The sequence below is a fragment of the Micromonospora sp. NPDC005252 genome, from assembly GCF_042872475.1.
Classification (GTDB): domain Bacteria; phylum Actinomycetota; class Actinomycetes; order Mycobacteriales; family Micromonosporaceae; genus Micromonospora.
Window position 1 is genome coordinate 227,650 of record NZ_JBIAKN010000007.1, and the last position, 57,511, is coordinate 285,160.

Consider the following 57,511-nt stretch of genomic DNA (forward strand, 5'->3'; position numbering starts at 1 on the left):
CGGCGGTCACCGAGCGGTGGCACCGGTTGGACCTCCCGCCGACCCGCCTGGTCGGGCCGGATCTCGCGGCCCGCAACCTGCTTGTCGACCTGGGCCTGCGGGCCATGCCCGGGGTTCAGGACGCCGGCGCCCTCGTCGAGGGCGCCTGGCCGAGTGAGACCTACGTCCCGGACCGGCCGATCGAGGTGGCGCTGGACGTCGACGTGGCCCACAAGCTCAACCTGCGCGCCGGCAGCCGGCTGCGCATCGGCACCGTCGACCTCGCGGGCACCTTCGTCGACCCGAAACCTGTGGTGGTGTCCGGGTTGTTCCGGCCCATCGACCGCGCGGACGGGATCTGGGACGGACTGCCGCAGCTGCTGCGGGTCATCGAACCGGTCGGCGACGGAGAGCCGTTCACCATCACGGGCGTGATCGCTCAGTCCGCCATGAACAAGCGCGCCGCGGAGGGCTGGCCGATCCAGTCCGAGTGGCGGTACCGACTGGGCGTCGACCGGATCGACGCACGCGGTCTGGACCAGATGATCGGCGGCCTGCAGGAGATGCAGCGCAACGTTCCGGCGGGCTTCACGTTGACCATCGGCGTCGACGTTCCGCTGCGGGCGTTCGCCGCCCAGGTGAACGCCGCCCGTACCCTGCTCGCCGTCATCGGCGCCGGCGTGCTGGCCACCCTGGCCGGGCTGATCGTGCTCGCGGCCATCCTGGCCACCCGCCGGCGCCGCTCGGAGTTCGCGTTGATCCGTGCCCGTGGTGGCGCCGCCACCGCCGGCGCCCGGCGCAGTCTGGCCGAGTCACTGCTGGTGGTGCCGGTCGCCGCCCTGGTCGGCTGGTTGCTCGGCACCCTGTTCCCCGGCGCTCCGGATCCGACCGCCCGGTACGCCGCGGCGGCGACCGTGCTGGTCACCCTGGCGCTGCCGCTGGCGACGCTGGCGGTGCAGGGCGGCGGTGTCGCTCGCCGGGACCTGGTCCGGGTGCGCCCGTCGGCGCGCCGGCTCACCGTCGAGGTCTTCCTGCTACTGCTGGCCGGGCTCGCCGCAGTGCTGCTGCGCCGACGCGGGCTCACCCTCGGCGAGGTGGACCCGCTGCTGGTGTCCGTGCCGGTGCTGCTCGCGGTCGCCGCGGCGGTGCTCGCGCTGCGCGCGTACCCCTGGCCGTTGCGGTTGGTCAGCCGGCTGGCCGCGCGGACGCGCGGCAGCGTGACATTCCTCGGCACCGCGCGGGCCGGGCGATCCGCCGTCGCCGCGCCGCTGGTCGTCGTGGTGCTGGCGATCGGCACCGCGGCGTTCTGCGCGGTCGTCGCCGCCGGCGTCGACGCCAGCCGCGACCGGGCCGTGGAGCGGATCGTTCCCGCCGACGCGGTGATCCGGGGGGAACGTTTCGCCCCGGACACGGTCGAGGCACTGGCCGGTCTGCCCGGCGTCCAGGCCGCCACCCCGGTGCTGATCGAGCCGGACCAGCGGCTGGCGACCGACGAGGTCGGCACCGACGCGCGGGTCGGGCAGACCACGGTGCTGCTGGTCGACGGTCCCGGACTGGCCAGGGTGGCCGGCGACGCAGAGGTGGACGTGACGGTGCCGGACGCGTTGCGCTCCGCCCGGGCCGAACCGGGGCCGCTGCCCGCGATCGTGTCCCCGGCCGTGGCCGCCGACCTGTCGCGGACGGGCCTGCAGGGCTCGGCGTTCGTGTCGGTGCAGGGGCAGCGGTACGAGTTCCGGGTGGCCGGCGCGCAGGACAGCTTCCCGGTGTTGGCGGCGAGCACCAGCCGGTTCGTCATCCTGCCCTGGCAGGCGCTGCCGCCGCGGAACACCACGCCGGTGCCGACCAGCCTGCTCGTCGCCGGGGACCGGCTCGACGTGGCGGCGCTGCGCCAGGCCGGTGACCAGGGCCAGTTGCGGTACCAGCAGCAGGGTGCGGTGACCGGCCGGCAACGGCCGCTCCGGGTCACCGTCGACACCCGGGCGGGCGTACGACGGGACCTCGGTGACGGTGGCGCGAACGGCGTGCTGGCCTTCGGGTTCGTGGCCGGCGCCGCCGGCGGCACCGTGCTCGGACTGCTGGCCATCGCGTTCACCGTGCTGGCCGGCGCGCGGGCCCGGGGGCAGGTGCTGTCCCGGCTGCGCACCCTCGGCCTGTCCCGCCGACAGTGGCGAGGGCTGCTGCTGGTCGAGCTGGCCCCGCTCGTCGGGGTGTCGGTGCTGACCGGCGCGCTGGTCGGCGCGGTGCTCCCGCTGGTGCTCAATCCGGTGCTCGGCCTGTCCGCGTTCACCGGCGGAATGCCGGTTCGGGTGGCGTTCGAACCCGGCCTGGTCGTCGCGGTGTTCGCACTCGGGGCGGTCGCCCTCGGCTTCGCGGTCGCCGTCGAGGCCCTGAACAACCGCCGGCTGCGCCTCGGTGAGGTGCTCCGGCTCGGAGAGGAGAGCTGAGATGACCGTTACCGCACAGACTCCACTGGTGCCCGACCTGGCCGCCCTGCAGCAGAGGGCCGCGCAACGCGCTGCCGAGCGGGCCGGCGGGCAGGACCGACTGCGCGGACACATCGTCTGCGACGGTCTGGTGCGCATCTTCAAGACCGAGGGGGTGGAGGTCGTCGCCCTGCAGGGTCTGGACCTGGTCATCGACCGGGGTGAGCTGGTGGCGATCGTCGGCGCGTCCGGCTCGGGCAAGTCGACCCTGCTCAACATCCTCTCCGGTCTGGACACGCCGACCGCCGGCATCGCCCGGGTTGCCGACTACGACCTGCTCTCGTTGTCGGCCAAGCGGCGGCTGAGCTACCGGCGGGAGCTGGTCGGTTTCGTCTGGCAGCAGACCGGCCGCAACCTGCTGCCGTACCTGACCGCGCTGGAAAATGTCGAGTTGCCGATGCAGTTGGCGGGCAAGCGGGGCGGAAAGGCCCGCCGGGAACGGGCCCGGGAGCTGCTCGACATGGTCGGCGTGGGCTACTGCGCGGACCGTCGGCCGGGTCAGCTCAGCGGCGGCGAGCAGCAGCGGTGCGCGGTGGCGGTGGCGGTGGCCAACGACCCGGAGGTGCTCTTCGCCGACGAGCCGACCGGTGAACTGGACGAGGCCACCGGCGCGGAGGTCTTCGCGGCGCTGCGCACGATCAACGCCGAACTGGGCGTGACCATCGTCGTCGTCACCCACGACCACGCCGTGGCCACCCAGGTCCGCCGGACCGTCGCGATCCGCGACGGCCGAACCGCCTCCGAGGTACGCCGGACCGCGCGCGTCGGCGCGGACGGCAACACCGAACTGGTCAGCGAGGAGTACGCGGTGCTGGACCGCAACGGCCGGATGCAGTTGCCGGCCGCGTTCGTCGACGCGCTGTCGCTGAAAGAGCGGGTCCGGCTCGATCTGGAGCCCGACCACGTGCAGGTACGGCCCGGTGACCGGGCCTCGGACGAGCGGGAGGCACGGGCGTGAGCCCTCAGGACATGGTGGTGGCCGGAGCGGCCGGGTTCAGCGGTGGCTCCGGAACGCCTGCGGACGAGGTGGTGCGGGTCAGCGGCGTGAGCCGGACCTTCGGCCGCGGTGAGCACGCCGTGCAGGCGGTACGGGACGTCTCGTTCAGCGCCAACCGTGGTGAGCTGGTCGCCATCCGGGGTCGCTCCGGCGCCGGCAAGACCACGTTGCTGAACATCATCGGCGGGCTGGACCGGCCGGACAGCGGCCAGGTGGTGGTGGCCGGGCACGAGGTGACCTCGGCCGGGGAGGCCGAGCTGCTGCGGCTGCGCCGAGGCACCGTCGGTTTCGTCTTCCAGACCTTCGGGTTGGTGCCGATCCTCTCCGCCGCCGAGAACGTGGGTGTGCCGTTGCGACTGGCACAGGTGCCGGCCGCCGAGCGGGAGCAGCGCGTGGCGGTGCTGCTGGAGCTGGTGGGCCTGGGCGGGCACGCGGCGCAGCGCCCGTACGAGTTGTCCGGCGGTCAGCAGCAGCGCGTGGCGGTCGCCCGCGCGCTCGCCAACGAGCCGGACCTGCTCATCGCCGACGAACCCACCGGACAGCTGGACTCGGAGACCGGCCGCTCCATCATGGACCTGCTGCGCGCGGTGGTGCACGCCCGTGGCATGACGGCCCTGGTGGCCACCCACGACCCGGCCCTGATCGACCTCGCCGACCGGGTGCTCGTCCTGCGCGACGGCCGCCTGGTCGACGGCTGACCGCTGCCCCCGGCCGTGGTCGGTGGCCGGTGGTCGGTGCTCCGGGGTCGTGGTCCGTCGTTCGTGGCCCGTGGTCCGTGGCCCGTGGTCCGTGGTCCGTGGCCCGTGATCGGTGGTCGGTGGTGCGCGGTCGGCGGTCGGCGGCCGGCGGACCACAGGCTGCGTGCCGCGGGCCGCGCGGGCTCGATCAGAGGGGACCGGCTGTGGTCTGTTCGCATCCTGTAGAGCTGCCCCAGATATGGGCCGCGCGGTAGGCGTGCGGCCTTGTGCTGGGTGTGCTGGGCGGGGCGTGTGGCCTCGTGCAGGGCGACGGCGTCTGGACTTGTGCTGAGCATGCTGGGCGGGGGTGTGCGGGACTTGTGCTGGGCGTGCTGGGGTGGGCATGCGGGCCGTGTGTTGGGTGGTACTCGTGCGGGCGTGGCCTTCCCGCCGCCACCGCCGTTGTTCGCTGCCCCAGATCTGGGGCAGCTCTACAGGGCCGGAGGGGCAACCTGGGGACCCTGAGGCGCTACAGCGCCGGCGCCACCAACGGTGCTGGCGACGTTGGCGGGCTGGCGACGTTGGCGGGCCGACGCCCTCGGCGGCGTCAGAGCGGGAGCTTCATGCCCTCGTGGCTGGCCACGAAGCCGAGCCCCAGGTAGAAGCGGTGCGCGTCCGCGCGGGACTTGTCCGTGGTGAGCTGCACCAGGGCGCAGCCTCGGTGCCGGGCCTGGTCGATGGCCCAGGTCATCAACTCCCGGCCGAGTCCCTGACCGCGCCGGTCCGAGCGGACCCGGACCGCCTCGATCAGGGACCGCTCGGCGCCGTGCCGGCCGAGCCCCGGGATGTAGGTGATCTGGAGGCAGCCGACCAGCTCGCCGCCCTGCTCGGCGACGATCAGCTGGTTGCGCGGGTCGGCGCTGATGTCGGCGAACGCACGCTCGTACGCCTCATCGACCTCGGTGAAGTCGCGGGTCTTGCCCAGGACGTCATCGGCGAGCAGGGAGATGACGGCGGGCAGGTCGGCCCGTACCGCCTCTCGGAAGATCATGTCGGTCATGCCGGTCAGCCTGGCACAGCGTCACTTGGCCGGGCAGCGCAGGCCCTCCCGGGGCACGGTCAGGTCGAGCAGGTACGCGTCGACGGCCCTGGTGATGCAGGAGGTCTGCGGGTACGCGGTGTGCCCCTCGCCCTCCCAGGTGAGCACCCGGCCGACGCCCAACATCGAGGCGAGGCGGCCGGTCTGCTCGTACGGCGTGGCGGGGTCGCCGGTCGTGCCGACCACCACGATCGGTGGTGCGCCGTTGGCCCGCCCGGTCGGGTACGGGTCCCGACCACCCGGCCACTCGACGCAGCTCAACATGCCGACCGCGAGCGCCGGACCGAACAGCGGGTACTTCGTCCGCCACTGCGACTGCAACTGGCGGATCTGCTCCCGGCTCGGCTTCTCGGTCTCGTCGGCGCAGTTGATGGCGAGGTTGGCGTCGAACAGGTTGGAGTAGTGCCCGTCGCCTTCCCGGCCGGCGTACGAGTCGGCGAGGCGGAACACGTCCTTCGGGTCGCCCTCGGCCAGCCGGTCGATGGCCCGGGCCAACTCCTGCCAGCCGGCCTCGGTGTAGAGCGAGGAGATGACCGCGTAGAAGACCCAGCCCGCCGTGGCCTCCCGCCCGTCGTCGCCGCGAAGCGGGGAGACCTTGGCCTTGTCGATGGCAGAGGTCACGGCGGCGCGGGCGTCCGGGGCGATCGGGCAGCGCGCGGCGTTGGCGGCGCACCAGCGGGTGAAGTTGTCGAAGGCCCGTTCGAACCCGCGGGCCTGGCTCTCCGAGCCGGCGATCAGCCGCTGCTGCGGATCGACGGCGCCGTCGAGCACCAGCGCGCGCACCCGCTGCGGGTAGAGCTGGGCGTAGATGGCGCCGAGCAGCGTGCCGTAGGAGTAACCCAGGTAGGTGAGCTTGTCGTCGCCGACCGCGGCGCGGACCGCGTCCATGTCCCGAGCGGCCTGCTCGCTGCCGTACAGCGGCAACTGGTCGCCGTAGCGGTCCCCGCAGCCGCGCCCGATGCGCTGGCTCAACCCGGCGAAGCCGTCGAACGCCGCCTGGCTCGCCGGATCCGGGTCGTAGCCGAAGCTGGCGTCCAGGTCGGCGTCGGAGATGCACTTCACCGGACTCGACCGGGAGACACCGCGCGGGTCGAAGCCGACGATGTCGAAGCGTTCGGTGACCGAGGCGGGCAGCCCACCGAACTGGGGGCCGAAGGAGAGGTAGACGGCGGTGTCCACACCGGAGCCGCCCGGGCCGCCGGGGTTGACCACCAGTGAGCCGATCCGGTCCCGCTGTTTGGTGGACCGGGCCCGCAGCAGGGCGATCTCGAAGGTCTGGCCGACGCCCGGCCCGGCGGTCGCCCCGCCGCCGGTGCCCCAGTCCCGGGGAACCGTGATCCGGGCACATTCGTAGCGCATGTCCGGAGCGCCCCGCCCGACCAGGTCTTCGGCAGCCTCCGGGCAGGCCCGCCAGGTCGCCGACGAGCCGGCCGGCGCCGCCGCACCCTCCACGTCGGTGCGCGGCGCGAACGCCGGCAGCGTGCAGCCGGCGGTGAGCAGCGCCGCCACGGCGAAGGCGACGAGGCTGCGACGGACCCGGCGACTGGTCGCCATCCGAGGCTGGTCGGCGGTGCAGCTCACGTGATCCTCCGGGGTCGGGTCGACGGCCAGGCTACGCCGGACCGGTGGCGGCCCGATCGAGGGTGACCGCCGGATCGCCGCGCAGCACCTGGTCCACGTCGAAGCGGATCGGGCGGTCGAGCTGGTCGTAGCGGCAGGAGCGGGGGTCGCGGTCCGGCCGCCAGCGGACGAACTGGGCGGTGTGCCGGAACCTCTCGCCCTCCATCGCGTCGTAACCCACCTCGACCACCAGCTCCGGGCGCAGCGGCTCCCACTCCAGGTTCTTGGTGCCGGTCCACCTGCTCACCCCACCCGGAATGCGCTGGCCACGCTCGTGATCGCCGTGCACCCACGGGTGCTCGCCGCCGGTGTCCCGGTATGGGGCCAGCTCGTCGAGCAACTCGGCGCGGCGGGCCATGCTGAACGACGCGCTCACCCCGACGTGGTGCAGGACGCCCGCGTCGTCGTAGAGGCCGAGCAGCAGCGAACCCACCACCGGGCCGGACTTGTGCCAGCGGAAGCCGGCCACCACCGCGTCGGCCGTACGGGCGTGCTTGACCTTGAACATCAACCGCTTGCCCGGCTCGTACGGCAGGTCGGCCGGCTTGACGATCAGCCCGTCCAGCCCGGCGCCCTCGAAGACGTCGAACCAGCGGCGTGCGGTCTCCGGATCGGTCGTGACCTGGGTGACGTGCACCGGCGGGCGCACCCCGGCCAGCGCCTGGACCAGACGCTCCCGGCGGCGCGGGTACGGCTGGTCGAGCAGCGCCTCGTCACCGATCGCCAACAGGTCGAAGGCGACGAAGTCGGCGGGAGTGGTCTCGGCGAGCAGCTTCACCCGCGACGCCGCCGGGTGGATGCGCTGGGCCAGCAGCTCGAAATCCAGCCGGGGCTGGCCGGACGGCCCGTCCCGCCGGATCACGATCAGCTCGCCGTCGACGGCGCACCGCTCGGGCAGCTGACGGCGGGCCTGCTCGACCACCTCGGGGAAGTAGCGGGTCATCGACTTACCGCCCCGGCTGGCCAGCTCAACCTCGTCGCCGTCACGGAACACGATGCACCGGAACCCGTCCCACTTGGGCTCGTAGGTGACCCCGGGGGTGGTGGGCAGCCTCGGGACGCTCTTGGCCAGCATCGGCTCGACGGGCGGGTTGATCGGCAGGTCCACGGCGACCAGTCAATCAGACGGGGCCGACAGTCGTGAGGCAGATCACCATGGGTGCGGCGGTGGCGTGTCCGCCCGCGCGCCGCTCGTCCTGCCTGGGTGAATCAGATAACCGCAGGTCAGAGCTAGTTTCGCGGAGTGTCCGAGTGGGTCTGTGACTGCTGCGGGCGGTGGCGGGTGAGCGTGGAGCTGATCCGGGGCCGCTACCGCTACCGGCTGACCCGCCGTTACCCGCAGCGGTTCGGCGGTGGCCGCGACGTGCTCGGCGAGGTCGGCTCGGTGACGGAGCTGGAGGAGCTGCTGCGTCGGCGTACCCCATTGAGCCTGGCGGACCTGCGCGAAGCCGCCTGATCCCGCGCGGCTGGCGGACCCACGGCCCGATCGACGATCGGACCGGCCGGCGGATGCCGCCGTCACGATCCGCCGGGCAGCGTCGTCGGCAGGGCGTGGCGGCGCCGGCCGGCGCCGCCGGGAAGGGGACGCGATGCGGTTCGAGGCGGACACGGAGGTCGGCGCGGACGCCGAGCGGGTCTGGGCGTTGCTTGTCGACGTGGCGCGGTGGCCAGAGTGGACGGCCTCGGTGAGTCGGGCCGAGCGGGGTGAGTCCAGGGCCCCTCGCGGTCGGCGCCACCGCCCGCCTGACCCAGCCGAGTGGCCGAGCTGACGTACCCGGAGGTGGGACGGACCCGGCATGGCGCGCTGCCCGGCGGATACCACCACCTGCGCCACCGGACCCCGTTGTCGACCGGCTGTTTCGAGACCGCGGCCGAGGCGGTGCTGAGCTGGCGGCTGCACCGCGCCGCCGGGGTCCGGATGCGCACCGACGCGGCACGAGCTACCGAGGGTGTGCTGGTCACGGCCGGTCTCGGGGTCGGGTCGGCCCGCGTGTGGGGGCCCTGCCGGGTGGTCTGGAGCGACGAGTCGCCCACGCTCGCCGGCTTCGGCTACGGCACCCTCCCCGGTCACCCGGAGCGGGGCGAGGAGGCGTTCGTGGTCGGCCAGGACGACAGTGGCGCGGTCTGGTTCGAGGTACGCGCGTTCAGCCTCCCGGACCGTTGGTTCACCCGCGCGGCCGGCCCGGCCGTCCGGGCGGTGCAGCACGCGTACGCCTGGTGGCTCGGTCGCACTCTGCGCCGGCTCTGCGCCGGCCGCTGACCCGGCGGCCTCAAAAGCGGGCGAACGAGCGAATCGGGGCGCGCGGGCCGTACTTCGGCGCCTGGATGCCGGCGGCCTCCAGCAGCAGACACACCCGACCCCGATGCCCCCTGAACGGCTCCAGCAGGGCCAGCATCCGAGCGTCGTCACCCCTCGGTTCGCCGGCGAGCGCCCAGGCCACCGTGTTCGGGATGTGGTAGTCGCCGACGCTGACCGCGTCCGGGTCACCGTAGGCGATCCGGACCACCTCGGCGGCGGTCCACGGGCCGATGCCCGCGATGGCGGTCAGCCGCCGGGTGGCCTCGGTGGCGTCCACGCAGCGCTCCAGCCGATCGGCGAGCGCGGCGGCGCGCCGCAGCGTGTCGGCCCGGCGCTGCTCCACGCCGAACGGGTGGAACACCCAGTACGGGGTGGCGGCCACCGCGGCGGCCTCGGGCGGCAGCAGCAGCGGTTGCAGCGGGCCGGGTGCCGGCTCCCGGAAGTGCCGCACGGTCGCCGCGTACGCCCGGTACGCCTCCTTGCCGGTGACCTTCTGCTCGAAGACCGCGCGCAGCAGCCGGGGGAAGACCTGCCCGGTGGTGGGCATCCGCAGCCCCCGGTGCTCCCGGGCCAGCCGGGCGACGAGCGGGTGCGCCGCCGCCAACTCGGCGAAGCCGGTCAGGTCGTCGTGCAGCCCGGCGATCTTGTCGGCGCGGGCCACCACGTGCTCGGCGCCCGGTCCGTAGCCCTCGGCGAGCAGCTCACCGCCCGCCGGCCGCAGCGCGAGGGTGGCCGGCCCGTCCGGGGTGCGGGTAGCCCACCAGAACGTGCCGGCGGCGACGCGCGCGCACGGGTCGTACGGGCTGAAGGTCAGGCCGCGGACCGACGCGGCCAGCCGGTAGCCGACGGGCGGGTGCAGCACCCTCGTCGCGGCAGGCTCGGTCTCGGTCACCCCGCTACTCTGCCAGGTCGCGGTACGGCGCCGGTCGTCGACCAGCCGCCCGCGGGCACGGCGGTGGCCGGTCGCGCCCTCCCCGGCTGCGACCGGCCACCGTGCCCTGGCGTATCGGGATCAGTACGAGTAACCCGAACCGCCGGCGTCGCTCGACCCGCTGTCCGCCGGCGGCGCGACGGCCTTCGGCGTCGAGGTGGGCAGGCAGGTCAGGTTCTTCTTGCCGTTCTGGTCGACCACGAACCAGGTGCCGCCGACGGCCTGGCCCTTCCACTGGCCGGGCTTCTTGTCGCCGATGTAGCGGTACACCGGCCAGCCGCCGATGGTGAGCTGTCGGGTGCCGTCCTGTCGGGTGACGCTGCCGACCTTGTCGTCGGAGAGGCCGGTGAGCTGCGGGTTGCCGTCGGTCAACGCCGGCGGCCACACCTGCGCGCACTTGTCGACGCAGTTCGACGCGGGCGGGTCGGCGGTGTCCTTGTCGAACCGGTACAGGACCCAGCCGTCCTGGTCGGTCACGACGTTGCCCATCCGGGCGATCTTCTTGCCGATCAACTGCTCGGTCAGGTCGACGTCCGCGGGCGGCGGCGCGTCGGCGACCGGCGCCTCCGCGGATGCCGACGCCTCGGGTTCAGCCGACGCGGTGGGCTCGGCCGCGGCGACGGCGACCGGCTCGGCCGCGCTCGAGTTCGCCCCGTCGTAACCCGCGGGAGCGCAGGCCGTTAGTGCGACCATCGCGCTCGCGACGATGACGGTCCGCTTCATCTGTGCCACGTGCCCTCCTCATTCTTGGCAGTTCACCCATAGGTACGGCGGGCAGGCTGTCAAGGTTGAAGAAGTAACAGTGGTCAATTTCACGCGAATGGATTGAACCAAATCGAGCGTCCATCCGTATGGCCCTCCACACGGCACCTTCGGTCACACAACAGATCGACGCCGGCCATTGAGACAATGACCGGCGTCGAGGATGGTACGCGACCCTTACATGGGCACCGTGACCAGCGGACTGGCCACCCCGTTGCGGTCGACCGACTGCACCTGGAGCTGCTTGATGTCACTCGCCAACGCGGACGTCGAGGCGCTCAGCTCAAGACCCTGCGGGCGATTGTTCGTGCCGTAACCGCCATCGGGCACCGACCACGTCGAAATCACCTCGGTGGTGCCGTTCGTGCGCACCACCATCAACCGGCAGATGCGTGGGCCGGGCAGTTTCCGCAGGCTGAAGTTGATGCGGGTGCCGTACTCCCGCTCGACCAGGAACATCGTCGTCTGCACGCCCGTCGTCGGGTCCGTGGCGTCGACCTGGTCGCCCTCCTCCTCGGTGCCGCCGACGCCCGGGCCGCTCGGCGGCGCGGTCGGCGCGCTCGTCGGCGGGTCGTTGGCGGCGGCGCTCGTCGTCGGCTCCGCGAGAAGCCCCGGCGCCTCGTCCCCGGCCACACTCACGAAGCCGTAACCCGTCAACCCGCCGAAGACCACCACCGCCGCGGCGGTCGCGAGCAGCTGACGAAACCGGGTACGCCGTCGGTCGGCCCGGACCGCTACCAACGTCCGGTCCAGCAGCGCCGGATCGGTGGCGGTCTGCTCCAGTGCCATCATCGTCTCGCCGTCGATGCCGGAGAGCAGCCCCACCACCGGCACCATCGTCTCCAGCTCGGCCGCGCACGCCCAGCACGCGGCGAGATGCTCCTCGAACCGCTCAGTGTCCTGCTCGTCGAGCACGCCGAGCGCGTACGCGGCGACGTCCATATGGTCTGGCCGGCTCATTCTGTCACCCCCCGCTCCTGCAGAGCCGTGCGCAGCGCGCGCAGCGCGTAGTAGACCCGCGACTTGGCGGTGCCCAGCGGAAGCCCCAACTCCTCGGCAGCCTCCGGCACCGTCCGCCCCCGGAAGTACGTCGCGATCAGGATCTCCCGATGCGACTGACTCAGCGTACGCAGCGCGTCCGCCACCGTCATCGTGCGCAGCACCCGGTCGGTGCTGTCCGCCTCGGCGAACGCGGTCAGGTCCCGGTCGTACGTCTCCGGCGGCCGGGCCTCCTGGCTGCGGTGCTCGTCGATGGCGATCCGACGGGCCACCGTGACCAGCCACGGCCGCAGCGAACCCTGCCCCTGCGCACCGAGGCGGTGCGCGTTACGCCAGGCCCGCAGCAGCGTCTCCTGCACGATGTCCTCCGCGCGCTGCCGGTCCCCCCCGGTGAGCCGCATGACGAACATCAGCAACGGGCCGGCGTGCTCGGCGTAGAGCAGCCGGATCAACTGGTCGGAGTGGCTGGCCTCGGTTGTCGTCGCCTGGTGGCGCCCGGGCGCCGGTTGGGGCGTCACCGGACCATTTTGGCGAGACATGGCTCGGGCGTCGACCCCCCGGGCAGACGAGGTCGGCCGCGACGACCGCGCGGACAACCAGTCCGCGCGAACCGCGTCGCCATGCCAACCGGCCGCCACCGCATGCATGCAGACCTCCGGGATGTCCGTGACCAACGCCGCCCCCACAAGGCGGGCCGCCCGGTGGTACGCAGCGCCGCCCCGAGCGGATCAACAAACCGCGAAAAAAGTTCGACGGAGAGGTCGGCGGGCTCGGATCGACCAGTCAGCGGCGGACGGAGAACAACCCCGGCGGCGGCGGATCCGAGCCGGTGGCGTCCGCGTCCCGCACCACCGCCGCGCCACCGACGAAGCGGTCCAACTCGTCGCCGGCCACCACCCGGCCGGGGAACCAGTCCCCGGCCGCCCGCCGGGTCAACGCGGGGACCGGGGGAGTCGTCCGCCCGGCGACCAGCACCAGATTGCCGTACCGGCGACCGCGCAGCACCGCCGCGTCACCGACCAGGCACGCCTGGGGCAGCACCGAGCGCACCGTGGCGACCTGGCCACGGGCGTACCGTAGCGGCGGGCCGTCGGCCAGGTTCGCCAGCAACCAGCCCGCCGGGCGGAGCACCCGCGCCACCTCGGCGGCGTACTCCACCGACGTGAGGTGCGCCGGCGTGCGGGCACCGGCGAAGACGTCGGCGACCACCACGTCGTAACTGGCGTCCCGCGTCGAGGCCAGCACCGCCCGCGCGTCCTGCACACGAACCCGCAGCCGGGCGTCCGCCGGCCAGGGCAACGCGCGGCGCACCAGCTCCACCAGAGCGCCGTCCACCTCGGACACCCGCTGGGTGGACCCGGGCCGGGTGGCCGACACGTAGCGGGGCAGGGTCAGCGCGCCACCGCCGAGGTGCAGCACCCGCAGCGGCTCGCCGGGCGGCGCGACCAGGTCCAGTGCGGCGGCCAGCCGCCGGACGTACTCGAACTCCAGATGCGTGGGATCGGTCAGGTCGACGTGCGACTGCGGCGCCCCGTCCAACAGCAGCGTCCACGAACCGGCCCGGTCCGGCGACGGCACCAGTTCGGCCCGCCCGGTGTCCACCTGCTCGACCACCCGGTCATCCGCTCGTTTGCGTCCCACCGCGACCCGCTCCCGCTCAGCGGCCGACGCGCGCCGCGGTGGTCAACGCGCGGTGCAGCAGACGGGAATCGCCGAGCAACGCCCGCAGGCGGCGCTCCAGACCGGCGATCGGGATGAGGTTCTGCGGCGCCCGCGGATCCTTGTACGGAGTCGACGCGAACCGGGGCAGCGTGACCAGCGACAGGTCGGCCAGGTCGATCGCCGCCTCGACGGGCAGGTCGGCGGAGCACTCCACCCGGACGATCCCGGCCCACGGCGCACCCACGGCCACCGGCAGCCGCAGATACCACGACCACCCGCCCCAGGCCGTGCCGAGCCGGAACACCGGTGACCGCTGACCGGACGCCAGACCGGTCACCACAGCCGTCAGCCGGGCGTCCAGGTACTGGCTGTGCTGGGTCTTGATGTAGCCGAGCGTGCGCGGCAACTGGCGGCGACTGCGCAACGGGCCGTCCACCACCAACAGGTCGCCGTCGACCCGGGCGGCGTCGGACACCGCCACCTCCAGCGCGGTCAACGGACCCTGCACGGCCGCCGGCAGCTTCGCCAGCTCGCCGGTGCCGCCCACCCGGTGCACCGGGTAGCGGATGGCGCCCGCCACCACGTCCTGCGCCGACGGGCTCGCCGTGAACAGGCCCCGGCCCACCCGCGTGCCAGCCAACTGGGCCGCGCCCCGACCGAGGTCGCAGCGGACCACCCCGGCCGCGTACGACGCCGCCAGCCCCGGGAAGGACCCGCCGTCCGCCTCGGCCGTCCAGATGCTCGCGTCGATCCGGCGGACCCCGTCGACAAGCAACACCACGTCGGGGGCCCGCACGTCCGCGCGTACCCCGATCGCCCGCCAGTCGACGGCCGGCAGCTCCACGTCGGCGTCGACCTGCGCGCTGCTCGGCGTCGCCGGCCCGGACGCGGACGCCTCGAACGACGCACCGTACGCCGGATCCCACGAGTCGACGAAGAACGCGGCGTCGCTCACCCGGCCGACCTTCCGTTCGCGACTGCGGGGCTCCGCTGCGCCGCACTCCTCGCGCTCACCGGCCCGTCCGTTCGACGCGCGCCGAGCGGGCATCCTTGCGCACCTCGAAGCGGACCGGGATCCGCTCGGCCAGCGCCGCGACATGGGTGACCACGCCGACCATCCGGTCACCCCGGGCGGCCAGGTTCTCCAGGGTCGCGGCCACCGTGTCCAGCGTGGCCGCGTCCAGCGTGCCGAAACCCTCGTCCAGGACGATCGACTCCAGACTCGCCGCGGTCGTCGACATGCCGGCCAGCTGTTCGGAGAGCGCCAGCGCCAACGCCAGCGACGCCTGGAACGTCTCGCCACCGGAGAGGGTGCGCACCCCCCGGCGCAGCCCCGCGTCGTGGTGGTCGACCACGAAGAACTCGCCCTTGTCGTGCACCAGCTCGTACTGGCCCGAGGACAGCTCCCGCAGGATCCCCGACGCGCCGTCGACCAGCAGGTCCAACGCCTCCGCCAGCAGCCACCGCTCGAAGTTGTTGGCCCGCAGGTGCCCCGCGAGGGCCCGTGCCACCTGCGCCTCGCGCTCGTGCCCGGCCCGCTGCTCGCGCAACGTGCCGGCCTGCTCGCGGCGCTCGGCCAGCCGGCGCCGGTCGGCCTCGGCCCGCTCCACGGCCACCGTCGCGGCGTGCACCGGGTCCTCGCCGACGGGCACGTCGGCGGCGGCGAAGCGGTCGGCGATCTGCCGCTGCACCGCGTCGGCCGCCGCCTCGGCGTCGGCGACGACGGTGGCCCGGCCGGCCCGGTCGGCGCGGCGGCGCTCGGCCTCGGCCGCCGCCCAGTCGGTCAGCACCGCCCACGAGGCCGCCACGTCGTCGCGATCAGCCGCCGGCGGACCGAACCGCGCCAGAGCGTCGCGGGCCGTGTCGAAGCCCCGCCACGCCGACCGCAGGCGCTCCTCGGCCGCGTCCACACCCGCGCGCGCCTGTCGGGCGCTGTCCCGGCCGGCCCGCACGGCGGTCGCCGCCTCCTCCAGGGCGCGTCGCAGCCGGGCGTGCTCGGCCAACTCCCGGCGCAGCACCCCCGGCTCGGCCGCTCCGGTGAGCTGCCCGTCCAGCTCGGCCAGCCGGGCGTCCACCTGCTCCTGCCGGGCGCGGGCCTGCACCAGCAGCCGCTCCAGGTCACGCGCCGCCGCGTCCCGCTGCTGCACCACCGCCTGCGCCGCCTTGGTGGCGGCCCGCGCCGCCTTGCCGGCGGCCGTCGCGGCGGCCACCGCCGAGTCGGCCGGAACCGCCGGCACCTCGGCCACCGGGTGCTCGCACACCGGGCAGGCCGCACCGGGATGCAGGTGCACTCGCAGGCTGACCGCCAGGTCGGTGGCCTTCGCCTCCTCGTGCGCCCGGAAGGCCGCCTCCAACTCGGCGTCGGCCCGCTCGGCGTCCGCGCGGGCGGCGGCCAGCGCCGCGACAGCCGTGGCGTGCTCCTCGTCCGCCGCGCGCACCGCCGCGCGGACCGTGTCGGCCTCGCCGGTCAGCCGATCCCGATCGTCGTACGCCCGCAGCAGCAACCGCAGCGCGCTCTCGTCACCGGCGCCGGCCAGCTCACCGCGCAGCTTCTCCTCCCGCTCCTCGGCCAGCGACACCGCCGTGGCCGCGGCGTCGGCCTCGGCCCGCGCCGCGCTCACCGCGCGGGCCACCTCGGCCACCCCGTGCGGGGCACGCACTCCGGACAGCACGCCCAGCTCGTCGTCGAGCGCGGTCAGGGCAGCCGCCGCGTCCCGCGCCCGTGCCCGGGCCGCCGCCAGCTCCGGCATGGCCCCGGTCACCGCGTCGGCCAGCTCGGCCATCCGGCCCACCCGGGCGTCGGCCTCGGCCAACGCCTCGTCGTCCACCCCCGTCAGACCGGCGAGCACCTGATCGACCGCGTCCAGCCGGGCTTCCGCCTGCGCGGCGCGCGCCGTCGCCCGCTTCTGCACGTCCTCGTAGACGCCGAGGCCGAGCAGGTTGACCAGGATCTGCTGCCGGGTCGCCGGCTTGGCGTGCAGGAAGTCGGCGAACTGACCCTGCGGCAGCACCACACAGCTGGTGAACTGCTCGTACGGCAGCCCGACCGCCTCCAGCACCGCCTGTTCCATCTCGGCGGGCGTCCCGGCGATCACCTCGCCGAGGTCGTCCGGGCTCAACCCGGTGTCGAGTTTGGTCACGTCGAAGCCGGCCGGCATCACCTGCAGTCCGGCGTTCGCGGTCTTCACGTTGCCCCGGCCGTCCCGGCGCACCACCCGGGTCGCCACGTACCGGGCGCCGCCGGACTCGAAGACCAGCCGCACCCGGGCCTCCGTCGCCGACGGCGCCAGCGCGTTGGCCAGCCCGCGGGCGCCACCCCAGCGGGGCACCGTGCCGTAGAGCGCGAAGCAGATGGCGTCCAGCACGGTGGACTTGCCCGAGCCGGTGGGGCCGATCAGCGCGAAGAAGTCGGCGTCGGTGAAGTCGACTGTCGTCTCGTCCCGGAAGACCGTGAAGCCGGCCATGTCCAACCGCATCGGCCGCATCAGTGCTCGACCTCCTCGAAGAGCTCGTCGAAGAGTTCCCGCACGCCCTCGTCGGCGTGGCCCCGGCTGTCCAGGTAGTCGGCGAACAGCTCCCGTGGCGAACGCCCGGACCGCTGCGCGATGCGCGCGCCGCTGCCCGGCGCGGCGAGCAGCTCCGGGTCGATCCGGATCTCCAACGCCCGGGGGAGCAGCTCCTGGATCTCCTCGCGCAGGCCGGCGCGGGGCTGCTCCCGGACGAACACGCGCAGCCACGCGTCCGGCGCCTCGATCTCGGCGAGCTGGGCCAGGGTGCCGCGCACCGTCCGCAGCGCGCTCGCGGCGGTCACCGGCACCTCGCGTACCCGGGCGGCCGTGCTGGCGGTCACCTCGACCACCGTCACCGAGGGCACGTTCTCCTGCTCGCCGAAGTCGACGGCGAGCGGGCTGCCGCTGTAGCGCACCGGGCACGGGCCCTCGACGCGCTGCGCCCGGTGCAGGTGGCCCAGCGCCACGTAGTGCGCGGTCGCGGGGAAGACGGTGGCCGGCACCGCGTAGCCGAGCACCGTGTGCGCGTCCCGCTCACCGCCGCCGGCCGCCGCGCCGGTCACCGTCAGGTGCGCGGTGACCAGGTGCACCCGGTCCGGCTCGGCGAAGCCCTCGGTGAGGCGGCCCAGCACACGGCCCAGGTGGTCGGCGTACGTCTGGTTGGCCTCCGCGGCGGTCAGCTCGTACATCTCCAGCGCGCGGATCGCGTACCGCTGGGACAGAAACGGCAGCGCGGCCAGCTGCCACCGCTCCCCGCCGGCCGTGGTGCCGTCGATCACGTGTTCGGCCGGGTTCTCGCGGACGCCCCCGCGCAGCGTGATGCCGGCGGCCTCGGCCCACGGCCGCAGCGCGTCCAGCGCTGGGCCGTTGTCGTGGTTGCCACCGATCGCGACCACGTCCGCGCCGGTCCGACGCAGCGCGGTCAGCGCCCGGGTGACCAGCCGGGTCGCCTCTGACGTCGGCGCGGCCGTGTCGTAGAGGTCACCGGCGACGATCACCAGATCCGGCTTCTCGGCACGGGCGATGTCGATCACCCCGGCGAGGACGGCCTTGTGCTCCTCGGCCCGGGACTGCCCCTTGAGCACCTTGCCCACGTGCCAGTCGGAGGTGTGCAGGATCTTCACAGTTGCACCGGCCCCTACCTAGAACGGGATGTCGTCGTCGGTGCCGCCGCCGGAGCCCACCACGGCGAACGGGTCGGCGGACTGGGTGATCGAGCGCAGCGTCTCCGATGGTGCCCGGCCCGCCTCGGAGACCCGGGTGGCCCAGGCCGGGAACGGGAACTCCAGGCAGAGCGGCACCGGGATGTCCGGCTGGTTGACGAACATGGTGCCCGGCTTGGCCAGCAACGCCCGCTGACGCTGCGCGGGCGGCAGGAAACCGTACTCCGGGCGGGACGCCTCGGCCGGATCGAGCCGGCCGACCACCCGGATCGCCGAGTTGGTGACGATGCGCCGCTCCACCTCGCTCGCCGTCTGCTGGGCGCCGATCAGGATGACCCCGAGCGACCGCCCCCGCTCGGCGATGTCGAGCAGCACCTCCTTGATGGGGGAGGAGCCCTCCCGGGGCGCGTACTTGTTGAGCTCGTCGAGGACGACGAACAGCAACGGCTTGGCGGTGCCGGACTTCTCCTTGCGCTCGAACTCGCTCTTGAGCGTCACGCCGACGACGAAGCGCTGGGCCCGGTCCGGAAGGTTGTGCAGGTCGACCACTGTCACCTGCGCCGACTCGCTCGTGTTGATCGAGTGCGGGCGACGGGTCGCCAGGTCGCCACGGATCAGCCGGGCGAGATCCTTCTTGCTGCCGATCAACCGGCGGGCGAACGCGTTGACGGTGCCCAGGCCGACCGCGCTGCCCGCCCAGTCGGAGCGGGTCTCGTCGTCGTTGAGCGCCTCGACGATGTGGTCGACGAGGTCGCCGTAGGAGCCGAGCCGGACCCCGTCGATGCTCACCCCACCGTCGGCGGGCTGGGCGTAGCGGGCCAGGTGCGCGGTGACCGAGTGCACGACCATCGTGTACTGCTGGCGCTCGTCGTCGGCGTCGGCGAAGACGTACGGCAGCAGGCGGTCGGCACAGAACTCGCTCAGCGTCCAGTAGAAGGCGTCCACGCCGGTGAGCCGGCTGCTCACGTCCGGGGTGCCGGCCGCGTCGCCGACCCGGGGCGGGGCGTACACCCGCACGTCCGGGAAGGCGCCGGCGCTCAGGCCCAGCTTCGCGTACGCCGCCCGGGTCGGCTCGTCGAGGCGCGTGTTGGGGTGGTCGAGGAACAGCAGGTCCTCGCCCTTGACGTTGAAGATCAGCGCCTTGGCGTTGACCGCGTCGCCGCCCAGGACGCCGGAGCGGAAGACCGAGTAGAGCAGGAAGGTGGCGAAGCTCGTCTTGGTGGCCACCCCGGAGATGCCCGAGATGGAGACGTGCGCGCCCCGGCTGCCGTCGAGGAAGTCGGCGTTCAGGTAGACCGGCACCCCGTCGCGACCCATGCCCATCGGGATGCGCCGCTCCATCCGGTCGAAGTGCAGCGCCCGAGCCCGTGCGTCGCCCTCGGCCCGGTGCACCACCGCCCCCGGGGTCGGCGGCACGTAGAACTCCGGGTCGACCCGGGTGGTGGTCACCTCGGCCGCCTCCTGCACCTGGGCCGGCAGTGTGCCGTCGGCGATGGCGAACACGTCGGAGTCGAACTGGGCGCCCTCGTGCCGGGCCCGGACCTGGGTGACCACGCCGGCGATCGTCACCGGCTCGCGGTCGGGCAGCTCGCGGCGGGTGACCACCACGTCGTCGAGCTGGAGGTAACTGCCGGGCGCCACGGCCGTCCAGAACTGCAACGGGGTCGCGTCGGCGGTGCCGAGCACCCGGCCGACCGGCTGGCCCGGGCCGGCCAGGCCGTCGTGGTCGGCGTCGCTCATCGGGCGGGGTGGGTCGGTCGGGCAACGCGGTCGGGGCACATGCCCTGCATCCTGCCCGAGGAGTACGACAGGTCGCCACGCGACGCGGCGGAGGACACGATGCCCGGTCACACTCGCGACGCTCGGTGTGTGACCGGGCGACGGTTCGTCACGGGCGGGCGTGGCGGAGCATGAGGACGCCGTCGTCGGCGGCGAGCACGTGCCGCAGCGGCAGGTGCCGGGGCGCGCTGGCGTCGCCGGCGGTGATCCGGCCCGCGCCGGGGCCGGCGAGCAGCGGCGCGACGGTGAGGCACAGCTCGTCCACCAGGTCGGCGGCGGTGAGCGCGCCGAGCAGGTGCGGGCCGCCCTCGCAGAGCAGTTGGGTCAGCCCGCGCCGGTGCAGCTCGGCCAGGCTGGCGGCGAGGTCGACCCGGTCGGTCCCGCAGCGCAGCAGGTCGGCGACGTCGGTCAGGCCGGGCGGCGGGTCGGCATCGGCGCGGGTGAGCACGATCGGCCGGACCGGGGCGTCGGCGAAGGCCGCCTGCGCCGGGTCCAGGTCGAGGGAGCCGGACACGACCACCAGCGTCGGGTACGCGGCCAGCCCGTTCGCCCGCCGCCAGGCGCGTCGCGGATCGTCGAGTCGGACCGCGCGGTAACCCTCGTGTCGCAGGGTGCCGGCGGCCACCACCAGGGCGTCGCAGACCATCCGCAGCAGGCCGAAGACCCGCTTGTCCGGCTCGCCGGACAGGCCGGCGGAGTAGCCGTCCACACTGACCGCGCCGTCCAGGCTGGCGACGAAGTTCACCCGCAGCCGGGGCTGGTCCGCGCGCTGGTAGAGCGCGGTAAGCGTGGCGTCGTCGAGCGGCTGGGTGGACGGCTCGGGCCAGAGTCGCCGGATCGGGATTCCGACCGTCATTCGCCGGCCCGACCGGTGACCGGAGGGGTCGGTTCGGCGGTACGGTGCTGGCAGTCGCACCAGTTCCGGCCCGGGCAGTCATCGTGCCGCCGGGCCCGGCACGCTCGGCAGATCATGCTCGCAGCCTAAGCCGCTCAAGGACAGGACAGCATGCCGCGTCAGATCTTCCAGTTGAAGATGTCCCTCGCCGGCGTACGTCCGCCGGTGTGGCGCCGGGTGCTCGTTCCGGCCGGCTACACGCTGGACCGACTGCACCGGGTCGCCCAGCACGCGATGGGCTGGCGGGACTGCCACCTGCACTCGTTCGAGATCGACGCGGTGGCGTACGGCGAGCCGGACCCGGACGGAGGCCTGGCGCTGCACGACGAGCTGGACGTCCGGCTGGACGCGGTTCTCGGCAAGGGCAGCAGGTTCTCCTACACGTACGACTTCGGTGACTGGTGGGAGCACGACCTCGTCGTCGAGGACGCGCTGACCGCCGATCAGGACGAGCGGTACCCGGTCTGCCTGGACGGCCAGCGGGCCTGCCCCCCGGAGGGCATCGGTGGGCCGTCGGGCTACCAGGCGCTGCTCGCGGCCCTGGCCGATCCGACCCATCCGGAGCGGGCCGTGCTGCGGGGCTGGGTCGGTGAGGGCTTCGATCCGACGTTCTTCGACCCCACCGTCGCCACCACACTGCTGCGTCGCTTCTGCTGACCCCGCCTGGCGTACGGGTCGACGTCCGTCACTAGCGGTGCCGGTCTGAAACAGGGCGGTAACGATCTGGGAACGCTCCCATTGGTCTATTGACACCCTGGTAGCGCCCCGGCAATCTCATGGGAGCGCTCCCGGGGAGTGGCGGAAGTCTCCTTCACAGCTCTCCCCAGATCGTCCACGACCACCGGTCCGGCGGCGGCAGGGGCGCTGCAGCACCCCCCACCACGCACGACACACCAAGCCTCACCACTTGAGAGGGGTCAGGATGAGCGTCACCTCACGTCGTCGCTTTGCGGCGATCGCGCTCGCGTCCGTCGCCGTACTCGCCTCGGCGACCGCCTGCGGCGACGACTCGTCGTCCGATTCGGACGGCGGCAAGGTCACCCTGGTCGTCGACGTCTTCGGCGACCAGGGCTTCGGATACGAAGATCTTTACAAGCAGTACCAGACTGAGCACCCGAACGTCACCATCCAGGAGCGCGGCAAGGGTCTCGGCCTGGGTGACTACAACACCCGGCTGACGCAGCAGATCACCGCCGGCGCGGGCGCCGGCGACGTCGTCGCTCTCGAAGAGGGCACGATCGTGCAGTTCTTCGCGCAGGCCGACAAGTTCGTGAACCTGGCCGACCACGGCGCCAACGACCTCAAGAGCAACTTCCTGCCCTGGAAGTGGGAGGGTGGCCTCACGCCGGACGGCAAGGTGCTCGGTCTCGGCACCGACGTCGGTGGCATGGCCGTCTGCTACCGCAGCGACCTCTTCAAGGCCGCCGGCCTGCCGACCGACCGCGAGCAGGTCGGCGCCCTCTGGCCGACGTGGGACGCGTTCATCGCCCAGGGCCAGAAGTTCGCCGCCGCCGACAAGAAGCACAAGTTCGTCGACTCGGCCACCAACTTCTACAACATCGTGCTGATGCAGACGGCGGGCGCCGGCAGCGGCTACACCTACTTCGACAAGAGCAACAAGCTCGTCGTCGGCGAGAACCCGGACGTGCAGTCCGCGTTCCAGCAGACCACCAAGATGATCAGCGCGGGTCTGTCGAACAACCTGCGGAGCTTCTCCAACGAGTGGAACGCCGGTTTCAAGAACGGCAGCTTCGCCACCATCGGCTGCCCGGCGTGGATGACCGGTGTCATCAAGGGTCAGGCCGGTGACGCGGCGGCCGGCAAGTGGGACGTGGCCAAGGCGCCGGGCAACGGCGGCAACTGGGGCGGTTCCTGGCTGGCCGTGCCGAAGGCCAGCAAGCACCAGAAGGAAGCCGCCGAGCTGGCCAAGTTCCTGACCAGCGCCAAGAGCCAGACCGAGGCGTTCAAGAAGGTCGGCAACCTGCCCTCGTCGCCGCAGGCTCTTGAGGACCCGGCCGTGCTGGCCGCCACCAACGAGTACTTCAGCGGCGCACCGATCGGCAAGATCTTCGCCGCCGGCGCGAAGGAGCTGAAGCCGGTCTACCTCGGCCCGAAGAACCAGGCGGTCCGGGACGCGGTCGAGAACGCGCTGCGCAGCATCGAGCAGGGCAAGGCCGCCGACGCCGCTTGGCAGGACGCGGTGAAGAACGGCCAGGCAGCAGGCAAGTAACGGCTGTGACGCGCTCACGGGTGGTGCCGCTGCGGCACCACCCGTGAACCCGCGTCGGAACGCCCTGCCGCGGCGCCCACGACGGCGTCGCCGAGTGTGAAGGACCGCTCATGAGCTCCCTGAAGACCCCCGCGCCACCGGGTGCGTCGGCCCGCCGGTCGCGTCCCGCTCCGCGGCACTCACCGACGCGCCGCCGGCAGTTGAACCGGCTGGACCTGCGCCTCACCCCGTACGTCTTCGTCCTGCCGTTCTTCGTGCTGTTCGCGATCTTCGGCGTCTACCCGATCGTCTACACGTTCTGGATCGCGATGACCGACCGGTCACCGATGAACGCGACGATCAGCTTCGTCGGTCTGGACAACTTCGTCGAGTTGTTCACGAACGATCCGCAGTTCTGGAACGCGGTGGTGAACACCTTCGGGATGTTCGCGCTCTCCACCATCCCGCAGCTGATCATCGCCCTGCTGCTGGCGAACGCCCTGAACCGGCGCATCCGCGGTCAGATGTTCTTCCGGCTGGCCATCGCGATGCCGATCATCACCTCGACCGCCGTGGTGGCGCTCATCTTCTCGATGATCTACGCCCGCGAGTTCGGCCTGATGAACTGGCTGCTCGACCTGGTCGGCGTCGGCCCCATCGACTGGCGGGCCAACCGCTTCGCCTCCTGGTTCGCCATCGCCACGATGGTCGACTGGCGGTGGGTGGGTTACAACGCCCTGATCTACCTCGCGGCGATGCAGTCGATCAACAAGGACGTGTACGAGGCGGCCGCCCTCGACGGCGCCTCCCAGCGCCGGCAGTTCTGGTCGATCACCATCCCCCAGCTGCGTCCCACCATCATCTTCACGCTGATCATCTCGACCATCGGCGGTCTGCAGCTCTTCACCGAGCCGCTGATGTTCACCAGCGGCTCGGGCGCGCTCTCCGGCGGCACGGAGGGTCAGTTCCAGACGATCACGATGTACCTGCTGGACGTCATGAACCAGCGGTTCCGGTGGGGGTACGCGGGTGCCGTCGCCCTGGTGCTCTTCCTGCTGATCGCGTCCGTCTCGTTCCTCAACTACCTGCTGGCCCGCCGAATCAGCTCCGACAAGTGAGGGTGGCCCACCCATGACCAGTACCACTCTGCGACCGCCGGCGGTCCGGCCACCGGCCGGGCGCACCGGCATCCGCCACCGGGCGGAGAAGCTCTGGACGGCCAGCCCACTGACCTGGTTCGGGCTCGTCCTCGGCGTGATCCTGTCGCTCTTCCCGTTCTACTGGATGATCGTCATCGCCTCGCGGACCAGCGACGCCGCGAACTCCTGGCCGCCGCCCTTCCTGCCCGGCGGCAAGCTGGGCGAGAACATCCAGCGGGTGCTCGACAACGGCGACGCGAACATCGTCAAGGGCCTGATGAACTCGTTCCTGGTGTCGGGCACGATCACGGTGGCGACCGTGTTCTTCGGCTCGCTCGCCGGATTCGCGTTCGCGAAACTGCGCTTCCGCGGCAAGAACGCGCTGTTGCTGATCATCCTGGCCTCAATGATGATTCCCATCCAGCTCGGCGTGCTGCCGCTGTACATCCTGATGGCGAAGCTGGAATGGCTGAACACCATGCCGTCGGTGACCGTGCCGTTCCTGATCGGCGGTTTCGGCATCTTCATGATGCGCCAGTACGCCGAGCAGGCGGTGCCCAACGAGCTGATCGAGGCGGCCCGGGTCGACGGCTGCTCCACCTGGCGGGTCTACTGGCACGTGGTGGTGCCGGCGCTGCGACCCGCCGCGGCCGTGCTCGGGCTGCTCACCTTCATGGAGCAGTGGAACCAGTTCTTCTGGCCATTCGTGGTGCTCGCCGACCCGGCCAATCCGACCGTGCAGATCTCACTGCGCAGTCTGAACACCGCGTACTTCGCGGACAATTCTCAGATCTTCGCGGGTACGCTCATCGCGACCCTTCCGTTGTTTATCGTGTTCGTTCTGTTCGGCCGCCAGATCATTGGCGGGATCATGGAAGGTGCCGTCAAGTCGTGAGCAACCCCGCCAGCCCACCCGCCGTCGACGTCCTCGACGAGCGCCCCGGGCTGACCTTCCCACCCGGCTTCCTGTGGGGCGCCGCGACCGCGGCGTACCAGATCGAGGGGGCGGCGGCCGAGGGCGGCCGCACCCCGTCGATCTGGGACACCTTCAGCCACACCGAGGGCCTGGTGGTCAACGGACACACCGGTGACGTGGCCTGCGACCACTACCACCGGGTCCGTGACGACGTCGCCCTGATGGCCGAGCTGGGCCTGAGGTCGTACCGTTTCTCGGTCTCCTGGCCCCGGGTGCAGCCCGGCGGCTCGGGCGCGGCCAACCCACAGGGTCTGGACTTCTACCGTCGGCTGGTCGACGATCTGCTGGCCCACGACATCGAGCCATGGCTCACCCTCTACCACTGGGACCTGCCGCAGGAGCTGGAGGACGCCGGCGGCTGGCCGTCGCGGGACACCGCGGCGCGCTTCGCCGACTACACCACGCTCGTGGCCGACGCGCTCGGCGACCGGGTGCGCTACTGGACGACGCTGAACGAGCCCTGGTGCTCGGCGTTCCTCGGGTACGGCTCCGGAGTGCACGCCCCGGGCCGGTCGAACGGCGCGGACGCGGTCCGCGCCGGGCACCACCTGATGCTCGGGCACGGCCTGGCCGTGCAGGCGCTGCGGGCCGCCCGACCCACCGCCGAGGTGGGCGTGACCGTCAACCTGTACCCGGTCGACCCGGCCAGCGACACCCCCGCCGACATCGACGCGGCCCGGCGGATCGACGGGCTGGCCAACCGCTTCTTCCTCGACCCGCTGCTGCGCGGGTCGTACCCGGCGGACCTGGTGGCCGACCTGCGCACGGTGACCGACTTCGACCACGTCCGCGACGGCGACCTGGCGACCATCGCCACGCCGCTGGACCTGGTCGGGATCAACTACTACAGCCGGCACGTGGTCGCCGCGCCGGTCGAGGGCGCCGAGCCCGAGCCGTACTGGCGGGAACCGTCCTGCTGGCCGGGCAGCGAGGACGTCCGCTTCGTCACCCGGGGCGTCCCGGTCACCGACATGGACTGGGAGATCGACGCCCCGGGCCTGGTCGAGACGCTGCGGCGGGTGCACGAGGAGTACACCGACCTGCCCCTGTACGTCACCGAGAACGGCTCCGCGTTCGTCGACGCGGTCGTCGACGGACAGGTCGACGACCCGGACCGGTTGGCCTACTTCGACGCCCACCTGCGCGCCTGCCACGAGGCGATCAACGCGGGCGTGCCCCTGCGGGGATACTTTGCCTGGTCACTGATGGATAATTTCGAGTGGGCCTGGGGTTACACGAAGCGCTTCGGCATGATCCACGTCGACTACGACAGCCAGCTTCGCATCCCCAAGTCCAGCGCCAGGTGGTACGCCTCGGTGATCCGACGCAACGGTCTGGCCGCACAATAGGCTCGGGCCAGCCATCAGGGCGGTCCCGGCGTCCACCTTTCTCGGGTGGCGCCGGGCCCGCCCGCCGTCGGAGGAGCAGACGATGACAACGCAGCGCACCCGGTCGCTCGGGCGCCCGACCCTCGACGCGGTCGCGGCGCGCGCCGGCGTGGGTCGAGGCACGGTCTCCCGCGTGGTCAACGGCTCGCCCCAGGTCAGCCCGGAGGCCCGGGCCGCGGTCCAGCAGGCCATCGCCGACCTGGGGTACGTGCCGAACCGCGCGGCCCGCGCGCTCGTCACCCAGCGCACCGACTCCGTCGCCCTGGTGGTGTCCGAGTCCGGCGAGCGGGTCTTCACCGAGCCGTTCTTCGCCTCGATCGTGCGGGGCATCAGCTCCGCGCTGCTCGAGACACCGATGCAGCTCTGGCTGGCCATGGCCCAGTCGCCGGTCGAGCGGGAGCGGGTCGAGCACCACCTGACCAACCAGCACGTCGACGGCGTACTGCTGCTGTCGTTGCACGACTCCGACCCGCTGCCGACGCTGCTGGAGGAGCGCGGCCTGCCCGCCGTGCTCGGCGGTCGGCCCGCCCGGATGCTGCAACCCGGCGCCCAGCCGGCCTGGTTCGTCGACGTGGACAACGTTGGCGGGGCCCGACAGGCGGTGGAATACCTGACCGGGCAGGGGCGTCGACGCATCGGCACCATCGCCGGCCCGCAGGACATGGGCGCGGGTCTGGCCCGCCTGGCCGGCTACACCGAGGCGGTCAAGGCCACCGGGGGTGGCGTCAACCCCGACCTGATCGCGTACGGCGACTTCAGCGAGGGCAGCGGCGCGGCCGCCATGCGCCGGCTACTGGACTCCTGCCCGGATCTGGACGCGGTCTTCGTGGCGTCCGACCTGATGGCGTTCGGTGCGCTGCGTACCCTGCGCGAGGCCGGCCGGCGTGTCCCCGAGGACGTCGCGGTGATCGGCTTCGACGACGCGACGATCGCCCAACAGGCGGAGCCGCCGCTGACCACGGTCTTCCAGCCGGTGGAGGAGATGGGCCGACAGATGGCCCGCCTGCTGGTGGCCCGCATCCGCGGTGACGACCTTCCCGCCCCGCACATCCTCCTGGACACCCAACTGGTGCACCGAGCCTCCGCCTGAGCGGCGGGGGGTCAGGCCCAGCGGCGGAGTTCGCGCTTGGCGAGGGAGTTGCGGTGCACCTCGTCGGGGCCGTCGGCGAGGCGCAGGGTGCGGGTCTGCGCCCAGAGGGCGGCCAGCGGGGTGTCCTGGCTGACGCCGGCGCCGCCGTACCCCTGGATGGCCTTGTCGATCACCCACTCCGCCATCGCCGGCGTGCCGATCTTGATGGCCTGGATCTCGGTGTGGGCGCCCTTGTTGCCGACGGTGTCCATCAACCAGGCCGTCTTGAGCACCAGCAGGCGGGCCTGCTCGATGCGCACCCGGGACTCGGCGATCCACTCCCGGACCACGCCCTGCTCGGCGAGCGGCCGGCCGAACGCGACCCGCTCGAGCGCCCGCCTGCAGAGCAGCTCCAATGCCCGCTCAGCCATTCCGATCAATCGCATGCAGTGGTGGATCCGGCCCGGGCCCAGTCGCGCCTGGGCGATGGCGAAGCCGCTGCCCTCGGCGCCGATCAGGTTCTCTGCCGGCACCCGGACGTCGGTGAAGTCGATCTCGGCGTGCCCGCCGTGTGAGCCGTCGGTGTAGCCGAAGACGGTCATGCCCCGGCGGACGTGCACCCCGGGGGTGTCCCGGGGGACCAGCACCATGCTCTGCTGGCGGTGCCGATCGGCGTCGGGATCGGTCTTGCCCATCACGATGAAGATCTCGCAGCGCGGGTCCATCGCGCCCGACGACCACCACTTGCGGCCGTTGATGACGTACTCGTCGCCGTCGCGGACGATCCGGGTGGCGATGTTGGTGGCGTCCGAGGACGCCACGTCCGGCTCGGTCATGCAGAACGCGGAGCGGATCTCGCCCTCCAGCAGCGGCATCAGCCAGCGCTGCTGCTGCGCCTCCGAGCCGAACTCGGCCAGCAGCTCCATGTTGCCGGTGTCCGGCGCCGCGCAGTTGACCGCCTCCGGCGCCAGGTGCGGGCTGCGCCCGGTCAGCTCGGCGAGCGGCGCGTACTGCAGGTTGGTCAGGCCGGCGCCGTAGCGCGGGTCGGGCAGGAACAGGTTCCACAGGCCGCGCTTGCGGGCCTCGGCCTTGAGCTCGGCCAGCACGGGGGTACGCGACCACGGGTCACCGGCCGCGACCTGCTCGGCGTGCACCGCCTCGGCCGGGTAGACGTGTTCGGTGAGGAACCGGGTCAGCTCGTCGCGCAGCTCCTCGGTCCGGGCGTCGTACGAGAAGTCCATCACCGCTCCCTGGCGGCGGTCAGCCCGTGCGCGACCAGCGGTGCCACCATCTCGCCGATCCGGTCGAAGCCCTCGCCGAGCGTCTGCCCGAGCGTGTGGCGGTAGTGGATGCCCTCGCAGATCACCGCGAGCTTGAAACAGCCCAGCGCCACGTGCCAGTGCAGCGGCCCGACGTCCACGTCGCTGCGCCCGGCGTACCGGTCGATCAGCTCGGCGCCGGTGGGGAAGCCGGCGCGCGGCCCGAGCCCGTCGGCCACCGGGTTGCCCTCGGCCGTCTCGCTGCCGCCGAGGACATCCCAGTACGTCAGGAGCAGCCCCAGGTCGGCGAGGGGGTCGCCGAGGGTGGCCATCTCCCAGTCCAGGACGGCGTGCACGGCCACCGGGTCGGCCGAGGCGAGAAGGTTGTCCAGCCGGTAGTCGCCGTGCACGATCCGGCCGGCGTTCGCGCCCTCCGGGGCGGTCGCGGCCAGCAGGTCACGCAGCTCGTCGATGCCGGGCAGGTCGCGGCTGCGCGAGCGGTCGAGCTGCCCGGCCCAGCGGCGGACCTGCCGGGCCAGGTAGCCCTCGGGGCGGCCGAAGTCGCTCAACCCGACGGCGGCCGGCTCGACGGTGTGCAGCGCGGCGAGAGTGTCCATCATCGCCATGGCGAGCGCCCGTCGTCGTTCGTCGCCGAGCGGGTCGGTCTGCGCGCGGGTGCGGAACACCTCGCCGGGCATCCGCTCCATCAGGTAGAACGGGGCGCCGATCACCTCGGGGTCGGTGCAGAGCAGCAGCGCGCCCGGCACCGGCACCTCGGTCGGCGCCAGCGCCGAGATGACCCGGAACTCGCGGGCCATGTCGTGGGCTGTCGCCAGCACGTGCCCCAGCGGCGGCCGGCGCAGCACGACCTCCCGGTCGCCGAGGCGCAGCAGGTAGGTGAGGTTGGACTTGCCGCCCGCGATCAGGTCGGCCCGCGCCCGTCCCACGGCGAGCTCGGGTCGGTGCTGGGCCAGATAGCCGGCGAGTCGATCGAGGTCCAGCCCGGCGGGGGACGCCGGAACAACGCCCGGCCGGAGCGCGTTGACGGCCGGATCGGTCATCCGACTAGTTCATGGCAGCCCGCTCACGTTGTCAAGGTCAGATTTTCCCCTCGGGACATGCCTCTGCAACAGGGACGAAATGGTCAACATTCAGGCTGTGAGCAGCCTGCCGGCCGTCGCCGGCCCGCCGAGCGGAGGGACAGACATGTTGTTGCGAGTTCGGGTCACCCTGCCGGACCGTCCGGGCACCCTCGGCCAGGTCGCCCGCACGTTGGGTGTCTCCGGCGCGGACATCGTCCAGGTGGTGGTCCTCGAACGTCTCGGCGGGCGCGCGGTGGACGACTTCACTGTGGTGTGGCCGGGCGCCGCTCGGGTCGAGCGTCTGCTGGCCGGCCTCGCGGCGATTCCGGGCGTACGGGTGGACGGCGTGTGGCGGGCGATCGGCGCGCCCACCACCACCGGCCAGGACGCGGAGCTGCTGGCGCAGGTCGCGGCCAACCCGGCCGACGGGCTGGCGACCCTGGTCGACGCGGTGCCGGGGCTGCTGGCGGCCGACTGGGCGGTCGCCGCGGTGGTCCCGGTGGACTGGGCGTCGCGCACCGGGGGCGGTGGCGCCACCGTGGGCCACGCGAGCTGGCGTGCTCCCGTACCCCTGCGGTTGCCCGAGGTGACTCCGCTACGCGGCCGCTCGATGACCACGCCCGACGGCACCCACCACGCGATCGCCCCGTTCGGTCGGGCCGGCCTGGTGCTGGTGGTGGCCCGCGAGCACAGCGACACCCTCAGCGCTGCGGGTTTCCACAGCACGGAGGTCGACCGGCTCACCCAGCTCGTCCGCGCCAGCGCGGTGATTCTCGGCGACCGACTGGACCTGGTCGGCGCACCACCGGTCGTCGCCGGCCCCTGAGCGCGGTCCGAGGAGTTCCCGGGCCGACACGGCCGGGCAACCGGGCCGCAACAGCCGGGGGCGAGGCTCTGACGTGGGGAAGGGAGCCAACCATGACGTTGTGGCGGATCCGGGCCACCGTGGACGACCGGCCGGGTTACCTGTCGGTTCTCACGGCGAGCCTCGCGCTGCGTGGGGTCAACATCCTCACCGTGCAGGTACAGCCCACCGAGCAGGGCGCAGTGGACGACTTCCTGGTCGACGCTCCGGACGCGCTCGACGAGGCCGAGTTGGTCGCGGCCGTCGAGCGGGGTCGTGGGCGGGACTGCTGGGTGGCTCGCAGCGAGGCGCGCGGCCTGGCCGACCAGCCGACCCGCGTCCTTGGGCTGGCCAACCGGCTGGTGCGTGACCCGGACGCGGCGGGTGAGGCGCTGCGGACCCTGCTCGGCGCGGACTCGGTCAGCTGGCGGCCGGCGTCGACCGGCGTGGACCGGGGCAGCACCGCCACCACCATGCTGCTGGCCGACCCGGCGGGCGGCTCGTTCGCGTTGCGCCGGGCCGCGCCCGCCTTCACCCCGGCGGAGTACGCCCGGGCACAGGCCCTGGTCGAGGTGGCCGCCACCGTGACCCGTCGGGCCGCCGAACAGGTCACCCTGGTGCTGCCCGACGGGGCCGAGCTGATCGCGCGTCCCGCCTGCGTCGATGACCTGCCGAGCGTCCTGGAGCTGCACGAGGGCTGCTCGCCGCGCAGCCGGCAGCGGCGCTACCTGGGTGGTGCGGCACTGCCGCAGCCGGCCCGGCTGCACCGCCTGCTGGAGCCGAGCCGAGGGCTCACCCTGGTCGCCACGACCACCGACGGGGACGGCGCGCTGGTCGCGATGGCGAACCTGGTTGGCGAGGGCGACGAGGCCGAGGTGGCGTTGCTGGTGCGCGACGACTGGCAGCGCCGCGGCCTGGGCTCGGCGCTGCTGCGCCGGCTGGTCCGGCACGCCGACGACGCCGGCTACGCGGCCCTGGTGCTGCACGTGCAGATGGACAACGCGCCGATGCTGCGGACGCTGCGCCGGCTGAACCGGTCCAGCTCAACGGAGCGCGACGGCACCCTGCTCACCCTCACCGTCCCGCTCGCCGCGGATCGCAAGGGCATGTCCCTCACGTCGGGCGCGTAGGGACGAGCCCTGGTCACCCGCTGTGGAGAATGGCCCCTCGCCCCGCACGAGGCGTCGACGAGGGGCCATTCCCGGTACGGCGGTCAGGTGGCGGGGTAGCTGTTGTAGTCGGGGAAGTTGCCGTAGAGGCGGCCCTCGCCGCCCACGGTGACCGCCTGCACCAGCAGGTCTCCGCCCACGAACGCGCCTTTCCAGGACGCGCCCCGGCCGCCGAACGGCTCGTCCCGGTCGCCGCGCGAGCGCGGCTTGTTGATGCCCACCTTGAACGCCTGGAGGTCCACCGCGAGCTTGCCGGCCTCGTCGGTGTCGTCGCAGGCCAGCGACGCGACGAGCGCGCCGTTGGAGGCGTTCATGGCGGCCAGCAGCTCGTCGGTGGTGTCCACCACGACGATCGTGTCGACCGGGCCGAACGGCTCGGCGTGCATCAACCGGGAGCGGCCGGGCGGGGCGAGCAGCACCGACGGCGCCACGTACGCCGAGGTGTCCTGCCCGGGTAGGAACGGCGCCCCGGTCAGCTTGCCCCGGTGCAGCGGCACCGCGCCGCCGCGAACCGCCTCGTCGACCTTGCGGTGCAGCTCGTCGGCCTTGGCGGCGCTGATCAGCGGCCCGAAGTCCAGCTCGGGCAGCGGGTCACCTGCCGTCCAGTCGTCCCCGACGGCCAGCGGGTGACCGAACCGTACCGACCGCACGACCGGCAGGTACATGTCGAGGAACTCGTCGACCAGGTCGCGCTGCACCACGAACCGGGGGTACGCGGTGCAGCGCTGCTTGCCGTACTCGAAGCCCTTTTTCAGGTGCGCGGCGAGCAGGTCCCACTGGGAGAAGTTCCAGATGCCCCAGGCGTTGAGGCCCTCCTGCTCGATGAAGTGCCGCTTCTCGCTGTCGAGCAGCGCGGCGGCCACCTTGCCGCCGTTGGAACGGCCGCCGACGAACGCCACCGCGCCGATCTCGGGCGCCCGGACGAGCACCTCGGACAGTTCCTCGCCGCCGCCGGAGACGAGGGTGGCGGGCAGGCCGGCGCGACGCATCAGCGCGTGCGCGACGGTCAGGCAGACCGCGCCGCCCTGGGACGGGGTCTTGGCGATGACCGCGTTGCCGGCCAGCAGTTGGACCAGCTCGGCGTGCACGAGGACGCTCATCGGGTAGTTCCAGGAAGCGATGTTGCTGACGGGACCGTCCAGTGGCTCGCGGCCGTCGGCGAGCATCCGGTCGATCTCGCCCACGTACCAGCGGACGCCGTCGAGCGCCCGGTCCACGTCGGCGCAGGCCAGCCGCCACGGCTTGCCGATCTCCCAGACGAGCAGGAGCGCCAGCAGGTCACGGTGGGCGGTGAGGGCGTCCACGGCGTCGCAGACCCGGGCCTTGCGATCGCCCAGCGGGGTACGCGCCCAGGCTTGGTGCGCGGCGGCGGCGTGCGCGACCGCGGCGCGGGCGGTGTCGGCGTCGAGTCGGGACAGGTTGATGACGACGCTGTTGTCGACCGGAGTGCGGACCGGCGCCGGGTGGCCGCCCGCCCGCCAGTTACTTTCGATGAGGTTGTGCAGCGTGGTGACGCCGTCCACCTCAGCGCCGAACGCCTCCGGCGTGGCGGCGACCGCCCGGGCGAGGGCGTCGGACCAGGCGGTGCCGTCAGCGAGTCGTAGTGCCATCGCGTTCTCCTCAGGGTTGACCGGGGAGCGGCGGCGTCGACGGCACCGCTGATGATCGGTACTGTCTCGCGCCCGGTAGTGGGTCAGCAACCGTACGCTTGTCTGGCTCGCCGCCGACGCGTCCGCGCGGTGCGAGGATCTTTCCAGAAGCGCACGCCGTGAGCTGCGAAAACATCAAGCACTGATCGAAATGTATCGATGGTGTGAGATGGTCCGCAGTGGTTACCCGCGAGTACGGAAGTGGCCCCCGCGGCTCGGCTCCGGCCGGCAGGCTTCCCAACCGACGGCCCGCCCATTACATTGTCGATTATCCATGGGAGCGCTTCCATGCCTCCCCGTGGTCACACCGCCACCCCGCTGTCGCCGGTGGCCGTGCCGCCCCCACGCCGTCCCGCGTCGGTGCGACCGCCGGCGGCGCCTCCGACAGGAGCCCTTCATGCGCCACCTGACCCGGCCGTCCACCGGCCACCCCGGCCGGTCGCCGGTCGCCGACCAGCCCTGGCCCCGGCGGTTGCTGGCCGCCGGCGTCGCCCTGCTCACCGGGCTGTCCCTCGCGGTCACCGCGCCGCCGGCCGGGCCCGCGTCCGCTGCGCCGGCCTTCAACTACGCCGAGGCATTGCAGAAGTCGCTGTTCTTCTACGAAGCGCAGCAGTCGGGCAAGCTGCCGGACTGGAACCGGGTCTCCTGGCGCGGCGACTCCGCGCTCACCGACGGGGCCGCCGCCGGGCTGGACCTCACCGGCGGCTGGTACGACGCCGGCGACCACGTCAAGTTCGGCTTCCCGATGGCGTTCAGCGCCACCATGCTGGCGTGGGGCGCGGTGGAGTACCGCAGCGGCTACACGGCCTCCGGTCAACTGCCGCACCTGCTCAACAACCTGCGCTTCGTCAACGACTACTTCATTAAGGCGCACCCGTCGGCCAACGTTCTTTATGGACAGGTCGGCAAGGGCGACGACGACCACAAGTGGTGGGGCCCGGCCGAGGTGCTGCCGATGGCGCGGCCCGCGTACAAGATCGATGCGAGCTGTGGCGGCGCGGACCTCGCCGGCGAGACGGCGGCCGCGATGGCCGCCTCCTCGATGGTGTTCCGGCCCACCGACGCGACCTACGCGGACAAGCTGCTCACCCACGCCCGGCAGCTCTACACGTTCGCCGACACGGTGCGGAAGTCCTACAGCGAGTGCATCACCGACGCGGCCTCCTTCTACAAGTCGTGGAGCGGCTACCAGGACGAGTTGGTCTGGGGCGCGATCTGGCTCTACCGGGCCACCGGCGACGCCAGCTACCTGACCAAGGCCGAGAGTGAGTACGACAAGCTCGGCACCGAGCCGCAGTCCACCACCCGTTCCTACAAGTGGACCATCGCCTGGGACAACAAGCAGTTCGGCGCGTACGTGCTGCTGGCCAACCTGACCGGCAAGCAGAAGTACGTCGACGACGCCAACCGCTGGCTGGACTACTGGACCGTCGGGGTGAACGGGCAGCGGGTGCCGTACTCGCCCGGTGGGATGGCGGTGCTCGACTCCTGGGGCGCGCTGCGCTACGCGGCCAACACTTCCTTCGCCGCGCTGGTCTACAGCGACAAGACCACCGACACGACCCGCAAGGCGCGCTACCACGACTTCGCCGTCCGGCAGATCAACTACGCGCTCGGCGACAACCCGCGCAACTCCAGCTACGTCATCGGGTTCGGGGCCAACGCACCGAAGAACCCGCACCACCGCACCGCGCACGGGTCCTGGTGGGACAGCCAGACGGTGCCCGTCGAGACCCGGCACACCCTCTACGGCGCGCTGGTCGGCGGCCCGTCCTCGGCCAACGACGCGTACACCGACAGCCGGTCCGACTACGTGATGAACGAGGTCGCCACCGACTACAACGCCGGCTTCACCTCGGCGCTGGTCCGGCTGACCTCCGAGTACGGCGGCACGGCGCTGGCCAACTTCCCGGTCGCCGAGACGCCCGACATGGACGAGCTGACCGTGGAGACCACTGTGATGCAGGCCGAACCCCGGGCCACCGGGCTCAAGGCGATCATCTACAACAAGTCGGCGTTCCCGGCCCGGGCCCTGACCACCGGCAAGTTCCGGTACTACTTCCGGCCCGACGGCACCGGTCCGGTCCAGGTCACCTCCGGCTACACCCAGGGCTGCCCGTCGCCGACCACGGCCAAGCAGTTCAGCGGCGACATCTGGTACGTCGAGGTGGACTGCACCGGCTACACCATCGCCCCGGCCGGGCAGTCGCAGCACCGGATGGAGGTCCAGTTCAAGATCGGCGTGCCGGAGGGTGGCACCTGGGACCCGACCAACGACCCGTCGTACCAGGTGACCGCCGGGCCCAACCGCAAGGTTCCGCTCTACTCCGGCGGGGTGCGGGTCTGGGGCGAGGAGCCCGGACCGGCCACCCCGGACACCACCGCGCCCACAGTGCCCGGCACGCCCGTCGCGTCCGCCGTCACGTCCAGCGGGCTCACGCTGACCTGGGCCGCGTCCACCGACACCGGCGGCAGCGGGTTGGCCGGCTACGAGGTGACCCGTACCTCGGCCGGCGCCGACCCGGTCGTCACCGCCTCGACGGGGGCCACCCTGGCCGTGACCGGGCTGGCGCCCGAGCGGACGTACCAGTTCACCGTGCGGGCGCTCGACGGCGCCGGCAACCGCTCGGCGGCATCGGCCGCGCTCACCGTCACCACGCCGGCCGGCCCGGCGTCGGACACCACAGCGCCGACCGCACCCGGTACGCCCACCGCCTCCGCGATCGGCCCGACCGGCCTGACCCTGACCTGGGGCCCGTCCACCGACGCGGTGGGCGTCACCGCCTACCGCGTCTACCGGGGCGGGAACGTTCTGGTCGGCTCGGCCACCGGCACCACGCTGGCGGTGACCGGGCTGACCGCCTCCACCACGTACACGTTCACGGTGGTGGCGGTGGACGCGGCCGGAAACGTTTCGGCCGCGTCGCCCGGCGTCACGGTCACCACCACGGCCCCGCCTGCCGGCGGCGGCTGCGCGGTGACCTGGACGTCGAACAGCTGGGACACCGGGTTCACCGCGAACATCACGATCGCCAACACCGGCACCACGGCGATCAACGGCTGGACGCTCGCGTTCACGTTCGGAAGCAGCGGGCAGAAGGTCGGGCAGGCCTGGTCGGCGACCGTGACCCAGACCGGCACCGCGGTGACCGCGTCGAACCTGTCCTACAACGGGACACTGGCGCCGGGTGCGTCGACGAGCTTCGGCTTCAACGGCACCCACACCGGCAGCACCACCAGGCCGGCCGCCTTCACCCTGAACGGCGCCGCCTGCACGGTCTCCTGACTCATCGACGCGGCGTGGCCGGTACCGCACCCGGGCGACCGGCCACGCCGCGCGCGCAAGGCCAAAACATTTCCGAAACATTTCCGAAAACTCGATTGTCTGGACCGACGCGTGGTTAGCATCGATCGAGTTTGATACCCCAATCGAAGACGTCCGGCCGTGCCCCTCGGCGGCCCGGGTGTTGGCCAGTAAGGAGGCCGAGATGGCAATGAGCCCATCCGTTCATCGCGGCGGGACTCGGCGACGGCGATCACCCGCCGTCCGAGCGCTGCTCGCCGGCGCGTTCAGCGTCGTGACTGTCGCCGCCGTCGCGGTGATGATGCCCTCGGCGAACGCCGCCGCGACCACGCTCGGCGCGGCCGCCGCGCAGTCGGGCCGGTACTTCGGCACCGCCATCGCGGCGGGCCGGCTCGGCGACTCGACGTACAGCACGATCGCGGCGCGTGAGTTCAACATGATCACGGCCGAGAACGAGATGAAGCCGGACGCGACGGAGCCCCAGCGGGGCCAGTTCAACTTCAACTCCGGTGACCAGATCTACAACTGGGCGACCCAGCGCGGCCTGAAGGTCCGTGGGCACACCCTGGCCTGGCACGGGCAACAGCCGGGGTGGATGCAGAGCCTGAGCGGCAGCAGCCTGCGTCAGGCGATGATCGACCACATCAACGGCGTGATGAGCCACTACCGGGGCAAGCTCGCCGCCTGGGACGTGGTCAACGAGGCGTTCAACGAGGACGGCAGCCGTCGCAACTCCAACCTCCAGGGCACCGGCAACGACTGGATCGAGGTGGCGTTCCGCACCGCGCGGGCGGCCGACCCGTCGGTCAAGCTCTGCTACAACGACTACAACATCGAGAACTGGTCGTACGGCAAGACGCAGGGCGTCTACCGCATGATCCAGGACTTCAAGTCCCGTGGCGTGCCGATCGACTGCGTCGGGTTGCAGACCCACTTCACCGGCGGCAGCTCGCTGCCGAGCAACTTCCAGACCACGCTGTCCAGCTTCGCCGCGCTCGGCGTGGACGTGGCGCTGACCGAGGTCGACGTCACCAACTCCTCCACCACCCAGTACGCCGGGTTGACCCAGGCGTGCCTGAACGTTCCCCGCTGCATCGGCATCACCGTCTGGGGCGTACGCGACAGCGACTCCTGGCGCTCGAACGAGAGCCCGCTGCTCTTCGACGGCGGCGGCAACAAGAAGGCCGCCTACAACTCCGTCCTCAACGCGCTCAACGCGGCCCCCCCGACCTCGGGGCCGACCGTGAGCCCGACGGTGAGTCCGACCGTGAGCCCGACGGTGAGCCCGACCACGAGCCCGCCGCCGAGCGGCGGCGCCGGCCGGATCGTCGGGGTGCAGTCGGGCCGGTGCATCGACGTGCCCAACGCCACGCAGACCAACGGCACCCGCGTCCAGCTCTACGACTGCAACGGTCAGTCGAACCAGCAGTGGACGTACACCTCCGGCAAGCAGTTGCGGGTCTACGGCAGCAAGTGCCTCGACGCGAACGGCGCGGCCACCGCCAACGGCACCGGAATCATCATCTGGGACTGCAACAGCGGCGCGAACCAGCAGTGGAACATCAACTCCAACGGCACCATCACCGGTGTGCAGTCCGGCCGGTGCCTGGACGTCTGGGGCACCGGCAACGGCCAGCAGATCCAGCTGTACGACTGCCACGGGCAGACCAACCAGCAGTGGCGGACCGACTTCGGCGGCACCACGCCGACGTCGGCGCCGCCCACCACGGCACCGCCGACCACGACGCCGCCCACCACGGCGCCGCCGAGCGGCTGCGCGCTTCCGTCGACCTACCGCTGGTCGTCGACCGGCGCGCTGACGAACCCGCAGAACGGCTGGGTCTCGCTCAAGGACTTCACCAACGTGGTCTACAACGGCAAGCACCTGGTCTACGGGTCGAACGTCAACAGCAGCGGCCAGTACGGCTCGATGAACTTCAGCACGTTCACCAACTGGTCCGACATGGCCTCGGCCAGCCAGACCGGAATGAGTCAGGGCACCGTGGCGCCCACGCTGCTGTACTTCGCCCCGAAGAACATCTGGGTGCTGGCGTACCAGTGGGGACCGACCTCGTTCAGCTACAAGACGTCGAGCGACCCGACGAACGCCAACGGCTGGTCCTCGGCACAGACGCTGTCCACCGCCACCCTCTCGGACGCGCCGTACGGGGTGATCGACCAGACCCTCATCGGCGACGACCAGAACATGTACCTGTTCTTCGCCGGGGACAACGGCAAGATCTATCGGTCGAGCATGCCGCTGGGGAACTTCCCGGGCAGCTTCGGCTCGACCTACACGACGATCATGACCGACTCGACGAACAATCTGTTCGAGGCGGTCGAGGTCTACAAGGTGCAGGGCCAGAACCAGTACCTCATGATCGTCGAGGCGATCGGGAGCCAGGGACGCTACTTCCGGTCGTTCACGTCCACCAGCCTGAGCGGCTCGTGGACCCCGCAGGCCGCCAGCGAGAGCAACCCCTTCGCCGGCAAGGCCAACAGCGGCGCGACGTGGACCAACGACATCAGCCACGGTGACCTGGTCCGCACCAACCCCGACCAGACCAAGACCGTCGACGCCTGCAACCTGCAGTTCCTGTACCAGGGCAAGAACCCCAGTGCGGGAGGCGACTACAACCTGCTGCCGTGGCGGCCGGGTGTACTGACCCTCCAGCGCTAGGCGCACATCCGTTCGCGCAGAACCGGGGCGGGGGGGGGGCCCCGGGGGGGGGGGGGGCCCCCCCCCCGGGGGGGGGGCGCCCCCCCCGCCCGGTTCAGTCGGCCAGCTCCTCCGCGAGCAGGTCCATGAGCAGGGCATTGTGCCAGCGGCCGTCCTCGCCCCGCTCGTAGCGGCGCATGATGCCCACCGGCCGGAAGCCCACCTTCGCGTACGCCCGGATGGCCGCGCTGTTCGCCGCGGCCGGGTCGATGGTGAACCGGTGGTGGCCGTACTCGTCGATCAGGTGCCGGGCCAGGGTGCGGATGGCGTCCCCGCCCAGGCCCTCGCCGCGCACCGCAGGGTCGAGGAAGATGTCCAGGCTGGCGTGCCGGTAGTCCGGGTCCGGTTCGGCGTACCACTGGATCGCGCCGATCACCCGGCCGTCGTGCTCGATGGCGTACAGGGCGAGGTCGTCGTCGTTCAGGTCGGCCTGGACGGACGCGGCCAGGTCGTCGCCGCCGCGCCACCACCGGCGTACCTCCGGGTCGGCCCGGATGGCCGCGAGGGCCGGCACGTCCGCGACCGTCGCTGGTCGGAGGGTCACCGCACGCCCGCGCAGCATCGGCTCAGCCTCGGCTCTCGCCGTGCTCGACGCAGACCGCCGACCAGCCGACCGGCAGCACCTGCACCTTCATCCGGCGTCGGCAGCGCGGGCAGTAGCGCGGCGGCTCCAGCGTCCGGGCCGCCGCGCACGACTCGTGCCCGGCGGCCGACGCGTCCTCGCCGCAGCGGTCACACCAACGCTGCGCTGCCACAAGCTCGGTCACGTCGTCCTCACCGGTCAGCTCAGAGGGTCGCGGAGAGAGCCTTGACCGGCATCTTCAGCTCGTCGAGCAGGTCGAGGTCGGCGGTCGCCGGCCGGCCCAGGGTCGTCAGGTAGTTGCCGACGATCACGGCGTTGATGCCGCCGAGCAGACCGTCGCGGGTGCCCAGGTCACCGAGGGTGATCTCCCGGCCGCCCGCGTACCGCAGGATGGTGCGCGGCATGGCCAGCCGGAACGCGGCGATGGCCCGCAGCGCGTCCTTGCCCTCGACCACCGGGCGGTCACCGAGCGGGGTGCCGGGGCGCGGGTTGAGGAAGTTCAGCGGCACCTCGTGCGGGGCCAGCTCGGCGAGCTGCGCGGCGAACTCCGCCCGCTGCTCGACGGTCTCGCCGAGGCCGAGGATGCCGCCGCAGCACACCTCCATGCCGGAGTCGCGGACCATGCGCAGCGTCTCCCACCGCTCCTCCCACGAGTGGGTGGTGACCACGTTCGGGAAGTACGACCGGCAGGTCTCCAGGTTGTGGTTGTAGCGGTGCACACCCATGTCGACCAGGTCGTCGACCTGCTCCTGGGACAGCATCCCCAGCGACGCGGCGACCTGGATGTCGACCTCGGCCTTGATGGCGGCGACGCCCTCGCGCATCTGCTTCATCAGCCGGTCGTCCGGGCCGCGCACGGCGGCCACGATGCAGAACTCGGTCGCCCCGGTCTGCGCGGTCTGCTTCGCGGCCTCGACAAGCGACGGGATGTCCAGCCAGACCGAGCGCACCGGGGAGGTGAACAGGCCCGACTGCGAACAGAAGTGGCAGTCCTCCGGGCAGCCGCCGGTCTTCAGCGAGACGATGCCCTCGACCTCGACCTCCGGGCCGCACCACCGCATCCGCACCTCGTGGGCGAGCTGGAGGGCGGCGGGCAGGTGCTCGTCGGGCAGGTTCAGCACGGCGAGGACGCCGGCCTGGTCGAGGCCGACGCCGTCACCCAGGACCTGGGTGCGGGCCTGGTCGAGGATCTCTGGCATGGCTCGTACCCTACAAGGCCCCCGGCCGAGCGGGTACGACCTGCCATCCGGTCGATCTCCGCCGCGGAGATCGACGCACGCCGGTGGCGACCGCTGGTGACCGACCATTGACGGTACGTGGTGATGGTCGCCTCGGATCCCGATCGTCGTCGACATCCGCCGCCGGTCGGCCCCCGCTTGCCGAGTGGATTCGTCGGGTCGGCGGCGGCGGGTGGTAATTTCGCCCGGCGGGTGTCGGCGTGACCGGCGCGGACGGCGGTGAAGGGGTGACGGTGGCGGACTGGCTGGCGGCGCTCGATCGTCGCGCGCAGTTGCGGGCGAAGGCCGGCCTGACCCGTCGGCTGCACCCGCGTCCCGCCGACGACCGGATGACCGACCTGGCCGGCAACGACTACCTCGGCCTGGCCACCCACCCGGAGGTCACCGCCGCGGCCACGGCGGCACTGTCGGCGTACGGGCTGGGAGCGACCGGGTCGCGGCTGGTGCGCGGCTCGACCGACGCGCACGAGGCCCTGGAGGTCGAGCTGGCGCAGTGGCTGGGCACCGACCGGGCTCTCGTCTTCTCCTCCGGATACCTGGCCAACCTCGGCGCGCTGCGGGCCCTCGTCCAGCCCCGGACCCTGCTCGTCTCGGACGCGCACAACCACGCGTCGCTGATCGACGGCTGCCGGATCTCCGGCGCGGAGACGGTGGTCAGCGCGCACGCCGACGTGACGGCGGTGGCCGCCGCGCTGGCGGTGGCGCCGGGACGTCCGGCGGTGGTGGTCACCGAGTCGGTCTTCTCGGTCGACGGCGACCTCGCGCCGCTGGCCGACCTGCACGCGGTGGCCCGCCGCTACGGCGCGCTGCTGCTGGTCGACGACGCGCACGCGCTCGGCGTGACCGGTCCGTCCGGTGCCGGCGCGGTCGCGGCCGCCGGGTTGGCCGGCGAGCCGGACGTGGTAATCACCGCCACCCTCTCCAAGGCGCTCGGCGGGGCGGGTGGGGTGGTCGCCGGCCCGGCGGAGTTCGTCCGACACCTGGTCGAGACCGGCCGTACGTTCATCTTCGACACCGCGCTGCCGCCGGCCGTCGCGGCCGGTGTGCACGCCGCGCTGCGGCTGGCCCGGGCCGGCGACGACCTGCGCGCCGAGGTGGCCGACCGGGTGGCGCTGGCGGTCGGTCGACTGGGCGCGGCCGGGCTGGCCGTCTCCGCGCCGGACGCGGCGGTGATCTCGGTGGCGGCGCCCGGCCCGGAGGCGGCGACCGCCTGGGCCGCCGACTGCCGGGACCGGGGAGTCGCGGTGGGCTGCTTCCGGCCGCCCTCCACCCCGGACAGCCGCTCCCGGCTGCGCCTGACCGTCAGCGCCGGAGTGCCCCGGGCGGATTTCGAGCGGGCCCTGGACGTCATCGTGGAGTGTGCGCCGTGAGCGCGAGGAGTGAGCCGGGTTTGCGAGCCCCGCAGTCGCGAGCTGAGGGAGCGCCGTGAGCGCGTGGGAGGGGTCGGTGCTGGTCACCGGCACCGACACCGAGGTGGGCAAGACGGTGGTCACCGCGGCGATCGCGGCGGCCGCGCAGGCCGCCGGTCTGCGGGTGGCGGTTCTCAAGCCGGGTCAGACCGGCACGGCCGGCGGTGAGCCGGGCGATGTGGACGTGGTCAATCGGCTGGCGGCTCCGCTGACCGGTCGCACGCTGGCCAGCTTTCCGGACCCGCTCGCCCCGCTGGCCGCGGCCCGGGTCGCGGACCTGCCGCCGCTGGAGCTGTACGCGGCGGTGGACGCCGTCCGGGAGGAGGCGGACAAGCACGACCTGGTCCTGGTCGAGGGGGCCGGTGGCCTGCTGGTGCCGATGGGACTGCGGCCGTCCGGCGAGCCGTGGACGATGGCCGACCTGGCGGTGTCGCTCGGCGCGCCCGCGGTGGTGGTCGCCCGCGCCGGGCTGGGCACGCTCAACCACACCGCGCTGACCCTGGAGGCGCTGGACCGTCGGGCGGTGCCGGCCGGCGTGGTGATCGGCGCCTGGCCGGCGTCGCCGGAGCTGGTGCACTGGACGAACCTCACCGACCTGGTGCCGAACCTGCTGGGCGCGGTGCCGGCCGGCGCCGGTGCGATGGACCCGGGGGTGTTCCGGCGGTCGGCGCCGGGTTGGCTCACTCCGGCGCTGCACGGGGTGCTCGACGACTGGCGCGTCTGGGCCGAGGAGAGCAGCTGAACACCTGACTTTCGTCGGTGTCCGCGCAGGTCGGGCGTGGGTAGCCTGGCCGCCGTGAGGATCCTGGACCGGTCGGTGCCCGGGCGGTGGCGGCGTCCGCTGCGGGACCTGCTGCGGCTGTGCTGTTCGGCGTGATCGCCCTCGGTGGCACGATGCTGTGGTGGTGGACTTTTCGTCAGGTCGCCCCGGTCAGCGGATGTAGTCCTCCAGCAGCGCCGGGGTGAGCCCCGCCCGGTGGATCGCCTGCAACGCTGCGAGGAGGTCGTCCATCAGCGCCGGCCGGAAGTGCATCAGCAGCACGTCGCCGGGTTGGACCACCTTCTCCGGGGTCTGGTAGCGCACCTTCCCCTCGTGGACGGTCTCGGACCAGTGCAGGACGGCCTTTGCGCCGCAGTCCCGAGCGGCGGTCAGCGTGGTGCTGTCGTACTCGCCGAACGGCGGGCGGAACAGGGTCGCCCGCTTGCCGAACAACGCCTCCAGCCGGTCCACGGCCCCGCAGATCTCCTGCTTCTGGTAGTCGTACGACCGGCCGGCCAGCGAGGTGTGCCGGATCGTGTGGCTCTCGACGACCCCGCCGGCCACCTGGATCTGCCGGAAGTAGACGTCGTGCTCCTCGGCCGCCGGTGAGTTCAGGAACATCGTGACCGGGATGTGCGCCCGCCAGATGAAGTCGGCCACCGCGGGCGGGCGAGCCAGCCCACCGTCGTCGATGGTGATGAAGGCGACCTTCTGGTCGGTCGGCAGGCGGTGCCAGAACGGGATCGCGCCGGTCGCGGCCAGCGGCACCGGCTGCGGCGGCGGCGCCTCCGCGAAGGTCGGCACCTGGGACACGTACCAGTCCAGGCTTCCGGGGGCGGGCGGGGCCGACGGGGACGGCGAGGCGGACAGCGACGGCGAGGCCGACCGGGTGGGTGCCGCGACCGACGGGCTCGGCGGGACCGCGGCGATCTGCCGGGCGTGGGACACGGGCCGGGCTGTGCAGGCACTCAGCGTCAGCAGGGCCAGAAGCGTTGTGGCGGCGAGGATCCGACGGGCGGGGGTGGCGGACACGCCCGGAAACATACCGAGCGGAGGTCGGTCCGGTCAGCCCGGTGCGACCTGAGGACGCCGCACCACGAAGGCGTCCGGCATCCGGAAGGTGAGGTTGTCCGGGCACCACGGCGGCCGGACCACGGTCACCCCGTCGAGCAGAGGCGTCGCCTCGGCCACCACCACGGCCGCCTCCATCCGGGCCAGTACGTCCCCGACGCAGCGGTGCGCGCCCGCCCCGAACGCCAGGTGCCGGCGCGACCCGCGCTGCCCCGGGCGGAACTCGTCGGGGGACTCGACGATCGCCGGGTCCCGGCCGGCGCGGGCCAGCCACAGCACGATGCTGGTGCCCGCCGGCACGGCGGTCCCACCCAGCGTGCCGTCCACCGCCGCGACGCGCCGCCACGTGACGATGGGCGGTTCGAGGCGTAGGCCCTCCTCGACGACGTCGGCCACCGCGACGTCGCCGGTGCGCAGGCCAGCGCGTACCGCCGGTTCGACGGCCAGCCGGTGCAGCAGCAGGGTGAGGAACTGCGAGGTGGTCTCCTGGCCGGCGACCAGGAGGAAGAAGAGCGCGCCGACCACCACGTCCGGCGGGTGGCCGCCCGCGCGCAGTTCGGCGGCCAGGCCGCCACCGGTGGCCGCGAACTCCCGCAGGACGCCGTGGAAACGGCCCACCTCGGTGGCGAGCGCGAGCTGCCGGTCGCCGTCCAGGGGCGCCCAGAACAGCTCCAGTGCCGCCCGGGCGAACTCCTTGACCGCGCCGACCGGTGCGTCCGGCAACTCGACCAGCCGGGCCAGCACCAGCAGGGGCAGGTCGGCGGCGAGGTCCGCGTACAGGTCGACCGGCGCACCGGCGTCGAGCGCGGCGCGCAGCCGGGCCACCCGCTGCCGGACCAGAGCGGTGAGCCAGGGGCGTTGCGCAGCGACCCGCGCGGGGTGCAGCGCCTCCGCGACGATCGCCCGGATCGGGGGATGGCTGGCGGCGGAGTTGTTCGCCAGCGTCGGCGGCAGCCGGAACCGGTGCCCGGCGAGCACCCGCAGCGCGGTCACCGGCATCGGGGTCACCGCGTCCAGGGCGTTGTCCGGCCGGTAGCGGACCGGGTCGGCGAGGACCTGCCGGACCAGCGCGTGCCGGGTAACGACGAGGTGACGTACGCCGACGTGGTCGGTCACCTCGGCGACGTCCGGCCAGGGTGCCTCGACCTCGGACGCCCAGCCGGAGAACAGCACGTCGACACGCTAGCCGGCAGCCCTCGGCAGGCCGGCGCGCAACTGCCAGACGGTGGTGCGCTTCACCCGGACGCTCTCCAGGGCCTCCGGCACCGGCACGTCGTAGGTCGCCAGCTCGTCGAAGCGGTCCCGGGGCAGGAACGCCCGGCCGGGGTCACCGACCAGCGCCGGCGCCCCGGCCCGGGTGGCGCGCAGCAGGAACCGCAGCACCCGCCGGGCCATCGCCTCGCTGTAGAACACGTCCCCGGCCAGCACCACCTCGGCGTCGCCCGCGTCGCCGTCGAGGATGTCGCCGAACTCGGCGTCGACGCGTACCCCGTTGGCCTCGGCATTGAGCGCGACGGCCGCGACCGCCAGCTCGTCCACCTCGACGGCCCGCACGGACGCCGCGCCGGCCCGGGCGGCGGCGATGGCCACCAGGCCGGAGCCGGAGGCGAGGTCGAGCACCCGGCGGCCGGCGACCAGCTCCGGGTGGTCGGTGACGTAGCGGGCGAGCGCCTGCCCGCCGGCCCACGCGAAGGCCCAGAACGGCGGCGGCCGGTCGCTGGAGAACTCGCCCTCGGTCAGCTCCCAGAGCCCGATCGGTTCGTCCGCCTGGTGCAGGCGCACCTCGGGAACGAAGGGGACCGGGGCCAGCCGGGCGTGCAGCCGGACGAAGGTGCTGGAGAGCTCGGACACCCGGCGATTCTCGCGCACCGGTCAGCCCCGGCGACGCACGGAGGTGGTCGAGGGATCGCGGGTACGCGTGAAGGGTTCACCACTCTCGGTGAAATCACCCCTCCTGCTTGGCATCCGATGCGAAGACACCCCTCTGTCCGGCCCGCCCGTTTCCTCCTAGCGTTTCCCTCCAGGGACGAGAAGGAGCGAGGTGGTGGTGATCGTGTGGCGGTACGCGCTGCGGCTCGGAGCGTTGGTTGCCGGCGTTGCCGGGGCGGTGCTGACCCTGGCCGCGCCGGCACAGGCGGCCTTCGCCACCGAGATGAGCGGCCTGCCGGCCCGGTTCAGCGCGGGGGACCAGGTGCGCACGATCTCGGCGGTGGTCTCGCAGACGGACCGGCGCGGCGGATGCGCGAAGGTGCGCTGGTCGATGGTGCTGCGCGTGCAGGGCATCCGGCTCGACCAGGTGAAGATGGACCGGGTGGAGGAGAACGGCGACTTCCCGCTGGAGGTCCAGACCGAGGGTGACGTGGCCCGGTTGACCGATCGGCAACTCGACCCGGGCACGCTCTGCCCGGGCCGCACGGTCACCGCCCGCTACCGGGTGGCCTTCGCCGAGGACGTCACCCAGGGACGGGTCACCCTCGCCGCCGAGGCGTACGACGCCAACCTGCGCCTGTTGGCCCGCCAGACGGCCACCCGATCGGTGGTGGGGGCGGGGGCCAGGCCGACCGGTACGCCGACGCCGAGCGCGACTCCGGCCGAGCCCAGCGATCCGCCGAGCGAACCGGCGCAGGAGAGCGACCCGGCCGAGGAACCGGTCGCCGACCAGCCCATCGACGCCGCGCCGCCGGCCGCCGGCCGTCCGGTCTCACAGACCGGTGGGTTCGGCATGGTGCAGGCCGCGTTCCTGCTCGGTGGGCTGCTGCTCTCGCTCGGGGTGGGGTTGCTGCTGCGGCTGCGTCACCTGACCCGGGCCGCCACCACCGAGGCCGAGGACCCGCCGGTGGACCGGCTCTGGGAGCGGCCGGCGCCGGCGGGTGGCTGGCGACCGGCCCGCCGCTGATCGGAGGTTGTCGGGGCCGGCGGAGGACCGCCGGCCCCGACGGTGTCACTTCGTGAACGCCTGGAACTCGGCGATCCTGACCTGGGCCCGGGCCGGGCTGGCGGTCGCGCAGTCCGTCGTCGTGGCCGGGTCGTCGTCCTGCTCACCCGCGTACTGCGGGCCGCCGGTGCACTGGCTGGCCAGCACCTCCAGGCGCAGGTGGGTGGCGAGGGTGGTGGGCACCGCGAACGTCCGCAGGTTGATGTCGCGGCTGTACGCCCGGTACGCCCCGCCGGGGAACGCGTCGCCCGCGCTGGTGTAGATCCGCCGCCAGTGCGCCGGGTCCGCGCAGTCGGTCGTCGTCGCGTCGCACGCCGACACCGCGAACGAGCGCAGCGCGCTGAGCGCGTTCTGACTGCCGGTGTCGGCGTCCCCGACGATCGCGGGTCGCAGCATCGCGCTGACGTTCACCCGCTTGACCGTCTGCGGGCCGTCGCCCGGCAGGTCGACGGTGAGCTGCCGGCCGGCCACCCCGTCCAGGGAGGCCCAGTTCGTCGCCTCGGTGTCGTCGACGACCCGGTCCAGGTTGACCCCGTCGCCGCTGATCGTGGCACCGGAGGCCGTGGACGCGAGGTTGCGACTCAACCGCAGGTCCACGTAGCCGGTCCGGCCGGCGTCGGCGACCACGCTGAGCCGTTGGTGCCCGAAGCCGGGCGCGACGGCCAGCAGGTCGTACGTGCCGGCGACCATCTCCACCGTGTCCGGGATCGGCGTGGCCGGGTCGGTGTCCGCGATCGGCGTGGCCCGTGCCTCGTACGCCCCGACGTACACCCGGATCGGCGCGTCGGCGCTGTCCCCGCGGGGGCGCAGGGTGAGCGTCGCGTTGCCGCCGCGCGGCGAGGCGAAGCTCGGCGTCGGGTCGGTGTCCGCGGCGCCGTTGGTGGCGGCGTCCCGGCCCATCCCGGAGCGGGCGAACTCGGCCCAGATCAGGTCCTGGTTCGCGCCCCCGAAGCGCAGCAGGTCGGCGGTGAGCATGTTGTCCCGCATGTCGAGCATGCTGACCTGGCTGGCGGCCTGGAGCAGGAACGAGTCGAAGACCAGTTGCGACCAGCGCCGGTTGCCCGGGCACTTGTCGGCGGTGACCTTGCCCTGCGCGCACTCCAGCTGCCGCTGGGTGGTGCCGAGGCCGTACCGCTTCACCAGCGCCGAGCGGACCCGGTAGTTGGTGGCGCCCCAGATCTCCCCGTCGGCGTGCACGGCGGGGCCACCGGTGTTGTAGCCGATGTCGGAGTAGTTCAGCGGGCTGCGGCTCAGGTCGTAGTTGCGGATGCCGCTGACCAGGTTGCCGGTGACGTAGCCGCCGGTGACGAAGGGCGACTCGCCAGGCGCGCGCAGCCCGTTCTGGTACAGGTACTCGGCGGCGAGCAGGTCGCCCCACGACTCACCCATCGCCCCGCCCTGGTGGCCGCTGATCCCGCTGTCCGGGCCGGCGATCATCCGGTTGGTGATGGCGTGGGTGTACTCGTGGCCGATCACCGTCATGTCGTAGTCGCCGTCCACGCACGGCGGGTACGGGCCGCCGGCCTGCGGCTGCCACAGGTACATGTTGGTGGTCGGCGGCAGGCCGTCGCGCCCGGTGCCCTGGTTGGCGTTGTTGCGGTTGCCGGTCAGCGCGCCCTGCTGGGCGCGGCCCTGCTCGGCGTCGCCGCCCAGCCCGGACGGGGTGAGGTTGACCGCCTGGAGGTTCCACGCCGACTCGGTGAAGCCCAACTGGTACGCCCAGTCGTGCATGCGGTTGTGCATGACGAAGAGGTTGGCGATCGCCGCGTCCGCGTCGTTGCGCTGCGCCAACGTGAACACCGCCGGGTTGCACTTCGCCTGGTGCCACTGGTCGGTGAACGGGTACTCGTAGCGGCGCTCCGTGCTGGGGGTGGCCGGGACGACAGGGGTGTTGTTGCCCCAGGAGAGCACGGTGTTGGCCGAGTTGCCGCGCGAGGTGAAGGTCGGTGCGCCGGTGGCCGCGTCGACGTCCCACGGCTGGCCGGTGGCCGGGTCCCGCTGGGCGACCTGGCAGCCGGGGGCCGGGTCACCGCACCAGCGCACCCGCGGGTCCTGCCCGGCGGCGAGGTCGCGGGGCGGGGTGGCCGGGAAGACCGCCCAGCTCGGGTTGTCCGAGTCGAAGTCGACGAGGTCCTCGCGGACCAGCACCTTTCCGGTGCTGCCGTCCACGTAGCTGGTGAACGCCGCCGGGTGGTCGGCGTCCGCGCCGATCATGGTCACCTCGTAGGCGGCCCGGGGCCCGTCCAGCGGGGTGGGTACGGCCACGGCGCGCACGGTGTGGCTGGCCACCGCCGTCGCGGTCAGCCCGGCGTCGGCGAGCGCGTCGGCGTACGCCTGTTCGGCGGTGCGGGTGGCCGGCGCGGGCGCGCTGGTGTCGCGGGCCAGCGAGGAGTTGACGGCGAGCACCGAGCCGCCCTGGACCGCGAGGGTGACCAGGCCGTCGGGCCCGGCCGGCAGGTCGCCGAAGCGCTGCCGCAGGGTCACCACGGCACCGCTGCCGATCGGTCGGACCAGCACCCGTTCCAGGTCGGCGACCGTCGCGGCGTCCATGCCGTACAGGTCACGGTTGGCCCTCAGGTAGGCGCGGGCGGCGGCCTCCGGGTCGCCTGGCAGCCCGGTGGCGAGCGGGGTACGACCGGGGCCGAGGGCCTGCGGGGTGCCGAACCGGTTCCACCGCACGTCGGGATCAGCGGCGCGGGCCAGGCCGCGCTGGCGGGCGTCGGGTGCCGCCGTACCGGAGCGGTTGTCGAGGTCGGCAGGCTCGTGGTTGCCCTCGGCGAACGGCCCGGACGAGCGTTGCGTGGACGGCGCCCCGGCGGGGGCCGCGGTGCTCGCGCCCGTGGGTAGCAGCGCGGCGATGGTCGCGGTCGTCGCCAGGACGGCGATGAGCCGGCGTCGACGCCGGCTCATCGGGGGTGACCACTCCGGTTGTGGCACGGGACCTCCTCGTGGGAGCGGGATGGCCGGCGGCTGCCGACCGACGCAGCGCGGTGACGCATGCGCATCTGTGGATATCAGCCGACCGGGGGCGCGGCAAGGCCCCCGACCGCCGACGCGCCGACTGATCGAGATAAATCGACTTTACAAAACGTACGCTCTTGTAAATGAACGTGATGGCTGTCACTGTCGATGTCAGAACGCGAGACCGGAGGTTGGCCATGACCGTCGATGCCGATCCGACCGTCGAGCCCGCCGCCTGGCGGGACCGTCGCAAGCCGCTCTGGCCGCTGGCGCTCCTGGTGCCGGCGCTGCCCTTCGTCGGCTTCGCGCTGTGGCGGGCCGGCGGCGGCGCCTGGGCGTGGTGGCTCACCCCGGCCGTCGTCTTCGGCCTGATCCCGGTGGTCGACCTGCTGCTCGGCGACGACCGGCAGAACCCTCCCGAGGAGGCCGTGCCCCGGCTGGCGGCCGACGGCTACTACCGCTGGCTCACCTACCTCTACCTGCCGGCGCAGTACGCGGCACTGGTGCTGTGCTGCGCGGTGTGGGCCCCCGACAGCCTCTCCCTCGCCGGTGCCGCCGGCCTGGTGGCCACCGTCGGGGTGGTCAACGGCATCGCCATCAACACGGCCCACGAGCTGGGCCACAAGCGCGAGCGGGTGGAGCGGTGGCTGTCCAAGGTGGCCCTGGCGCCGGCCGCGTACGGGCACTTCTACGTCGAGCACAACCGCGGCCACCACGTCCGCGTCGCCACGCCGGAGGATCCGGCGAGCTCGCGACTGGGGGAGAGCTTCTGGGCGTTCTGGCCGCGTACCGTCCTCGGCAGCCTGCGCTCGGCCTGGCGGTTGGAGACCAGCCGGTTCCGCATCCGCGGCCGGTCCCCGTGGACCCACCGCAACGACGTGCTCAACGCGTGGGCCATGACCCTGGTGCTGTACGCGGCGCTGACCCTGGTCTTCGGCCCGGTGGTGCTGCCGTTCCTGGTCCTGCAGGCGGTGGTCGGCTTCTCCCTGCTGGAGGTGGTCAACTATCTGGAGCACTACGGGCTGGCCCGGCAGCGCACCGCCGCCGGACGCTACGAGAAGGTCGACGCCCGGCACAGCTGGAACAGCGACCGCACGGTCACCAACGTCTTCCTCTTCCAGCTCCAGCGGCACAGCGACCATCACGCGAACCCGCTGCGCCGCTACCAGACGCTGCGCAGCTTCGACACCTCACCGCAGCTGCCCGCCGGGTACGCGACGATGGTGGTCGTGGCGCTGGTCCCGCCGCTGTGGCGACGGGTGATGGACCACCGGGTGCTCGCGCACTACGGCGGCGACCGGGGACTGGCCAACACGCGGCCCCGACGCTGACCGCTCAGTGGCCCGGGGCCCAGTCGGGGTCGCGGCCGAAGGCGGCCAGCAGCTGGTCCTGCTCGTCGGCGTCGGCGGGCAGCCGCGCGTCGTCGCGTACCAGCTTGTCGCGCCGGTAGTCGTCGATCCGCCCGGCGAACCAGCGGGCGCACACGCGCACCGCGTCCGGGTCGAGCCGCGGATCGGCGCCGATCGCCACCGCCAGATCCCAGCCGTGCACCAGGTGTTCGGCGAGGAGCTGCTGGACGTACTCCGCGGCCGGGGTCGGGCCGGCCGACAGGTGCACGGTGCGGTCGATCGTGCCGGGATGGGTGACAGCGATCTCGGCCTGCGCGGCCGCCTCCCGCGCCGTCGCGGCCGGGTCCGCGCCGAGCTGGTCACCGTCGAAGCGGTCGCCGACCTCGTCGACGGTGCGTCCGGCGAGCAGCGGAACGCTCCACCGGTCCTCGCCGACCACGTGGTTGACCAGGGTGCGGACGTCCCAGTCCGGGCACGGTGTCTCCTCGGCCCACTGGCCGGGCCCGACCTGGTCCACCCGGTCGACGAACTCGGCCAGGCTCCGGCGGTACGCCTCCAGCAGGTCCATGCCGTCGATTGTTCTCCTCGGCGCGGTGGCCCGAGCCCGTTTTGCCCGGCCCGACCTGCGGTGCCGTTCCGCCGTCGCCGCTCAGTCCAGGTCGGCCGGGGCCAGGCCCAGCTCCCGTGAGGTGACCAGCCGTACCCACTCCCCGAGCTGCCGGCGGGAGATCACCCGGTCGTGCACGGCGAGCTGCACGGCGAGGCCGTCCATCACGGCGCTGATCCGCCAGGCGGCCCCCTGCGGGTCGGCGCACTGGAAGGTGCCGTCGGCGACCCCGGCGGAGATGACGGCGGCGAGATCCTGCCGCCAGCGCAGGTCGAGCCGCCGGGACACCTTCTCCAGCTCGGGGGTGCGCAGCGACTCGGACCAGCCGTCGATCCACATCGACCAGGAGGTCGCCCGACCGGCCGGGGTGTAGAGCTTGAGGATCCGGCGGAGCTTCGTCAACGGCGGAGCGGAGGAGCGGGTGACCGCGTCCAGGCGGGCCAGATCCTGCTCGACGGCGTACGCGAACGCCTGCGCGAGCAATCGCTCCTTGGTGGCGAAGTGGTAGAACACCAGGGCCTGACTCACACCGGCGGCCTGTGCCACGTCCGCCGTCCGGGTGTTGGCCAGACCGCGTTCCACGATCACGTCGCAGGCCGTGCGCAGCAGGGCATCCAGGCGGATCTCGGCCGCACGTCTCGTCACGACCGTTACCGTAGCCCATCCACCCGAACACGAACAGTTACCGCTACCGTCCGTTTCGTGGGCTAAGAGTCGGAAGTCGGACACTTTCCAGGGGTGCCGCGGTTCGGTCTCCCGGCGGTGTTCGTCGAGGTCCGCCGCTCGCCGCGGGCGCGCGTCGCCGCCGGGCGAGGGGCCGTCGTCCCGGTGGCGACAGCGGGCGTCGCACGATGCCGGAGTGTGACGGTCGGGAGTCAGTCGAGAAACCAGGCCAGCTCCCTAGGAAGCCTGCGGCGAGTGAGTCCGACCCTCCCCGGGATCCGGCACCCGGCCCCCGCTCGGCGCTCCCGGGCGGGAGGGGACGCGCCGACACAGACCCCCGAGTTGGCAGTCGTTCACCGGCTCGGCTAAAGTTCTCATCCGTCACCCGGGAACGCCGGGGGCGTGCGGACGTAGCGCAGCTGGTAGCGCATCACCTTGCCAAGGTGAGGGTCGCGGGTTCGAATCCCGTCGTCCGCTCGGAGCTGCCGCCACGCGTGACGGGGGCAACCTCGGTGGGGTGGCCGAGAGGCGAGGCAACGGCCTGCAAAGCCGTCCACGCGGGTTCAAATCCCGTCCCCACCTCGGCATTATGCACGGGCGATTGGCGCAGTGGGAGCGCGCTTCCTTGACACGGAAGAGGTCACTGGTTCAAACCCAGTATCGCCCACCAGCTGTACAAGCAGGTCAGAAGGCCCGTTACCGGATATCCGGTAACGGGCCTCGTTTTTGCACCGGTCGCCGGCCGGCTACTCGCCGGCGCGGAGCACCTCGCTCAGCCGGTCGCGTCGCCGCAGGGCCGACTCCACAGGTACGACCGTGGCGGCCGCCGCCAGCAGCGCCACGCTCACCAGACCGAGCAGCCACCACGGCGGGACCGCCCCCGGGTCGGCGGCCTGGCCGGTGAGCAGCCGCAGGTCGAGCGGGCCGAGCGTCAGGCGTGCGAGCAGGGCCCCGAGCAGCGGGCCGCACACCGCGGCGACCACGACCGGCGGCAGCACCTCTCCGGCGGCGACCCAGCGGGCGTCGCGTGGCCGCAGGCCGAGGGTCCGCAGCCGGGTCAGGGTCTGCCACCGCTCCGACGCGCCTGCGGCGGCGGCGAGCGTAAGGCCGAGCAGCCCCAGCGTCAGCAGCACCGCGGCGGCCGTCCACGCCAGCCGTACCAGCCCTGCGGTCAGCGGAGCCACTCGCTGCGCCCGTAGGACGTCGGCGCGCAGCACGACGTTGGCGGCGACGCCGCTGTTCGACACGGCCCGCGCCGCGCCGGGGCCGGTCACCCAGACGGTGTTCGGAACGGCGGGCAGCCCGGCGCCCGCGAGGGCCGCGGCGTCCACGATGACGACGTCACCGGCGCCGCCGACGGAGGGCGCGGTACCGACGGCGGTGAGCCGGATCGCCGGGGCGTCGTCCCGGGGTAGCTGCAACCGCGTGCCGGTCGGCAGCTCGCCGTCGCTCGATCGGACCAGCGCTGGGACGTCCCCGGGGCCGGGACCGGGTGTCGTGAGCCGGGCCAGCGCCGGCGCGTCGGGCAGCGGGGTGGTGGCCAGCAGGCGCTGGAACGCGTCGGCGTCCACGATGACCAGGCGTGGGGTGAACAGTGTCGAATCGCTGAAGACGCGCGCCGAGTCGGTCACCTGCGCGACGACGACCTGCCCGACCCCGGGTGCGGCGGCGATGCGCTCGACGACCGCGGGCGTGGCGACCCCGACCCCGGCCTCGGCGCCGACGTCGAGGCGGGCGTCGGCGCCGACGCTGCTCCACGCGCCGTCGGCCAGGCCCCGGGTGACGGTGGTGCCGAGGATGAGCGCGAACGACGCCAGCGCCGTGGCGCTCACCAGAACCAGCAGCGGCAGCGCGCGCCCGGCCGTTGCGGCCGCCCGGGCGGCACCGAACACGGCCAGCGGGCGGCGCGAGCGCAGCGCCTGCCGGAGCGCGAACCGCGCCCCCAGGGGCAGCAGCCGGAGCAGGACGAGCGCGCCGACGAGCACGCCCAGAGCGGGGGCGCTGATCGGCAGGATCGTGTCGCCGGTCAGCGCGCCGGTGTCGCCGTCGGAGGCGACGGACAGGAGCCCGCGCTGGTGCAGGGTGACGAAGGCGGCGACCGCGGCGATCAGGACTGCGGCCTCCACGGCGGCGCGGCGTAGCTGGCCGGTGGCCCGGATCCAGCGCCGAGCGGCCCGGTTGGCGGGTTGACGCCGGTCGCGGCTGGCGCGGGCGGCGGCGAGGATGCCGAACGTCGGCCCGGCGAGGGCTCCGGCCAGGACAGCGGGAACGGCCCAGGCCCAGGAGACGCCGGGAGCCGCCGCGCGGGCGAGCGCGAGCCCGACGGCGGCGGCCGACAGGGACACCACTGTGGACTCGATGGTCAGTTCCGCACCGAGGTCGGGTAGCGCCGCCCCACGCTGCCGGGCGGCCCTCAGCGCCGGGGTACGGCGGCGGACCAGCAGGTCGGCGGCGAGCAGCAGGACCAGCACCGTGGCGGTCAACACCCCGGTGAGCAGGACGGCGGCCTGCACGGCAACGGCGCCGATCCGGGTACGGGCGGCGCGCAGGGTGGTGTCGAGTTGCGACTCCCACTTCAGGGACTCGTCGCGGGCGCCGGAAGAGCCGGAGGCTGCCTTGAGCTTGACCACCTGGCTGGCGAGTGCCGCGGTGGTGTCCCAGGTGAGCGCGTCGGGAACGGGTGCGAAGTGGACGCTGCGTCGCAGTTGGTCCTCGTCGACGGCGAGCCGGGCGTCCGGTAACGACTCGGCCGACAGCAGGCCGGCGAACCGGGTGGTCCCCACGCCGTCGGCGCCGGGCGCGGGGCGCAGGAGCGCCGGGGCGAGTCGCCAGGCGGGGTCGGCGCTGTCCGCGGGTCGGTAGATCCCGCTGATCCGGACGTCCCGGTCGCGACCCTGACCGTCCTTGACCGGGATTCGATCGCCGGGGCCGAGGTGGAGCGTGGTGGCCTCCGCCTCGGAGATGCCGACCTGCACCGGCCAGGGCGGTCCGTTGTAGGGGGTCTCGACGAACTCGTCGGTGACGGCGGGGCCGGGCGCGCTGCCGGCGACCCAGGTCACGTCCGGGCCACCGAGATCGCCGGCCAGGTAGGTGAACTGGAAGGTACGCGGCGCGCTGCCGTCGGTGATGCTGAGGATCGGACCGTTGACAACGGCGATGGGCGGGAGCAGCGCGGCGTCCAGGTCGGGCCCGAGCGCGTAGGCCGCCCGGGCGCGGAAGTCGTCGACGTCATCGGCGAGGCGGGCTGTCCGGACCCGCCCGCCGGTCGGTCCGTCGTCGCGTTCCCAGTCGGCGCGTACGAGGACGTTCGAGTCCTGGCCGGCGCGGCGGACCGTGTCCTGGACGGCGCTGTCGGCGGCGGCGCGGAGCAGCGCCGGCACGGCCCCGGCGAGCAGCGCGACGGCCGCGATGACGGCGGCGGTGAGCAGCAGCGGTCCGGCGTCGGTCCGGCCCCGGCCGCGGACGCTGGGCCAGTGCGGCGCCGGCCACCGGCGGGTCAGCCACCGTTTCACGGCGCCACCCGCAGGTGCGCGGCGTCGGCCCGGCGGACCTGGACGGTGACCACAACGGCGACCGCCAGCAGGCATCCGGCCAGTAGTACGGCGAGCAGTGCGGCCTCGGCTGGCCACGGCCACTGTGGCTGGGCGGCCGGGACGGGCGCGGCGCCGGTGTCGGAGCGCACGAGCAGGGGAGCGACGATGCGGTTTGCGAGCGCGCCGACGGCGGCGCCCGCCGCGAGCAGGGGCAGCAGAACGCCGACGTGCTGGCCGAGCAGCACGGCCCGGATGCCGCGCCGGGACATCCCCAGGCCGCGCAGCCGCGCCACCTCGACGGCGCGGACCTGCAGATCGCAGGTGACGTGCAGGACGACGCCGGCGAGCAGCAGCAGGGCTGCGGCCGGGACGATGAGCCGGAGCGCGGCCGGCAGCCCGGCGCGCAGCGGGCCGCCGGTGAGGCGGGCGGTCTCCGCCTCGCGGTTCGTGACGGTGCCCAGGTGCAGCGCGGTGGCCCGCTCGACGGCACCGGGACCGGCGGGGTGGCCGACCCACCAGGCGTCGACCGGAAACGTCAGGTCGCCGGTGACGGCGCGTGCGCGGGACAGCGTGTCCAGGTCGGCCAGGACGGCGACGGCGCCGGGGGCGGACGGTACGGTCGGCACGACCTCGGTGACGACGATCGGGACGGGCGTGGTGCCGACCGTGACGCTGAGCTGGCTGCCACTGTCGACACCGACCTCGCTGGCGAAGCGGGCGGAGACGGCGACGGGCACCGGG

47 protein-coding genes and 4 tRNA genes (2 of these 51 running past the window's edge) are annotated in these 57,511 nt (G+C 72.9%); 23 read left to right on the forward strand and 28 right to left on the reverse strand.

The annotated features are described in order from the left end of the window. The 3 genes in view from ACFYPH_RS21350 to ACFYPH_RS21360 are tightly spaced (at most 11 nt apart) and all read left to right on the forward strand, a layout consistent with a single transcriptional unit that may run on beyond the window. Positions 1-2,423 carry the 3' portion of an FtsX-like permease family protein gene (locus ACFYPH_RS21350; RefSeq protein ID WP_387184051.1) on the forward strand. 283 nt of this gene lie to the left of the window's left edge, so 2,423 of the gene's 2,706 nt are visible here — the last part of the coding sequence; its start codon lies off the left edge, out of view; it ends in the stop codon at positions 2,421-2,423. 1 nt (position 2,424) lies between these two features. Next, on the forward strand, positions 2,425-3,420 hold the full coding sequence (locus ACFYPH_RS21355; protein WP_354858107.1) for an ABC transporter ATP-binding protein: 996 nt from the start codon (positions 2,425-2,427) through the stop codon (positions 3,418-3,420). 11 nt (positions 3,421-3,431) lie between these two features. Then, on the forward strand, positions 3,432-4,157 hold the full coding sequence (locus tag ACFYPH_RS21360; RefSeq protein ID WP_387184230.1) for an ABC transporter ATP-binding protein: 726 nt from the start codon (positions 3,432-3,434) through the stop codon (positions 4,155-4,157). 586 nt (positions 4,158-4,743) lie between these two features. Here the strand turns inward: ACFYPH_RS21360 and ACFYPH_RS21365 are convergent. The 3 genes from ACFYPH_RS21365 to ACFYPH_RS21375 all read right to left on the reverse strand — a co-directional run bounded on the left by ACFYPH_RS21365 (position 4,744) and on the right by ACFYPH_RS21375 (position 5,997). Further along, positions 4,744-5,196 (reverse strand): GNAT family N-acetyltransferase, encoded by a 453-nt coding sequence (locus ACFYPH_RS21365; RefSeq protein ID WP_354858105.1) that lies wholly within the window; start codon positions 5,194-5,196, stop codon positions 4,744-4,746. A gap of 21 nt (positions 5,197-5,217) precedes the next feature. Next, entirely contained in the window at positions 5,218-5,856 is a 639-nt protein-coding gene (locus ACFYPH_RS21370) for an alpha/beta hydrolase (RefSeq protein ID WP_387184054.1), read from the reverse strand. A 41-nt stretch (positions 5,857-5,897) separates the two neighbouring features. Next, positions 5,898-5,997, reverse strand: a tRNA-Ser gene (locus ACFYPH_RS21375). Positions 5,998-6,592: 595 nt separating this feature from the next. Between ACFYPH_RS21375 and ACFYPH_RS21380 the strand changes: the two genes are divergently transcribed. Further along, entirely contained in the window at positions 6,593-6,820 is a 228-nt protein-coding gene (locus ACFYPH_RS21380; protein WP_387184057.1) for a hypothetical protein, read from the forward strand. A 27-nt stretch (positions 6,821-6,847) separates the two neighbouring features. Here the strand turns inward: ACFYPH_RS21380 and ACFYPH_RS21385 are convergent, their stop codons facing one another. Then, positions 6,848-7,963 carry an ATP-dependent DNA ligase gene (locus ACFYPH_RS21385; protein WP_355063931.1) on the reverse strand — a complete coding sequence of 372 codons (1,116 nt, stop codon included), beginning with the start codon at positions 7,961-7,963 and terminating at the stop codon, positions 6,848-6,850. 135 nt (positions 7,964-8,098) lie between these two features. Between ACFYPH_RS21385 and ACFYPH_RS21390 the strand changes: the two genes are divergently transcribed. Beyond that, a complete protein-coding gene (locus ACFYPH_RS21390) occupies positions 8,099-8,311 on the forward strand; it encodes a hypothetical protein (protein WP_387184060.1) in 213 nt (70 codons plus the stop codon). Between the two features lie 300 nt (positions 8,312-8,611). Beyond that, positions 8,612-9,115: a DUF1990 family protein gene (locus ACFYPH_RS21395; RefSeq protein WP_387184063.1), complete on the forward strand. Its 504-nt coding sequence runs from the start codon at positions 8,612-8,614 to the stop codon at positions 9,113-9,115. A gap of 10 nt (positions 9,116-9,125) precedes the next feature. On the opposite strand, the gene ACFYPH_RS21400 is transcribed toward ACFYPH_RS21395, so the two are convergent. From ACFYPH_RS21400 to ACFYPH_RS21445, 10 genes are all read right to left on the reverse strand, one after another. After that, positions 9,126-10,046 (reverse strand): DNA-3-methyladenine glycosylase 2 family protein, encoded by a 921-nt coding sequence (locus ACFYPH_RS21400; protein WP_355139207.1) that lies wholly within the window; start codon positions 10,044-10,046, stop codon positions 9,126-9,128. A 120-nt stretch (positions 10,047-10,166) separates the two neighbouring features. Beyond that, a complete protein-coding gene (locus ACFYPH_RS21405; RefSeq protein WP_354863145.1) occupies positions 10,167-10,817 on the reverse strand; it encodes a hypothetical protein in 651 nt (216 codons plus the stop codon). 207 nt (positions 10,818-11,024) lie between these two features. After that, complete coding sequence (locus ACFYPH_RS21410; RefSeq protein WP_355063925.1) at positions 11,025-11,807, reverse strand: zf-HC2 domain-containing protein; 783 nt, start codon at positions 11,805-11,807, stop codon at positions 11,025-11,027. After that, positions 11,804-12,493 (reverse strand): sigma-70 family RNA polymerase sigma factor, encoded by a 690-nt coding sequence (locus ACFYPH_RS21415; protein ID WP_355063923.1) that lies wholly within the window; start codon positions 12,491-12,493, stop codon positions 11,804-11,806. Before ACFYPH_RS21415 ends, ACFYPH_RS21410 begins: the two co-directional genes overlap by 4 nt. Before the next feature lie 136 nt (positions 12,494-12,629). Next, entirely contained in the window at positions 12,630-13,487 is an 858-nt protein-coding gene (locus ACFYPH_RS21420; protein WP_354863142.1) for a fused MFS/spermidine synthase, read from the reverse strand. A 16-nt stretch (positions 13,488-13,503) separates the two neighbouring features. Then, positions 13,504-14,463 carry a hypothetical protein gene (locus ACFYPH_RS21425; protein WP_354863141.1) on the reverse strand — a complete coding sequence of 320 codons (960 nt, stop codon included), beginning with the start codon at positions 14,461-14,463 and terminating at the stop codon, positions 13,504-13,506. Between the two features lie 55 nt (positions 14,464-14,518). Continuing rightward, positions 14,519-16,993, reverse strand: a complete 2,475-nt coding sequence (locus tag ACFYPH_RS21430) for an SMC family ATPase (RefSeq protein ID WP_355139211.1) — start codon at positions 16,991-16,993, stop codon at positions 14,519-14,521. After that, positions 16,993-18,141 (reverse strand): exonuclease SbcCD subunit D, encoded by a 1,149-nt coding sequence (locus ACFYPH_RS21435; protein WP_387184069.1) that lies wholly within the window; start codon positions 18,139-18,141, stop codon positions 16,993-16,995. Before ACFYPH_RS21435 ends, ACFYPH_RS21430 begins: the two co-directional genes overlap by 1 nt. A gap of 18 nt (positions 18,142-18,159) precedes the next feature. After that, entirely contained in the window at positions 18,160-19,920 is a 1,761-nt protein-coding gene (locus tag ACFYPH_RS21440) for an ATP-binding protein (protein ID WP_355063919.1), read from the reverse strand. Positions 19,921-20,068: 148 nt separating this feature from the next. Next, positions 20,069-20,815, reverse strand: a complete 747-nt coding sequence (locus tag ACFYPH_RS21445; protein ID WP_387184072.1) for a pyrimidine reductase family protein — start codon at positions 20,813-20,815, stop codon at positions 20,069-20,071. Between the two features lie 150 nt (positions 20,816-20,965). Here ACFYPH_RS21445 and ACFYPH_RS21450 point away from each other — a divergent pair, with 150 nt between their 5' ends. From ACFYPH_RS21450 to ACFYPH_RS21475, 6 genes are all read left to right on the forward strand, one after another. Beyond that, entirely contained in the window at positions 20,966-21,511 is a 546-nt protein-coding gene (locus tag ACFYPH_RS21450) for a plasmid pRiA4b ORF-3 family protein (RefSeq protein WP_355063917.1), read from the forward strand. Positions 21,512-21,776: 265 nt separating this feature from the next. Then, positions 21,777-23,084, forward strand: a complete 1,308-nt coding sequence (locus ACFYPH_RS21455; RefSeq protein WP_387184075.1) for an ABC transporter substrate-binding protein — start codon at positions 21,777-21,779, stop codon at positions 23,082-23,084. A gap of 110 nt (positions 23,085-23,194) precedes the next feature. After that, a complete protein-coding gene (locus ACFYPH_RS21460; protein WP_355063914.1) occupies positions 23,195-24,181 on the forward strand; it encodes a sugar ABC transporter permease in 987 nt (328 codons plus the stop codon). A gap of 13 nt (positions 24,182-24,194) precedes the next feature. Next, the gene (locus ACFYPH_RS21465) at positions 24,195-25,097 is read left to right on the forward strand and encodes a carbohydrate ABC transporter permease (protein WP_387184078.1); all 903 of its coding nucleotides are present in this window, start codon (positions 24,195-24,197) and stop codon (positions 25,095-25,097) included. Then, entirely contained in the window at positions 25,094-26,527 is a 1,434-nt protein-coding gene (locus ACFYPH_RS21470; protein WP_363939831.1) for a GH1 family beta-glucosidase, read from the forward strand. The genes ACFYPH_RS21465 and ACFYPH_RS21470 overlap by 4 nt, the downstream gene beginning before the upstream one ends. A gap of 82 nt (positions 26,528-26,609) precedes the next feature. Then, positions 26,610-27,656: a LacI family DNA-binding transcriptional regulator gene (locus tag ACFYPH_RS21475; RefSeq protein ID WP_354860880.1), complete on the forward strand. Its 1,047-nt coding sequence runs from the start codon at positions 26,610-26,612 to the stop codon at positions 27,654-27,656. 11 nt (positions 27,657-27,667) lie between these two features. Here ACFYPH_RS21475 and ACFYPH_RS21480 read toward each other — a convergent pair whose 3' ends face one another. Further along, positions 27,668-28,876, reverse strand: a complete 1,209-nt coding sequence (locus tag ACFYPH_RS21480; RefSeq protein ID WP_387184082.1) for an acyl-CoA dehydrogenase family protein — start codon at positions 28,874-28,876, stop codon at positions 27,668-27,670. Continuing rightward, positions 28,876-29,955, reverse strand: coding sequence for a phosphotransferase family protein (locus ACFYPH_RS21485; RefSeq protein ID WP_354860877.1), 1,080 nt, complete (start codon positions 29,953-29,955; stop codon positions 28,876-28,878). Before ACFYPH_RS21485 ends, ACFYPH_RS21480 begins: the two co-directional genes overlap by 1 nt. Before the next feature lie 145 nt (positions 29,956-30,100). Here ACFYPH_RS21485 and ACFYPH_RS21490 point away from each other — a divergent pair, with 145 nt between their 5' ends. Further along, entirely contained in the window at positions 30,101-30,802 is a 702-nt protein-coding gene (locus ACFYPH_RS21490) for an amino acid-binding protein (RefSeq protein WP_354860875.1), read from the forward strand. Between the two features lie 92 nt (positions 30,803-30,894). Next, entirely contained in the window at positions 30,895-31,950 is a 1,056-nt protein-coding gene (locus ACFYPH_RS21495; protein WP_387184085.1) for a GNAT family N-acetyltransferase, read from the forward strand. Between the two features lie 83 nt (positions 31,951-32,033). On the opposite strand, the gene ACFYPH_RS21500 is transcribed toward ACFYPH_RS21495, so the two are convergent. After that, positions 32,034-33,599 (reverse strand): aldehyde dehydrogenase family protein, encoded by a 1,566-nt coding sequence (locus tag ACFYPH_RS21500; protein WP_387184088.1) that lies wholly within the window; start codon positions 33,597-33,599, stop codon positions 32,034-32,036. A gap of 436 nt (positions 33,600-34,035) precedes the next feature. Here ACFYPH_RS21500 and ACFYPH_RS21505 point away from each other — a divergent pair, with 436 nt between their 5' ends. Together ACFYPH_RS21505 and ACFYPH_RS21510 are read left to right on the forward strand one after the other, a co-directional pair. Beyond that, positions 34,036-36,924, forward strand: coding sequence for a glycoside hydrolase family 9 protein (locus tag ACFYPH_RS21505; protein ID WP_387184091.1), 2,889 nt, complete (start codon positions 34,036-34,038; stop codon positions 36,922-36,924). Between the two features lie 202 nt (positions 36,925-37,126). Next, on the forward strand, positions 37,127-39,622 hold the full coding sequence (locus ACFYPH_RS21510) for a non-reducing end alpha-L-arabinofuranosidase family hydrolase (RefSeq protein WP_387184094.1): 2,496 nt from the start codon (positions 37,127-37,129) through the stop codon (positions 39,620-39,622). A gap of 94 nt (positions 39,623-39,716) precedes the next feature. Here ACFYPH_RS21510 and ACFYPH_RS21515 read toward each other — a convergent pair whose 3' ends face one another. From ACFYPH_RS21515 to bioB, 3 genes are read right to left on the reverse strand one after another with little or no spacing between them, the layout of a single operon-like run. Further along, on the reverse strand, positions 39,717-40,223 hold the full coding sequence (locus ACFYPH_RS21515; protein ID WP_355063900.1) for a GNAT family protein: 507 nt from the start codon (positions 40,221-40,223) through the stop codon (positions 39,717-39,719). 4 nt (positions 40,224-40,227) lie between these two features. Continuing rightward, positions 40,228-40,446 carry a hypothetical protein gene (locus ACFYPH_RS21520; protein WP_355064047.1) on the reverse strand — a complete coding sequence of 73 codons (219 nt, stop codon included), beginning with the start codon at positions 40,444-40,446 and terminating at the stop codon, positions 40,228-40,230. 1 nt (position 40,447) lies between these two features. After that, positions 40,448-41,443: a biotin synthase BioB gene (bioB, locus tag ACFYPH_RS21525; protein ID WP_354855452.1), complete on the reverse strand. Its 996-nt coding sequence runs from the start codon at positions 41,441-41,443 to the stop codon at positions 40,448-40,450. A gap of 272 nt (positions 41,444-41,715) precedes the next feature. Here bioB and ACFYPH_RS21530 point away from each other — a divergent pair, with 272 nt between their 5' ends. Both ACFYPH_RS21530 and bioD read left to right on the forward strand, forming a co-directional pair. Next, on the forward strand, positions 41,716-42,852 hold the full coding sequence (locus ACFYPH_RS21530) for an 8-amino-7-oxononanoate synthase (protein WP_387184233.1): 1,137 nt from the start codon (positions 41,716-41,718) through the stop codon (positions 42,850-42,852). A 76-nt stretch (positions 42,853-42,928) separates the two neighbouring features. Next, positions 42,929-43,633, forward strand: a complete 705-nt coding sequence (gene bioD, locus ACFYPH_RS21535) for a dethiobiotin synthase (protein WP_354855460.1) — start codon at positions 42,929-42,931, stop codon at positions 43,631-43,633. A gap of 189 nt (positions 43,634-43,822) precedes the next feature. Here the strand turns inward: bioD and ACFYPH_RS21540 are convergent, their stop codons facing one another. From ACFYPH_RS21540 to ACFYPH_RS21550, 3 genes are read right to left on the reverse strand one after another with little or no spacing between them, the layout of a single operon-like run. Further along, positions 43,823-44,683 (reverse strand): polysaccharide deacetylase family protein, encoded by an 861-nt coding sequence (locus ACFYPH_RS21540; protein ID WP_354855446.1) that lies wholly within the window; start codon positions 44,681-44,683, stop codon positions 43,823-43,825. A 33-nt stretch (positions 44,684-44,716) separates the two neighbouring features. Continuing rightward, the gene (locus tag ACFYPH_RS21545) at positions 44,717-45,895 is read right to left on the reverse strand and encodes a cytochrome P450 (protein ID WP_387184099.1); all 1,179 of its coding nucleotides are present in this window, start codon (positions 45,893-45,895) and stop codon (positions 44,717-44,719) included. A gap of 9 nt (positions 45,896-45,904) precedes the next feature. Further along, the gene (locus tag ACFYPH_RS21550; RefSeq protein WP_354855445.1) at positions 45,905-46,573 is read right to left on the reverse strand and encodes a 50S ribosomal protein L11 methyltransferase; all 669 of its coding nucleotides are present in this window, start codon (positions 46,571-46,573) and stop codon (positions 45,905-45,907) included. Positions 46,574-46,766: 193 nt separating this feature from the next. Between ACFYPH_RS21550 and ACFYPH_RS21555 the strand changes: the two genes are divergently transcribed. Then, on the forward strand, positions 46,767-47,618 hold the full coding sequence (locus ACFYPH_RS21555; protein WP_387184103.1) for a hypothetical protein: 852 nt from the start codon (positions 46,767-46,769) through the stop codon (positions 47,616-47,618). Positions 47,619-47,663: 45 nt separating this feature from the next. Here the strand turns inward: ACFYPH_RS21555 and ACFYPH_RS21560 are convergent, their stop codons facing one another. Further along, positions 47,664-50,594: a M36 family metallopeptidase gene (locus ACFYPH_RS21560; protein WP_387184106.1), complete on the reverse strand. Its 2,931-nt coding sequence runs from the start codon at positions 50,592-50,594 to the stop codon at positions 47,664-47,666. Positions 50,595-50,815: 221 nt separating this feature from the next. Here ACFYPH_RS21560 and ACFYPH_RS21565 point away from each other — a divergent pair, with 221 nt between their 5' ends. Next, positions 50,816-51,949, forward strand: coding sequence for an alkane 1-monooxygenase (locus ACFYPH_RS21565; protein WP_387184109.1), 1,134 nt, complete (start codon positions 50,816-50,818; stop codon positions 51,947-51,949). Positions 51,950-51,953: 4 nt separating this feature from the next. Here the strand turns inward: ACFYPH_RS21565 and ACFYPH_RS21570 are convergent, their stop codons facing one another. Beyond that, positions 51,954-52,535 (reverse strand): TIGR03086 family metal-binding protein, encoded by a 582-nt coding sequence (locus tag ACFYPH_RS21570; protein ID WP_355139242.1) that lies wholly within the window; start codon positions 52,533-52,535, stop codon positions 51,954-51,956. A gap of 81 nt (positions 52,536-52,616) precedes the next feature. Then, positions 52,617-53,219, reverse strand: a complete 603-nt coding sequence (locus ACFYPH_RS21575; protein WP_354855440.1) for a TetR/AcrR family transcriptional regulator — start codon at positions 53,217-53,219, stop codon at positions 52,617-52,619. Positions 53,220-53,641: 422 nt separating this feature from the next. Here ACFYPH_RS21575 and ACFYPH_RS21580 point away from each other — a divergent pair. The 3 genes from ACFYPH_RS21580 (at position 53,642) to ACFYPH_RS21590 (ending at position 53,907) form a co-directional block, all read left to right on the forward strand. Then, positions 53,642-53,714, forward strand: a tRNA-Gly gene (locus tag ACFYPH_RS21580). A gap of 34 nt (positions 53,715-53,748) precedes the next feature. Continuing rightward, a tRNA-Cys gene (locus ACFYPH_RS21585) sits at positions 53,749-53,819 on the forward strand. Positions 53,820-53,832: 13 nt separating this feature from the next. Further along, positions 53,833-53,907, forward strand: a tRNA-Val gene (locus tag ACFYPH_RS21590). A 76-nt stretch (positions 53,908-53,983) separates the two neighbouring features. On the opposite strand, the gene ACFYPH_RS21595 is transcribed toward ACFYPH_RS21590, so the two are convergent. Continuing rightward, complete coding sequence (locus ACFYPH_RS21595) at positions 53,984-56,749, reverse strand: FtsX-like permease family protein (RefSeq protein WP_387184112.1); 2,766 nt, start codon at positions 56,747-56,749, stop codon at positions 53,984-53,986. After that, positions 56,746-57,511 carry the 3' portion of a permease gene (locus ACFYPH_RS21600; protein ID WP_387184115.1) on the reverse strand. 2,402 nt of this gene lie beyond the right edge of the window, so only the last 766 of its 3,168 coding nucleotides appear in the window; its start codon lies off the right edge, out of view; it ends in the stop codon at positions 56,746-56,748. Before ACFYPH_RS21600 ends, ACFYPH_RS21595 begins: the two co-directional genes overlap by 4 nt.

What these genes read in the sequence shown, in the direction of transcription:
- ACFYPH_RS21355 (WP_354858107.1), top strand. Translation starts at nt 2,425, where the DNA reads ATGACCGTTACCGCACAGACTCCACTGGTGCCCGACCTGGCCGCCCTG.
- ACFYPH_RS21360 (WP_387184230.1), top strand. Translation starts at nt 3,432, where the DNA reads ATGGTGGTGGCCGGAGCGGCCGGGTTCAGCGGTGGCTCCGGAACGCCT.
- ACFYPH_RS21365 (WP_354858105.1), bottom strand. Translation starts at nt 5,196, where the DNA reads ATGACCGACATGATCTTCCGAGAGGCGGTACGGGCCGACCTGCCCGCC.
- ACFYPH_RS21380 (WP_387184057.1), top strand. Translation starts at nt 6,593, where the DNA reads ATGTCCGGAGCGCCCCGCCCGACCAGGTCTTCGGCAGCCTCCGGGCAG.
- ACFYPH_RS21410 (WP_355063925.1), bottom strand. Translation starts at nt 11,807, where the DNA reads ATGAGCCGGCCAGACCATATGGACGTCGCCGCGTACGCGCTCGGCGTG.
- ACFYPH_RS21415 (WP_355063923.1), bottom strand. Translation starts at nt 12,493, where the DNA reads ATGCATGCGGTGGCGGCCGGTTGGCATGGCGACGCGGTTCGCGCGGAC.
- ACFYPH_RS21430 (WP_355139211.1), bottom strand. Translation starts at nt 16,993, where the DNA reads ATGCGGCCGATGCGGTTGGACATGGCCGGCTTCACGGTCTTCCGGGAC.
- ACFYPH_RS21440 (WP_355063919.1), bottom strand. Translation starts at nt 19,920, where the DNA reads ATGAGCGACGCCGACCACGACGGCCTGGCCGGCCCGGGCCAGCCGGTC.
- ACFYPH_RS21445 (WP_387184072.1), bottom strand. Translation starts at nt 20,815, where the DNA reads ATGACGGTCGGAATCCCGATCCGGCGACTCTGGCCCGAGCCGTCCACC.
- ACFYPH_RS21450 (WP_355063917.1), top strand. Translation starts at nt 20,966, where the DNA reads ATGCCGCGTCAGATCTTCCAGTTGAAGATGTCCCTCGCCGGCGTACGT.
- ACFYPH_RS21455 (WP_387184075.1), top strand. Translation starts at nt 21,777, where the DNA reads ATGAGCGTCACCTCACGTCGTCGCTTTGCGGCGATCGCGCTCGCGTCC.
- ACFYPH_RS21460 (WP_355063914.1), top strand. Translation starts at nt 23,195, where the DNA reads ATGAGCTCCCTGAAGACCCCCGCGCCACCGGGTGCGTCGGCCCGCCGG.
- ACFYPH_RS21465 (WP_387184078.1), top strand. Translation starts at nt 24,195, where the DNA reads ATGACCAGTACCACTCTGCGACCGCCGGCGGTCCGGCCACCGGCCGGG.
- ACFYPH_RS21475 (WP_354860880.1), top strand. Translation starts at nt 26,610, where the DNA reads ATGACAACGCAGCGCACCCGGTCGCTCGGGCGCCCGACCCTCGACGCG.
- ACFYPH_RS21480 (WP_387184082.1), bottom strand. Translation starts at nt 28,876, where the DNA reads ATGGACTTCTCGTACGACGCCCGGACCGAGGAGCTGCGCGACGAGCTG.
- ACFYPH_RS21485 (WP_354860877.1), bottom strand. Translation starts at nt 29,955, where the DNA reads ATGACCGATCCGGCCGTCAACGCGCTCCGGCCGGGCGTTGTTCCGGCG.
- ACFYPH_RS21490 (WP_354860875.1), top strand. Translation starts at nt 30,101, where the DNA reads ATGTTGTTGCGAGTTCGGGTCACCCTGCCGGACCGTCCGGGCACCCTC.
- ACFYPH_RS21495 (WP_387184085.1), top strand. Translation starts at nt 30,895, where the DNA reads ATGACGTTGTGGCGGATCCGGGCCACCGTGGACGACCGGCCGGGTTAC.
- ACFYPH_RS21500 (WP_387184088.1), bottom strand. Translation starts at nt 33,599, where the DNA reads ATGGCACTACGACTCGCTGACGGCACCGCCTGGTCCGACGCCCTCGCC.
- ACFYPH_RS21505 (WP_387184091.1), top strand. Translation starts at nt 34,036, where the DNA reads ATGCGCCACCTGACCCGGCCGTCCACCGGCCACCCCGGCCGGTCGCCG.
- ACFYPH_RS21510 (WP_387184094.1), top strand. Translation starts at nt 37,127, where the DNA reads ATGGCAATGAGCCCATCCGTTCATCGCGGCGGGACTCGGCGACGGCGA.
- ACFYPH_RS21515 (WP_355063900.1), bottom strand. Translation starts at nt 40,223, where the DNA reads ATGCTGCGCGGGCGTGCGGTGACCCTCCGACCAGCGACGGTCGCGGAC.
- bioB (WP_354855452.1), bottom strand. Translation starts at nt 41,443, where the DNA reads ATGCCAGAGATCCTCGACCAGGCCCGCACCCAGGTCCTGGGTGACGGC.
- ACFYPH_RS21565 (WP_387184109.1), top strand. Translation starts at nt 50,816, where the DNA reads ATGACCGTCGATGCCGATCCGACCGTCGAGCCCGCCGCCTGGCGGGAC.
- ACFYPH_RS21570 (WP_355139242.1), bottom strand. Translation starts at nt 52,535, where the DNA reads ATGGACCTGCTGGAGGCGTACCGCCGGAGCCTGGCCGAGTTCGTCGAC.